Source organism: Bradyrhizobium sp. 23AC (assembly GCF_054863025.1).
Map to the genome: position 1 here is coordinate 1 of NZ_JAVAYN010000030.1, position 56915 is coordinate 56915.

The window sequence follows — 56915 nt, forward strand, 5'->3', positions numbered from 1 at the left end:
GCGCAGCCGATGCCTTGCTGGTGACGCCGGAGACCGTGTCGGTCGCGGTGAAGCTGTGCTTGCCGTCAGGCAGTGCGGCGGTGGTGTAGTGCCACGCTCCGTTCGCATCCGCCGTGACGGTGCCAAGCTGGGTCGTGCCGTCGAGCACCTTGACCGTGCTGTTGGCAACCGCAGTCCCCGCCAGGGTCACCGTCTTGTCGCTCGTGATGTGATCACCGGCAGTGCCGGTATCGTTTGAGAACGAGGCGATCTTCGGCGCCGCCGGCGCAGTGGTGCCGGTGCCCGACGTGCCCGAGCCGGTGGAGCCCGTCGTCCCAGAACCAATGACCGCATCCACGGCCGTCGACGCAGCGCTGACGTTGCCGGCAACGTCGGTCGCCTTCGCCGTCAGGGCGTGCGAACCGGTCGACAATGCCGACGTCGTGACGCTCCACGCGCCGCTCGCGTTGGTCGTCGCGGTGCCGACCTGGGTCGTTCCGTCGAACACCTTGATCGCGCTGTTCGCTTCGGCAGTCCCCGACATCACGACCTGATTGGCAGTGTTGACGGTGTCGCTCGCGATCGTCGGTGCAGTTGGCGCCTTGGTGTCGACGGTGACCGCCACCGCAGCCGATGCCACGCTGGTTTGCCCCGACGCGTTGGTCGCGGTCGCCGTCAGCGTATGCTTCGCATCGGTCAAGACCTTGGTGATGTAGTCCCAACTGCCGGTCGAAGTCGCGGTCGCCGTGCCGATCTGCGTCGAACCGTCATAGACTTTCACGGTGCTGCCAGCCGCAGCGGTACCGTGCAGGGTGATCTGGCTGGCGTCAGTGATGCCGTCGCCGGTCTTGCCCGTATCGGGTGACCAGGATGCGATGGTCGGCGCTGCCGGGACAGCGGGCGTTGAGGGGGGCGTCGTCGGAGACGACGTCTGCCATCCCGTGCCGAGTTCGTCGTTGCTCGTCAGGACGGGCGTGTTGTTCCTGAAGTAATAGTAACCCCACTTGCCCTCACCAAGTTCGTTGTTGGTGAACGAGACGCCGGAAATCTTGTCGGTGCTGCTGAAGCTGCCATCGGAGTAAAGGGTATAGCCGCCCCCTGCAAGATAGTTGCCGTCCACCTGAATGTTGGAAACCGGACCGAAGTCATTATTGATCATCACGGCCGAGACGTAGCTGTTCTCGTTGATGACGGTGTTGTGCCGAATGACGACGTCTGAAACGCCGCCGTCGATCTCGATGCCATCGTAGTGCGGACCGCCCAAGGACGTGCCGAGACGCACATCCGGCGCATTCATATCGTGGATATAATTGTCCTGGACCAGGCTCGATCCGGTGACAACAATACCGTTCTCCACGTCATGGATATCGTTACGCAGGAATGTGCCTGAACCGACGATGCCGTTCGCACCATCCGGGCTGCTTCCAACGTTTAGAATCTCGCTATCCTTGACGACAGTTCCTGTAATGCCATCCTTGATCCAGATGCCTGTCCAATCGCTGGACGTGATGCGGGTATTCTGAATCGTGACGTTATCGGCCAGGACCGAGATCGTGCCTTTGACATCGAGAGCGTCGATGACGGTACCAGCCTTGGTGACAGTCACGTCGCCCGATGGAGTCAGGATAACGCCATCAGGAAGGCCGGTGCTATTCGCGTCTGGAAATCCAGCAATTGCCATGTTTGTTCTTCCCCTGAGCAATGCACGCGCAGACTGAGTCTCAGCGCATACGGTTCGATATGTTCGCGGCTCAGTCCAACTCGACTGGTTCTTTGCCGCCCCATCAGGAGCGTGTTCGAATTCGCACGCGCCTTTTTTGAGACGATTCATTGACCCGAGGATGGAGTTTTTAAATCGCGCGGCCGCAGTTCCTGCCGCCGCCCAAATTAATATTATCGCCGGAGTGAGAATTAATGATGAGGATTAAATCTCGATCGAACGTGCTATTTAATTTGGCGACGAGCCTGTGCGGTCTTCATCAATACCAATAAGTATTGCGCCCTCACCTCGCGGGCCTTCGCTTCGCCAAATCCAACGGCGGGCCCGACGCAGCAGTCGGCGCCTCCAACGACGTCGCGGACGCTTGTCCGAACCTCGTCTCTCGAAACGAGAATGACTTCCGCGGATTTCCGATCTCTGCCGAGGGGCGTCCGGCCACACGGCCATGGCGTCCTGCGTGCAGCCTCGCGTGTACCCGCGACACACGCCTGCAGCTAGCGGGGAGGGCTACAGGGCACTGATGACCGGCAAGAGACTATGAAAGACTGGCGATCCCGGGAAGACTCGAACTTCCGACCTACGGTTTAGGAAACCGTCGCTCTATCCGGCTGAGCTACGGGACCGCGGAACCCGCAAGTCAGGCGGGTTGCCTGGAGGTGTACATATCAAAGCGGAGACGGGATCGGAAGCCCTCCGCGTCGCCCAATACGAAAGGCCTGCCGCTCGGCCTCACGCCTTGATATTGTTGTCCTTCACCACCTTGCCCCAATAGGCGACCTGCTTGTCGAAGAAGGACTTGAAGGCCGCGCCGTCCCGGAGCAGCAGCGTCATGTGCTGGGTGTCTTTGAGCTGGGCGGCGGTCGCGGGCTCGCTGAGGATTTCCTTGGACGCCGCCGCGAAGGCTGCGACGATATCGGGCGGCGTGCCTGCGGGCGCGAAGATGCCCCACCAGGCCAGCGTCTCGAAATCGGGAAAGCCCGCCTCGATCGCGGTCAGCGTATCCGGCAGGGCCGGCAGCCGCTCGCGGCCCAGCTGCAGGATCGGATGCAGCATGTTGGTGCCAAGCTGGGCGGCGACCAGCGCGGCCGATCCCGCGATGAGATCGACATGGCCGCCGAGCACATCGTTCATGGCCGGACCGCCGCCGCGATAAGGCACGTGCATGATCTCGACCCCGGCCTTGCTGCCGAGCACGGTCATGGCGAGATGGCCGAGCGTGCCGATGCCGACGGAGGCGTATTTCACCGCGCCCGGGGTCGCCTTGCAGGCCGCCACCACGTCGGCAAAACTCTTGTAGGGGCGGCCGGCGCCGGCGGCGATCACGTAGGGCGCGGTGCCGATCAGCAGGACCGGCGTCAGCTCGCGCTCGACATCCACCGGCGGCTTGTCGAGGATCGACGGAATCACCGCGTGTGAATCGAACGTCACCAGGAACGAGGTGCCGTCCGCCGGGCTCTTGGCGACTTGCGCCGCGCCGAGCGCGCCGGCCGCGCCGGACTTGTTCTCGACCACGACAATGCGACCGAGCTTGGTTTGCAGGCTGGCCTGCAACAGCCGCGCCATCGCATCGGTCGAGCCGCCCGGCGGAAACGGCACGACCAGCGTGATCTTGCCAGCCTGCGCCGCTGCCGGCGTCAATGCGAGAATGGCCGGTGCAGCCAGCAGCGTGCGTCGTGTGATCGTCATGGTCCCCTCCCTTTTGTTTTCAGCGCCTGGCTTTTTGCTCTTTGGCGCTAGAGCATGATCCGGAAAAGTGTGCAGCGGTTTTCCGATAAGATCATGCTCAAGAAAATACCCTAAGCGCGACGCGCTTAGGTCGTGCCGAAGCCCGACCCCGCTTTCTTGTATTCTGGCCGAGGCGGACTGAAGATGTCCAGCACCCTGGCGCCGTCGGGGCCGGCGCGCATGGTGTGCGGCACATTGCCTGGGGTGCGCCAGAAATCGCCCTTCGTCACGGCAATCTCCTCATCGCCCTGGACGCGGATGGCGGAGCCGTCGAGCAGCACGCCCCATTGCTCCTCGGGATGATGGTGCAGCGTGCCCTGCGCATGCGGGGCCAGCGTCACCACCGACAGCATCGCCTGCTCGCCGGAGAAGATGCGCGTAGTCACCCCTGCCGCGAGCTCGCGGAACAGCCCGTCGCTGGTGTCGTCTATGTGATGGAATTCGTCCTTCTGGCTCATGCCGCCCTCTCCTTCATTCTCGTTCGATCAAGTCTTGCCATACGAGCCCTGATAGCGGCCCTCGCGGATCGCCTTCAGGGTCTCCTCCTCGCGCGCGACCTGGGCGCGGACGGCTTCGAGCAGCGCCGCAGCGCCCGCGGCGGGAAACGACACCACGCCATCCTCGTCGCCGACCACGATGTCGCCGGGCGAGATCACGCTGCCACCGATCGTGACAGGCACGTTGATCTCGCCAGGGCCGTTCTTGTAGGGGCCGCGATGGATCACCGCGCGGGCGTAGCAGGGAAAGTCGTCGGCCGCGAAGGCCGCGACATCGCGGATCGCGCCGTCGATCACATAGCCCTCGGCTTTGCGCCACTGCGCGATGTTCTTCATGATCTCACCGACCAGCGCGCGGGTCTCGTCACCACCACCATCGACCACGATGACGTCGCCGGGGCCGACCAGCTCGAGCGCGCGGTGGATGGCGAGATTGTCGCCGGGGCGCGTGCGCACCGTGAAGGCGGTGCCCACCAGCTTAGCCCCGCGATGATAGGGTTTTAGCCCGACCGCGCCGGGCAGCCGGGCGAGATTGTCTGAGATGACCGACGTCGGCGCACCGCGAAAGCCCTCGATGATCTCGGCCGGCGGTTTCGGCACGCTGTTGGCTGCGATGGTAATGGTCATGTCCTGGATTCCTTCCGTCAATCATTCGGCGAGCGCCCGCGCCTTCGCCGGCATAATCCGGAAGGCACGCCCTTCCTTCATCCACGTTGCGCGCTCGTCGCGCAACAGCGTGCGGCGGACTTTTCCGGAATCATCGCGCGGCGGGGCGCCGACGATCTCGAAGCTTTCCGGATGCTTGTAGCGGCTGAGCCTGTCCTTCAAGAACTCCGCCATGCCGTCTGCGATCGCCTGGCCGTCGGCGTCGCCCTCCGGCTCGATGATGGCGTGCACGCGCTGGCCCAATTCCGGATCGGGCAGTCCCACCACAACGCAGGAGCGTACGCCCGGACACTCGGAGACGGCGGCCTCGACCTCGGCCGGATAGATGTTGGCGCCGCCGCGCAGCACCATGTCGGCGAGGCGGTCGCCGAGATAGAGATAGCCTTCCGCATCCAGCCTGCCGATATCGCCGAGCGATTCCCAGCCATCGCTGCGGCGCTTCGGCTCGGCGCCGAGATAGTGATAGGTGGCGTCCCTGCCGTCATTGTTGAGGAAATAAATCTCGCCGGTCTCGCCGGGCGCAACGTCCTTGCCGTCCTCGCCGACGATGCGCAGCTTCGCCATCTCGCCGATCTTGCCGACCGAGCCCTTGTGCGTCAGCCATTCCGTGCCGGAGATGATGCATGAGCCTTGCCGCTCGGTACCGCCATAGAGCTCCCAGACTCGCTCCGGCCCAAGCCAGGCGATCCAGTTCTCCTTCAGCCAGGGCGGCATCGGAGCTGCCATGTGGAACACGGTCTGCAGGCTCGACAGATCGTAGGCATTGCGCACCTGCTCCGGCAGCGCCCAGATCCGGTGCATCATGGTCGGCACGAAATTGACCCATTGCACGCGCTCGCGTTCGATCTGCCGCAGCGTCTCCTCGGCGTCGAACTTGACGAGACCGGTGAGCTGGCCGCCGGTGAACAGCGCGTAGTGCGACACGATGAACGGCGCATTGTGATAGAGCGGCCCCGGATTGAGCAGCGAGACCCCGAAGGGGATATTGAGCGGCGGCGCGGCGACCGTGTCGGTCACGGCCGGCTGATGATCGAGGATCACCTTCGGCCGGCCGGTCGAGCCGCCCGAGGTCATGGCCTTCCAGTAGCGCGCCACCGGCGGATTGAGCGGCTCATCCGAAAATCCCTCCGGTACGAAATCCGCCGGGAGGCGGTTCGGCGCGTTCCAGTCGGCCTCGCCGCCGACCACCAGCGCCGGCCTGAGAATGTCGAGCACGGCCGCGGCCTCGCCGCGCGGCAGTCGCCATGACAGCGAGGTCGGCGTCGCACCACACTTCCACACCGCAAAGGAGGTCTCGAAGAACGCGTTGCCGTTGGGCAGTCCGATTGCGACGAAATCGCCAGGCTTGACGCCTTTGGCCATAAATGCCCGCGCGCGCCGGTTGGCGCCGCGCTCGAGCTCGTCCCATGTCAGCGTGTCCTGCCCGTGACGGACGGCGATCGTGCCATGTGGTTTGCGTTCAGCGTACCAGCGCGGCACGTCAGACAGGGGCAGCAGCATCGGGCGTTTCCATTTCGTTTTCTTGGCGTCTTGCTTCGCGTGTTTCTTGGCGTCGCCTCAGGTGAGGCGCTCGCAAGGCGAAGTGTAGCAGCCCGCCCGGGCGACGCTGTGACTCACGCGCCACGTCAAGCACAAAATGTCAGCATCCCAGCCATGAAATTCCCGGGTTCCATGGGTGACAAGCCGGCGATAAAGAGGCAAAAATCTGGCTCGACTCAGTTCGGGTTGAGTTTTGCAAGGAATGCTCTCGTAGAATGTCGTCCGTGATAGCATTGCGTCGTGCGGCGCTGGTTCTTGTTGCCGCGGCAGGATTTTTCCTGCTGACGCACGCGCATGCCCACGCGCAATGGTGGAAACGCGCGCCGGTCGATTTCGAGGAATGCGCCGACGCCGCCGAGAAGGCCGCGACCAAGTCCGAGAAGACATCCGCACTGGCCGATTGCAACGCCAAGTTCGCCGGCCGCCGCAAGGCAGGCGGCGGCTACTCCTATTACGACTTCCTGCAGGATCGCACCTTCGACATCGCCGGACCCAATCCGACGCCGGAGGAGCAAAAGAAGATCGACGCAGCCTATACGGCCTATCTCGCCAAAGAGCGCCGCAGCAACGAAGCGGCCGAGGCCGCCGCCCGTCAACAGCGCGAGCAGCAGGAATTGCAGGCGCGGCAACTCCAGCAGGTCGCGCTGCGAACCGACGTCGCGCGCGTGCCCGTCCCGGTCGAGCGGCCAAAGGTGCAGCAGAGCGTCGGTCAGCGCTCGAAGGGCGCGTGCACCAAAGGGGCATTCTCCTGCGAATGGCCGCGGCTGTCGGAAAGCTTGAACGATCTGAAGAGGCTGTTCAATCCGACCCCGAGCAAGCCGGCGAAGAAGGGGTAAGCTCCTCGCACTGACTTGTAGGGTGGGCAAAGGCGCGCAAGCGCCGTGCCCACCACCCTGGCAAGACAAAGAAGTTGGTGGGCACGCTCCGCTTTGCCCACCCTACGACAGCGGGGTGTGGAACGTCAGTTCGGTTGCTTCTTCTTGCCGCGCTTCGATTTGACCGTTGGTACATCCACCGGCGCAGTCGTCGGCGAACTGCCCAACTGCGACCTGCTCTCCTGCAACCGCCTATCATAGCCGGGCGAGTTCACGACCGTCGGCGGCCTCGCAAGAGCGAGCGTCGATGCGCCGCAAAGCGCGGCAAGCGCGAGCCCGATCATCAAGCTACGTTTCATCGGTCCCTCCTTGCATTCAAACCACCGCGCGGATCTGCTGCGGCGTCAGCCGCGGCGGACCGTTGCCGGCTGCCTCGGTCTCCTTGATCAGCGCAACAATGCGGCGCATCAGCGGCACCTCAACATGGTTTTGCTCGGCAAGCGCGATGACGGCGCCCTGGAGATAGTCGATCTCGGTCTTGCGGCCCTGCTTCAAATCCTGCCACATCGAGGAGCGCGCCTCGGGATCGATCTTCATGGTCCGTCCCAGGATCGCGTTGAAGATCGTGTCGGGCAGCCGCAGCAAGGCCGGCGTCCAGTTCATCGGGATCGGCGTTGCCGAGACCGGCGCGATGCCGGCGGCCTTCAGCGCGGCGAGCCCCTCGGCCATCTGGTCGGCGAACAGCCTGCGCCAGTCGCGGTTTGCCAGTTGCGCGGCGAGCGGCAAATCGGACAATGCGCTGAGCGCATTGTTCAGATTGATGATCAGCTTGCCCCATTGCACGCCGGTGATGTCACCGCTCGCGCGCATGGTGAGGCCGGGCACCGAGAGCGACGCGGCCGTGTTTTCGGCGTCCTCTCCGATATGGATGTCGCCGGAGGTCGAGCGGTGGAAACGGCCCTCGCCCATCGCGATCACATTGAACGGCACCATGCCCGCGAGCACGCGGCGGACACCGAGGCGGTCGCGCAGCACCGCGATATTGCCGATGCCGTTCTGCAGCGAAACGATGACGGCATCCCCAGGCGCATGCTGCGCGATCTGATCCGCGACATCGGCGGTGTCGGCGCTCTTCACCGTGACCAGCACGATGCCGGCGCTGTGGAAGATCGCGGGGTCCTCCGACAGCGCCAGCTGCCCTGCGCCGAGCTTCGTCTCGGAGCCGTCGAAATCCGTCAATCGCAGGCCGAACCGCTCGATCTCGGTCTTCACCCGCGGCCGCACCAGCAGCGCAACACGGCGGCCCGAGGCCGCCAGCATGCCGCCGACGAAACAGCCGATGGCGCCCGCGCCGGCCACCACGATCGGTCGATCCGTCATCACCTCGCCTTGCTCCCTGAACGACCCGCCCTCGATAGCAGAGGCGAGGCCGGCTGCCCATCGCGGCGCATCCGCCTTGTAACCGTCATGAGAGCCCCATATGTTTTCGGCCCGGGGGCAGCCAGCGGCGAGCGCTCGCCGAACGAGACGCCAAAGGAGAGCACCATGGGTCTACTCGACGTCCTCAACGGCATGCAGAACGGCCCCCGCGGCCCCTCTACACCCAGCTCCGAGAAATCCTCCGGCGGCATGTCGCCGATGACCATGGCGCTGCTCGGCCTGCTCGCCTGGAAGGCGTTCAAGCACATGACCGCAAACCAGTCCGGTACGGCGCCGCAGCCGTCGCCGACGCCGGCCCCTCCGCCGGTGAACGCGGACAGCGGCGGTCTTGGCGGTCTCGGAGGCCTGCTCAAAGGCGGCCTCGGCGGCCTGCTTGCGGGCGGCGCGGCCGGCACCGTGCTCAGCGGCGGCCTCGGCGATCTCCTCAACCAGCTCCAGCAGGGCGGCCACGGCGACACCGCGAATTCCTGGGTCGGCAAGGGTCAGAACAAGCCGATCGCGCCGGGCGATCTCGCGAACGCACTCGGCGCCGACCAGATCGAAAGCCTGTCCGCCCAGAGCGGCCTGTCGCGCGACGAGTTGCTCAACGGCCTCAGCCAGTATCTGCCGCAGGTGATCGACCATTTGACGCCGGACGGACGGCTGCCGACCGAGAATGAGCTCTCCGGCAAACTTTAATCGGACGTTGATCGACGCGCTTTCGGGAAGGGGAGCAGACTCATGAGCATGGGCGGCCTGTTGTGGATCATCGTCGTCGGCTTCGTCGCCGGCCTTATCGCGCGCTGGCTGGCGCCGGGACCGAACAACCCGAGTGGCTTCATCCTCACCACCATCCTCGGCATCGCCGGCGCGTTTCTCGCGACCTTCATCGGCCAGGCGATAGGCCATTACAGCCCCGACCAGGGCGCCGGCTTCATCATGGCCACGCTCGGCGCGGTGGTGGTGCTGTTCATCTGGCACCGGCTGGTCGCGAGCGGCGTGATCAAGGGGTAGACCCCTGTCGCGTTGTGGCGCGACCTATCACCCAACTCGGTGTCGTCCCGGACAAGCGCGCCCTCAGCGCGCGCCGATCCGGGACCCATAACCACAGGGAGTGGTTTGGCGAAGACTCGGAGTGACCGGAGTCCCGCCAAACTTCTCCCTGTGGCTATGGATCCACGCGTTCGCGGGGATGACAGCGGAGATTGGAACGCGATCTCACGTAATCAAATGCATCCCCGCATCCATGCGCACGACCTCGCCGGTCATGTTGCTGGAGGCCGGCATCGCCAGGAAGCAGACGAGCTGCGCGATGTCCTCGGCGGTCGACGCGACCCTGAGCGGCACCTTCGCCACCACGCTGTCGCGCACCTGCTTGGCGCCGGCTTCGCCGCGGCCCTTGGTGAACCAGGGCGTGTCGATATAGCCGGGGCAGACCGTGTTGACGCGGATCAGCGGCGCCAGCGCACGCGACAGCGACAACGTCATGGTGTTGAGCGCGCCCTTGCTCGCGGCGTAGGCGATCGACGAGCCGACGCCGCTGATGCCGGCGACCGAGGATACGTTGACCACGGCGGAGGGCCGCTCCGAGGCCTTGGCGCCGGCCTCGAGCAGGCTGCGCGCGGCACGCACCATCTGGAACGGGCCGATGGTGTTGACACCATACACGCGCTGGAAATCTTCAGCCGACAATCCGTCGAGATCGGCATGGGCGACATGCTTGGTGGTGCCGGCATTGTTGACGAGGATATCGAGCCGGCCCCATCCGCTGGCTGCCGCGACGATCTTGCGGCAATCGTCGTCCTTTGAAACGTCGCCCTGCGCGATCAGGACTTCAGGAGAGCCCGCCTTGCGGCAGACGTCCGCGGTGGCCTCGGCTTCTTTCTGGCTAGAGGAATAGTTGATAACGAGCCGCGCCCCGCTGCGCGCCAGGATTTCCGCGGTTGCTGCGCCAAGTCCGGATGCGGACCCCGTCACGATTGCGCACAGACTGTCTTTGGCCATCCGGATTTCCTTCCCCTGTATCTGATGCGAGCCTTAAGTCGCTGGCCTTGTTTAGCGAGTTTGCCGCGCCCTGCAAATCGAGCAAACTCCGCTAAGCGGAATTAGCCTCCTATTGATCCTTGCCCCCATGCCCGCGCCGCAGGTTGACCTGCGATCAACGCTTGTCAGGGCCATGGCTTTTTCGGATCATCGGGCGCAAGAAGACCTGCGCGGTTCGCTCCACCAGGCGGGACGCGCCAACGGCAAAACACGGGGAACGCTGTGGCGGAGAGTGACAACATCGTCGTCGAGACCGCGGAGAAGATCTTCGCCGATCTCGCCGATCCGCAAACCATCAACAACGACAAGAAGGATTCCTGGCAGGCGCCGCTTTGGCGGGCGCTGAGCGAAGCCGGCCTGCCATTGTCCTGGGTGCCCGATGATCTCGGCGGCTCCGGCGCAAGCCTTGCCGACGGCTTTGCGCTGCTGAACGCCGCCGGCCGTTTCGCCGTCGCGGTTCCGCTGGCCGAGACCATGCTGGCCGGCTGGCTGCTGGCGCAGGCGAAGATCGCATCGCCCGAGGGCGAGATGACGGTGCTTCCGGCCTCGCCGAAGGATCGCATCACCCTCGATGCCGATGGCTCGCTTTCCGGCCGCGCCCGCGGCGTGCCCTTTGCGAAAGCGGCAAAGCAGTTTGCGGTGCTGGCGCACGGCAAGGATGGCGTCTCGATCGCGCTGGTCGATGCCGGCAAGGTCCGGATCGAGTCCGGCCTCAATGTCGGCTACGACCACAGCGACACCGTGACGCTCGACAAGGTCCAGCCCGTCACGCTCAAGGCCGCACCGAAGGGCCTTGACCGGACCACGATGATGCTGATGGGCGGCGTCGCGCGCAGCCTGCAGATCGCCGGCGCGCTGGAATCGATGCTCGACATCTCCGTGCGCTATTCCAACGAGCGCGTGGCCTTCGAGAAGAAGATCTCGAAATTCCAGGCCGTGCAGCACAATCTGGCGCGCCTCGCAGGCGAATCCGCCGCCGCCCTCGCGGCTGCGACCTCGGCCGCCGACGCCATCGCGAATGCGAAATCGTTCAACGACGAGGTCTATCTCGAAGCCGCCGCGGCAAAGATCCGCTGCGCCGAAGCCGCGGAAAAGGGCGGCGCCATCGCACATCAGGTGCACGGCGCGATCGGCTTCACCCTCGAGCACATCCTGCACCGCTATTCGCTGCGGGCGCTGGCCTGGCGCGACGATTTCGGTTCGGAGAGCCACTGGGCCGTCGAGCTCGGCAAGCTGGTCGCGGCCAGAGGCGCCGACGAATTGTGGCCGCTCGTGGCGTCGCGCTGATCAGGGAGAGAAACACATGACCGCTGCCCTCCGTTTCGATCCGATCCGCCTGCCCGAGAAGTGCGAGCAGCTGCGCAAGGAAGTGCGCGCCTTCCTCGCCGAGGAAATCGCCGCCGGCACCTTCGATCCGCACCAGCCCAATCGCGAGGACACCGACGCGCCGGAATTTTCCCGCCGGGTCGGCGCCAAGGGCTGGCTCGGGATGACCTGGCCGAAGAAATATGGCGGCCAGGAGCGCTCCTTCCTCGAACGCTACGTTGTGACCGAGGAGATGCGCGTCGCCAACGCGCCGACGCGGCGCTTCTTCGTAGCCGACCGCCAGAGCGGGCCGGTGCTACTGAAATACGCGCCCGAGCACATCAAGATGGACATCCTGCCGCGGATCTGCCGCGGCGAGATCTGCTTTGCGATCGGCATGAGCGAGCCGAATTCCGGCTCCGACCTGTTCGCGGCAAAGACGCGCGCGACCAAGACTGAAGGCGGCTACCTCATCAACGGCACCAAGATCTGGACCTCGTCGGCGCACATCGCCGACTACATGATCGCGATCTTCCGGACGTCGCAGCCGACCAAGGAAAACCGCCGTCACGGCCTGACGCAATTCCTGGTGAAGATGAAGCAGCCGGGCATCAAGGTGAACCCGATCGGCCAGATCACCGGCCAGTACGAGTTCAACGAGGTCGTCTTCACCGATTTCTTCGTGCCCGATGACCACGTGCTCGGCGAAGTCGACGGCGCCTGGAAGCAGGCGACGAGCGAGCTCGCCTATGAGCGCTCGGGCCCCGAGCGTTTCCTCGAGACCTATTACGTGCTGACCGAGCTCGTTCGCGCGGTCGGCCCGAACCCGGATACGCGCAGCGCCGAAGGCATCGGGCGTCTGGTCGCGCAGCTCCACACCATGCGGCGCATGTCGGTCTCGGTGGCCGGCATGCTCGAGGCGGGCAAGGAGCCGGTGGTCGAGGCCTCCATCGTCAAGGACATCGGCACGGTCTGGGAGCAGCAGCTTCCGCATCGGGTGCGCGACCTTGCCGCTTTCGTCGAGGAGACTGCGACCAACCGCGAGACGCTGGAGCGGCAGCTCGACTTCGCCATCAAGACCGCACCGAAGCTCACCATCCAGGGCGGCACCACCGAGGTGCTGCGCGGCATCATCGCCCGCGGACTGGGTTTGCGCTAGTTCAATCGAGGATCATCATGACCACATACAAAGACATCGGCGTCGAGAAGGTCGGGCACGTCGGCACCATCGAGATCCGCCGCCCGCCGCTGAACTTCTTCGACATCTCTCTGATCAACCAGATCGCGGATGCACTCGACGAGTTCGACCGCGACATCGAGATCCGCGCCTCGGTTCTCTCAGCCCAGGGCAAGGCGTTCTGCGCCGGCGCGAACTTTGGTGATCCGGCGCGGCAGGCGCAGGAGGCGCGCGAGGCCGAGAAGAAGGGGGACCCCGCCGACAACCTCGGGCCGATCAACCATCTCTACATCCAGGCCGTGCGCATCTTTCGCGCCAAGAAGCCGATCGTCGCGGCCGTGCAGGGCGCGGCCATCGGCGGTGGATTGGGCCTCGCCGTCTCCGCCGATTTCCGCATCACCTGCCCGGAAGCGCGTTTCTCCGCGAATTTTACGAAACTCGGCTTCCATCCCGGCTTCGGCCTGACGACGACGCTGCCTGAGCTGATCGGCAAGAACAACGCCGAGCTGATGTTCTACACCAGCCGCCGCGTCACCGGCGAGGAAGCCGTGAAGTGGGGCCTCGCCAACGAACTGGTGCCGCAGGACCAGGTTAAGGCGGCCGCGATGAAGCTCGCCGGCGAGATTGCCGAGTGCTCCCCGCTCGGCTTGCTCTCCACCCGCGCGACGATGCGCGCAGGATTGGCCGATCGCGTCATGGCCGCGACCAATCACGAGCTCGCCGAGCAGACCCGGCTGCGCGCGACGGAAGACTTCAAGGAAGGCGTGAAGGCCACGGAAGAGCGGCGCGCGGCGAATTTTAAGGGGAGGTAGCTTCTGCGTCGTAGGCCGGGCAGTTGCGACAATTTCTCCTGTCGCCCCCGCGAAGGCGGGGACCCATAACCACAGGGAGAAGTTGTCGCGCGAGCTGAAAACTCCGAGTCTTCGCCAAACCACTTCCTGTGGTTATGGGTCCCGGGTTCGCTTCGCGCCCCGGGACGACAGTGGGGGTGTGGCTAATCCCTTCGCCCCACCACCAGCGCATCCACAATCGTCACGCCCTGCCCCTCGGTGTGCACCAGCACCGGGTTGAGCTCGATCTCCGCGATCTCCTTTGCATGCCGCGCAGCAAGCGCGGAGATATCGGCGATCAACTGCGACAAAGCCGCAACGTCCGCCTTCGCCGCTCCACGAAATCCGTTCAGCAAGGGTGCAGCCTTCAAGCTAGCCAGCACCGCGCCCGCCTCCTCCGCGCTCACCGGCGCGGGGCGGTAGACGACGTCGCGGAACAGCTCCGTGGTGATGCCGCCGAGACCCACCATCACCATGGGACCGAACGTCTCGTCGGTCATCGTGCCGACGATGATCTCGACACCGCGCTTCGCCATCGGGCCGACCAGCACGCCTTGAATGGTCGCCCCAGGCCGGTGCTTGCACGCATTGTCCAGCAGCGCCTCGAATGCCAGAAACACCTCGCCCTTGGTGGTGATGTTGACGCGCACGCCGCCAACTTCGCTCTTATGGGCGATATCAGGCGACTGGATCTTCATCACCAGGGGAAAGCCGACGCGGGCGACCGCCTCGTCGAGCTCGCTCTTGTCTCTCACCAGCACCTCATCCGGCAGTGCAATGCCGGCGGCGCGGAGCAACGACTTGCTGTCGGCCTCGGACAGGACCGCCGATTTCAGATGCGCAGAAAGGTCGCGTGCCGGCAGCCGCGTCGCGTCCGCAGGTGGCGGCAGCTTGAAACTGGCGTAGTCGACGAGCCGACGCATCGCGACGCCGACATGGGTGAGGCCCGAGAGCACCACGACGCCGGATTTGGCGAGCTCACGGCGGGCGAAGTCGGACGGCACCGTATAGGAATAGAACACCACCGGCTTGTGCTGTGCCGATAGCACCGGGGTCAGTTCCTCTTCCTTGAAGGGCTTGCGCACCTCGCTCGACAGCGACAGCACGACCAGGATCGCATCGACCTCGTCCGAGGCGGTGAGGACGTCCACGCTCTTCTGCAAGCCGCCAGAGGTGACGCCTTGCGCCGTGACGTCGATCGGGTTGCGCGCGGTGCCATAGGACGGCATCAACTGCTTGATCCCAACCTGGACCTCTTCGGACAGCTCCGGCACCTGCAAGCCTTGCAGCGCCACCGCATCGGCGCCCCAGATGCCGGCACCGCCCGAAACGGTGACGACGGCAACGCGATCGTCCTTCGGCAGCGGATTGCTCGCAAAAACCGCCGCGATCGTCAGCGCTTCGTCCAGATCGTTGGAGACGATGAAGCCGTATTTCGCGAACACCGCGTCATAGGCCGCCGACCAGCCGGCCATGCTCGCAGTATGCGAGGCCGCCGCGCGCTGGCCTGCGCCGGAACGTCCGACCTTTGTCACGATCACCGGCTTCTTCATCTCCGCAGCGCGAAGGGCGCCGACCAGGAATTTGTCGACGTCGCGGATGCCTTCGATGAACAGCAGGATCACCTCGGTCGAGGAATCCTGCACCATGTAATCCAGGAACTCGCCGGCGCCGAGATCGGATTCATTGCCGGTGCTGACGACGTAACTGACGGCGATTCCGAGGGCTCGGGCGCGATGATAATAGGCAAAGCCGATGCCGCCGCTTTGCGCGACGATGCCGATCCGTTTGGTCGTCGCGACGAGCGGCACCACACCTGGCTTGACGTCGACGGCGGGACTGAACGTCGCCGCCACGCGCTGCACCTGGCTGAAGAAGCCCTCGGCGTTCGGCCCGGATATCCGCATGCCGGTGCGCTTCGCCAGCGCCGCGATCGCGTCCTGCATCGCCGCGCTGTCGCCGCCCTCCTCGGCAAAGCCGGAGGAGATGATCACGGCATTCTTGACGCCGGCGGCGGCGCATTGCTCGAGCGCGGACAGGACGGCACGGGCCGGGATGATGATGACGGCGAGGTCGATGGGCGCGCCGATGTCGCCGATCGATTTGTAGCAGGCCAGCCCGTCGATATCCGCGTAGTTCGGGTTCACCGGATAGATCGTCCCGGGATATTCGTTCTTGCGCAGCATGGACAAGAGCCGCCCCGGGATCTTCTCGTGATCGCGCGAGGCGCCGATCAGCGCGATGCTGGCGGGCGCGAAGAAGCTGTCGAGCGGATGCGGCATGGGTGGGTTTCCATATTGCGCTTCATGAACCCGCCGCAAGCTCTCGCCCCGTCATCCTGAGGTGCGAGCCGCGCGGTGCGCAGCACCGTGCGGAGAGCCTCGAAGGATGAACGGCCCCGCCTGCGGCCGTCGCCTTTCGCGGCTCGCCGAAGAGGCGAGCACCTCAGGGTGACGGATAACGGTCGAGGGATCAACTGACGCGGAACGTCACCCCGCCCAGCAGGAACTCATTGTCCGCCACTGCAACCCCCCGCGCCTTCGCGGCATGCAGCACGCTCGCCCGATCCGCGACCCGAAACTCGAGCGCGCTCATGATCTCGCTGGCGCCTTTTGCGAAACGGAAGGCCGCATTGGGCAGTTTCAGCTCGGCACCTTCAGGCGCAATGCCGATGATCTTGCCCCAGTGCCCCGCGAGACCTTGCGGATCAGGGCTCTGCATCTCCACGCCGGTCAGCGCCAGCGTCACATCCTTGCGGATGAATTTCTGCCAGTCCGGCCCCGCCGGCGGATATGGCCCCAAAATATCGTCACTGCCTTCGGTGTGGTTGAACTCGATGAAGGCGGCGCGGCAATCGCGGGGGTGGAGCTGGACGCCGTGATAGGGCGCGTGGTCGATCACGTTGGCGGTGCGCACACCAAGCGCGTTGGCGTTGCGGCCACGCTCGTCGGGATCATTGCAGCAGAAGATCGCCATGTAGCCGCCGCGGCCGCCGGTCTTCTCGATGAAGCGGCCGGCCGTGGTACCGCCCTTGAAGGGTGCCACCACCTCCAGCATGATCGTGTCGACCGGGAGCAGCGCATTCTCCAGGCCATATTTCGCGACATTGCCGTCGCGGTAGCACACGGCGAGGCCCATGATCTCCGCGATGTCGGAGATGACGGGCGCGAGCTGCGGCGCGACCAGGCAGATCTGCCGCAACCGCATATAGGGCGCCATGGTCATGCGCCCCTGAAGGTCGGCTTGCGCTTCTCGACGAAGGCCTTTGCGGCCTCCTTGTGATCCTCGGTGTCGCCGCAGCGGGTGTGGTGGATCGCCTCGCCATCGAAGCAATCCTCCAGCGCCAGATGCTCGGCATTGTTGATGTTGCGCTTGATGAAGCCGAGCGCGATCGACGGCCCTTGCGCCAGCGACAGTGCCAGCTCATGGGCCGCGGCGTCGATCTCGGCATCGGGCACGACCTTGGTCACCATGCCGATCGCATGCGCTTCCCTCGCCGTGAGCACCGGCGACATCAGATAGAGCTCGCGCGCCCGCGCGCTGCCGAGCAGCTGGGTGAGAAAATAGGTGCCGCCGTAATCGCCGGAGAAGCCGACCTTGGCAAAGGCCGTGGTGATCTTGCAGGATTCCGAGGCGACGCGGAGATCGCAGGACAGCGCCATCGACAGGCCCGCGCCGGCCGCGGCGCCGTCGAGCTGGGCCACCACGGGTTTCGGCATCTGGTGCAGGATGCGCGAGACCTCCATGCCGCGGCGCAGATTCGCAAGCTTCTGCTCGAACGGCAGCGGCGCGCGGCCCGCGGCCATCGACTTGACGTCGCCGCCGACGCAGAACGAGCCGCCGGCCCCCTTGAACAGCACCGCGCGCACCTCGGGATCATCAGCCGCACGGCGTGCCGCTTCGACCAGCCCGGCCACCATCTCGGGGTTGAGCGCGTTCTTCCGCTCGGGCCGGTTCATGGTGATGGTGAGCAGCCCGCCTTCGAGCTTTTGCAGGACCATGTCGTTCATGGGACGTCTCCCTTGTTGTTTTGCTCCGTCGTTCCGGGTCTCGCGAAGCGAGAATTCTGGTGCGCGATTGCGCACCGTAGGTCGCTTCGCGCCCCGGGATGACGTCGTGACTTACGTCACGCCATCACTTCTTCACCAGCGGGCAGCGCGACTGCTCCAGCGACTGGAACGCCTCGCTGCCGGGTACGGTGGCGAGCAGCTTGTAGTCGTCCCAGCGGACCTTCGATTCTGACGGCTTCTTCACCTCGAACAGGTACATGTCGTGGATCATGCGGCCGTCCTCGCGGATCTTGCCACCCTTGGCGAAGAAGTCGTTGATCGGCGTCTCCTTCATCACCTTCATGACAGTCGCTGCATCGGTCGTGCCGGCCGCCTTCACCGCCTTCAGATAATGCGTGACGGAGGAGTAGACGCCGGCCTGTGCCGAGGTCGGCGGCCGCTTCACGCGCTCCTGAAAGCGCTTCGAGAATGCGCGCGTGTCGTCGTTGAGGTCCCAGTAGAAGGCTTCCGCCAGCAGCAGGCCCTGCGCGGTCTCCAGACCGATCGAGTCGATGTCGGTGACGAAGGCGAGCAGCGGCGAGACCTTCTGGCCGCCCTTGGTGATGCCGAACTCGGCCGCCTGCTTGATCGCGTTGACGGTGTCGCCGCCAGCATTCGCGAGCCCGATCACCTTGGCCTTGGAGGCCTGGGCCTGGAGCAGGAACGACGAGAAATCCGACGTGTTGAGCGGATGGCGCACGCTGCCGAGCACCTTGCCGCCGGTCTTGGTGACGACGGCGCTGGTGTCCTTCTCCAGGTCCTGGCCGAAGGCGTAATCGGCGGTGAGGAAGTACCAGCTGTCGAGGCCAGACTTCACGGCCGCAAGGCCGGTCACATTGGCCTGGCCGTAGGTGTCGAACACGTAGTGGATGGTATAGGGACCGCAGGCCTCGTTGGTGAGACGGATCGAGCCCGGACCGTTGAAGATGATGATCTTGTTGCGCGCTTTCGCGATCTCGCCGGCCGCAAGCGCGGTGGCGGACGCCGCGACGTCGTAGATCATCTCGACGCCCTGATTGTCGAGCATGTCGCGCGCGATGTTGGCGGAGAGATCCGCCTTGTTCTGATGGTCGGCCGCCAGCACCTGGATCTTGCGTCCCAGCACCTCGCCGCCGAAATCCTCAACGGCCATCTTGGCCGCGGTCTCGCTGCCGGGTCCGGTGATGTCGGCATAGAGGCTCGACATGTCGAGGATGCCGCCGATCTTGAGAGGTGGCTTGTCCTGGGCCTGCGCGGCGGCGCTCGCACTGAGGGCAAACGCGGCGGCAAAAATGCCCGACAAAATTGTCTTCATGGAAAACGATCTCCCTTATCGCGCCGTACTCTGATGGCGGCTTGGTTATTGCTCTTGGCCAAAGCTGTTGCCGCAATCATGCCGCATGCGCAAGAGCGCAGCAAGCGCAGGTGCGAAGAGGCCGCATGTCGCGGCGCGCGATTTCCGCAAAGCGGAATGGTTAGAAGGCGCAAGATGTTCCCACGCGACGGCGGAAACATAACAATGGCGACGTGAGGCAATAGCGACGCATCAAGCGAACTGCCGTAGGGTGGGCAAAGGCGCGCTCTTCGCGCCGTGCCCACGAGTCGGCGCGATGAGCCAAAGACGTGGGCACGCTTCGCTTTGCCCACCCTACGAGAGCCTTCGCGGTTCGCCACGTTTGCGTTACAACTCGAACACAACGCAACCTCTCCGGGTCACGTGGCGCAACGGCTTCACCTCATCGTCGCATTCCTTCTCCTCGCGAGTCACACCGCCCTCGCGACGCCGTGCCAATTCGAAGCACAGGGCGAAGGCCGTGTCGCTGCGGTCGTCGATGCGCGCAGCGTTCGTCTCGACGATGGCCGCGAGATCCGCCTCGCAGGCATTGAGACGACGGCGACGACGAAGCAGGCACTGACATCACTGCTCGCCGGCCGCGACGTCACACTCCGCGGTAGCGACGACACGCCCGACCGCTACGGCCGCCAGGGTGCGCTGGTCTTCGTCGGCGAGAGCGACATTTCGGTGCAGGCCATGCTGCTCGCCCAGGGCGACGCCATGGTCTCCGCCGAAATCACGGACAAGGACTGCGCGGCGGCCCTGATGACGTCGGAGGCCGAGGCGCGGCGCCAAAAAAAGGGCAGCTGGGCTGACCCGTCGGCCATAAAAAACGCGGAAAGTCCGGACGATATTTTGGCGGGGATCGGGCGCTTTGTGGTGGTCGAGGGTAAAGTCCTGTCGGTCCGGCAAGCTGGGGCAATGACCTACCTCAACTTCGGACGGAACTGGACACGTGGCTTTGCCGTGACTATTTCAAAGCGCACGCTGCCGGCGTTCGAAGGTGCCGGAATTACCCTTAAGTCCTTGGAAAGTAAACGTATTCGAGTCCGGGGCTGGGTCGAGGGAAGTACGGGGCCGCGTATCGATGTGCGTCTCTTGGGACAGGTTGAATTGCTGAGCGCAAACGAGCCTACTGGGGTAAGGCCATAACGGCCGGGCACGGGTTAGACGACGTGAATGGGGTGCTAGAACGGCACGGACTGGGCGATTGCCGCCGCCTGCGGGCTGCGCCGGCTGTGCTTTGCCTTGCGCTGGGCGGGCTTCTCGCCGGCTGTGGCGACATGGGCCGGTTCCAGGCTGCCGCGACCCCGCCGACCGTTGCTATGCCGAAGCCGAAGCCGGCCGTCGCGCAGACCCCCGCCACCGAAAAGGAGCACGAGCGCATCCTGGCGAGCTATGGCGGCACCTATGACGATCCCAGGCTCGAATCGCTCGTCACCAAGACCGTCGACCGGCTGGTCGCGGCGTCCGACCGCCCCGACCAGGGCTACAAGGTCACCATCCTCAATTCCGGCGCGGTGAACGCCTTCGCGCTGCCGAACGGCCAGCTCTATGTCACCCGCGGACTTCTCGCGCTCGCCAGCGACACCTCGGAATTGTCCTCCGTGCTCAGCCACGAGATGGCGCATGTGTTGTCCAAGCACGCCGCGATGCGCGAGGACCAGGCGCGCCAGGCCGCGATCGTCACCCGCGTCGTCACCGACATGAGCAACGACCCCGATCTCACCGCGCTCGCGCTGGCCAAGACCAAGCTCACCATGGCGAGCTTTTCGCGCAAGCAGGAGTTCGAGGCCGACGGCATCGGCGTCGGCATTTCCGCCAAGGCGCATTTCGATCCCTACGGCGCGGCGCGCTTCCTCTCGGCGATGGAGCGCAATGCCGAGCTGAAGGCCGGCAAGTCTTCGCTCGATCCGCGCGCGCAGGATTTCACCTCCTCGCATCCGGCGACCCCGGAGCGCGTGCAGAACGCGCAGACCATTGCGCGGCAATATACTGCGCCTGAAGGCGCCGAGCGCGACCGCGAGACCTATCTCGCGGCAATCGACAATCTCGTCTACGGCGAAGACCCCAGCGAAGGTTTCGTCCGCGGCCGCCGCTTCCTGCATCCCAAGCTTGGCTTCACCTTCCAGGCGCCGGACAATTTCACGCTCGACAACACCGCCCAGGCCGTGATCGGCGTGCGCGAGGGCGGCGCACAGGCGATGCGTTTCGACGTGGTGCGGGTGCCGGCCGAGCAGTCGCTCGGCGACTACCTCAATTCCGGCTGGATGGAGGGCGTCGAGAAGGCGTCCACCGAAGACATCACCATCAACGGCTTCCCGGCCGCGTCCGCCGCCGCCAAGGGCGACCAGTGGCAGTTCAAGGTCTATGCGCTGCGCTTCGGCAGCGACGTCTATCGCTTCATCTTCGCGACCCGGCAGAAGTCGACCGAGAGCGAGCGCAACGCGCGGGAGACCGTCAATTCGTTCCGCCGCCTGACGCTGGACGAGATCCAGGCCGCGCGACCGCTGCGCATCAAGGTCATCACCGTGCAGCCCGGCGACACCGTGGAATCGCTCTCCCACCGCATGGCCGGCGTCGATCATCCCGCCGAGCGTTTCCGGGTGCTGAACGGGCTCGATCGCACCGCGCAGGTGAAGGTGCGCGATCGCGTGAAGATCGTAGCGGATTGACGTGCGCTAAGCGCACGTCATCCCGGGGCGCGCTTGAGCAGCGAACCCGGGATCTGGAGCGACAAGCAACGCTGCCGCAGGATGGGCAAAGCGGAGCGTGCCCACGCATCTTTTGCGATCGAGAGAGATGGTGGGCACGGCGCGATGCGCCTTTGCCCACCCTACGACACCTGTTGGGTGGCGACCGCTTGAGCCTAGCGCCCCGCGTCCATGTCGCCCGCCTCGCGCTGGCCGCTGAGCCAGAGCGCCAGCAGCGTCCAGAACGCACCTGACAACAGATACGCACCCGAGGCGATGACGCCGAGATTGGTGGCGAGCAGCAATGCGACCAGCGGAGCGAAGCCGGCGCCGAACAGCCAGGCCATGTCCGAGGTCAGCGCGGAAGCCGTGTAGCGATACGCCTGCTTGAAGTTCGAGGCGATCGCGCCAGAGGACTGGCCGAACGACAGGCCGAGCAGGATGAAGCCGATCACCATGTAGATGGTCTCGCCGAACGCGCCGGCATCGAGCACCTGCGGGGCAAAGCCGCTATAGATCGCGATCGCGATCGCCGATCCCATCAGCAGCGATTTGCGGCCGACGCGGTCGGCGATGATGCCGGACATCACGATCGCGCCAACGCCGAACACGGCGGCGACGATCTCGATGATCAGGAAGCGTACCGGGCTTTCGCGGGTGAACAGGAACACCCAGGACAGCGGAAACACCGTAACCATGTGGAACAGCGCGAAGCTCGCCAGCGGCGCGAACGCTCCCAACATGATGTTCTGGCCTTCGCTCGCGACAGTGTCGGAGATGCGCGCGGGCTGCAATTCACGGGTCTCGAACAGCGAGGAATATTCCTCCGTCGTCACCATGCGCAAACGGGCGAACAGCGCCACGACGTTGATGGCAAAGGCGACGAAGAACGGATAGCGCCAGCCCCAGTCGAAGAAATCGTCGGCCGAGAGGTTGCCGGCGAAATAGGCGAACAGCGCGCTCGCGACGATCAGCCCGAGCGGGGCCCCGAGCTGCGGCACCATCGCGTACCAGCCGCGCTTGGAGGGCGGCGCGTTCAGCGCCAGCAGCGAAGCCATGCCGTCCCAGGCGCCGCCCCAGGCCAGACCCTGCGCGATGCGCGCCAGAGCCAGCAGCCAGATCGCGGCAACGCCGATGTCGTGATAGCCGGGCAGGAACGCCAGCGCGACCGTGGCGGTGCCGAGCAGGAACAGCGCCGAGATCAGCTTGGCGGTCTTGCCGTAGGCACGGTCCACCGTCATGAAAATGACGGTGCCGATCGGCCGGGCCATGAAAGCCAGCGCGAAGATCATGAAGGAATAGAGCGTGCCGGTCAGCTCGCTCGCGAACGGGAACACCAGGCGCGGGAACACGATCACCGAGGCGATCGCGAAGACGAAGAAGTCGAAGAATTCCGAGGTGCGGCCGATGATGACGCCGATGGCGATCTCGCCGGGACTGGCCTGGTCGTGGCCGTGCTCGCCCGTGTGGAGGTCTGCCATTGCGGGGGTCTGTGCCGTCGCCATTCGTGCGCCCTTAACGTCCTGAAAACCAAAGCCGACCGCCCGGCGGGCGCCGGGCAATCTGGCCCTCTCTGGCCCAACATTCCGCACTGCAACATTGGACAAATTGTCCAATGTCCGGATTGTTGCGCCGCAGCTACCCGTTGGCCCCGCAAAAGAAACTCATTCTCAAAGGCTCGGCCCGTGTCTCGTCTCAAGATCCTGGCGCTACTACCTCTGGCTGCTGCGCTAAGCGGCTGCGACTACTTCGTGCTGGCGCCAGCCGGCGATATCGCTGCCCAGCAGCGCGACCTCGTTATCATCTCCACCGTCCTGATGCTCCTGATCGTCGTCCCCGTGATGGCGCTGACGGTGCTGTTCGCCTGGCGCTATCGCCAGTCCAACACGGCCGCTCGCTACGAGCCGGAATGGGACCACTCGACCAAGCTCGAGCTGGTGATCTGGTCGGCGCCGCTGCTGATCATCGTCTGCCTGGGCGCGCTGACCTGGATGGGCACGCATCTGCTCGACCCCTATCGCACGCTCGGCCGCATCCATGCCGACCGCGCCGTGGACCAGTCCAAGGCCCCGCTCGAGGTCGACGTCGTCGCGCTCGACTGGAAGTGGCTCTTTATCTATCCGGATTACGGCATCGCCACCGTCAATGAGCTCGCAGCACCGGTCGACCGTCCGATCAAATTCCGCATCACCGCATCCTCGGTGATGAACTCGTTCTACATCCCCGCGCTCGCCGGCCAGATCTACGCGATGCCGGGCATGGAGACGAAGCTCCACGCCGTCGTCAACCACGCCGGCACGTACAAGGGCTTCTCGGCGAACTACAGCGGTGCCGGCTTCTCCGGCATGCACTTCAACTTTAGGGGACTCGACGACAAGGGCTTTGACGCCTGGATCGCCAGCGCCAAATCCGCCGGCGGCTCGCTCGGCCGCGCCGAATATCTCCAGCTCGAAAAGCCCAGCCAGAACGAGCCGGTGCGCCGCTACGGCACGATCGACTCCGATCTCTACCGCCTGATCCTCAACATGTGCGTCGAGACCGGCAAGATGTGCCAGAGCGAGATGATGGCGATCGACGCCAAGGGCGGCAACGGTCATGAGGGCCTGAACAACACCCTGCCGCTCACTTACGACAAGTACGCCCGCCGCGGCACCCCGCTCGGGCCGGAGCCGACTTTCGTCGCCGGCACCTGCACGCCCGATGCGCCGCAGGGCAAGACCACGGCGTCGATCACGGCTCCCGTCGACACGGCGCCGCTGCTCGGCGCCGGCCTGAAGCGGCCGAGCTTCGCGCCGCTCAAGTCCTCGTCCTTCTTCCTCGGACTGCGTCCGAAGTCAGACTCTTAAAGAGATCCCCGCATGTCTCCTGATCTTCTCAAGCTCATCTTCGGCCGGCTCGGCTTCGAATCGCTGCCGCTGCACGAGCCGATCGTCGTCGGCACCTTCGCGGTAGTCGCGCTCGGCGGCGCCGCGCTGCTCGGCGGCCTCACCTATTTCCGCCTCTGGGGTTATCTCTGGCGCGAATGGTTCACCACGGTGGACCACAAGCGCATCGGCATCATGTACATGATCCTCGGCATCGTGATGCTGCTGCGCGGCTTTGCCGACGCGCTGATGATGCGCGGCCAGCAGATGCTCGCGTTTGGCGGCTCCGAAGGCTATCTCAACGCCCATCACTACGACCAGGTCTTCACCGCCCACGGCGTGATCATGATCTTCTTCGTGGCGATGCCGCTGGTCACCGGCCTGATGAACTACGTCGTGCCGCTCCAGATCGGCGCGCGCGACGTGTCGTTCCCGTTCCTGAACAATTTCAGCTTCTGGATGACGGTCGGCGGCGCAGTGCTGGTGATGGCCTCGCTGTTCATCGGCGAATTCGCCCGCACCGGCTGGCTGGCTTATCCGCCGCTGTCGAACATCGGCTACAGTCCCGACGTCGGCGTCGACTATTACATCTGGGCGCTGCAGGTCGCCGGCGTCGGTACGACCTTGTCAGGCATCAACCTGATCTGCACCATCGTCAAGCTGCGGTGTCCCGGCATGACCATGATGAAGATGCCGGTCTTCACCTGGACCTCGCTCTGCACCAACGTCCTGATCGTGGCCTCTTTCCCGGTTCTGACCGTCGTGCTCGCGCTGCTCTCGCTCGACCGCTACGTCGGCACCAACTTCTTCACGAACGATTTCGGCGGCAGCCCGATGATGTACGTGAACCTGATCTGGATCTGGGGCCATCCCGAAGTCTACATCCTGGTTCTCCCGGCGTTCGGCATCTTCTCGGAAGTGACCTCGACCTTCTCCGGCAAGCGGCTGTTCGGCTACACCTCGATGGTCTACGCCACGGTCGTCATCACCATCCTGTCGTACCTGGTGTGGCTGCACCACTTCTTCACGATGGGCTCGGGCGCCAGCGTCAACTCGTTCTTCGGCATCACCACGATGATCATCTCGATCCCGACGGGTGCGAAGATGTTCAACTGGCTGTTCACGATGTATCGCGGCCGCATCCGCTACGAGCTGCCGATGATGTGGACGATCGCCTTCATGCTGACCTTCGTGGTCGGCGGCATGACGGGCGTGCTGCTGGCGGTGCCGCCGGCCGACTTCGTCCTGCACAACAGCCTGTTCCTGATCGCGCACTTCCACAACGTGATCATCGGCGGCGTGGTGTTCGGTGCCTTCGCCGGCATCTCCTACTGGTTCCCGAAAGCGTTCGGCTTCAAGCTCGATCCGTTCTGGGGCAAGATGTCGTTCTGGTTCTGGGTCACCGGGTTCTACCTCGCCTTCATGCCGCTCTATGTGCTCGGCCTGATGGGCGTGACCCGCCGCCTGCGCGTGTTCGACGATCCGTCCTTGCAGATCTGGTTCGTCATCGCCGCGATCGGGGCCTTCCTCGTCCTCCTCGGCATCCTCTCGATGCTGGTTCAGTTCGCCGTCAGCTTCCTCAGGCGCGAGCAGCTCAAGGACGTCACCGGCGATCCCTGGGACGCGCGCACGCTGGAATGGGCGACCTCCTCGCCGCCGCCGGACTACAACTTCGCCTTCACCCCCGTCGTTCACGATAATTATGCGTGGTGGGACATGAAGAAGCGCGGCTACCAGCGTCCGCTCACCGGGTTCAGGGCGATCCACATGCCCAGCAGCACCGGCACCGGCATCATCCTCGCCGGCCTCGCCACCGCAATGGGTTTTGGTTTGATCTGGTACATCTGGTGGCTGGCCGCCGCGAGCTTCGCCGCGATGCTGGTCGTCGGCATCGGTCACACCTTCAACTATCACCGCGACTTCGACATTCCGGCGGAAGACGTCATCCGGACCGAGGACGCGCGCACCAAACTGCTCGCCGGAGCCAAGTAAATGACTGTCGCTGTCCATCCCTCGCAGACCGGCGAGCCGGTCTTCTACCTCGCCGACGAGCATCCGCATCCGGAAGGCTGGAGCACTTCGCTCGGCTTCTGGATCTATCTGATGAGCGACTGTCTCATCTTTGCGATCCTGTTCGCCACCTTCGGCGTGCTCGGCGGAAATTACGCCGCAGGCCCTGCGCCGAAGGACCTGTTCGACCTGAACCTGGTCGCGGTGAACACCTCGATGTTGCTGCTGTCGTCGATCACGTATGGTTTTGCCATGCTGACGATGCAGCAGAACAAGATCGCACAGACGCAAGTCTGGCTGGCGATCACCGGCCTGTTCGGCCTCGCCTTCATCGGCATCGAGCTCACCGAGTTCGCTCACATGATCCATGAAGGCGCCACGCCCCAGCGCAGCGCCTTCCTGTCGGCGTTCTTCACCCTGGTCGGCACCCACGGCCTCCACGTTTCCTGCGGCCTGATCTGGCTGGTGACGCTGATGGTGCAGGTCCAGAAGTTCGGCCTGATCGAAGCCAACCGCCGCCGCCTGATGTGCCTGTCGATGTTCTGGCACTTCCTCGACGTGGTCTGGATCGGCGTCTTCACCTTCGTCTATCTCCTGGGAGTTCTGCGATGAACACCGATACCCATGCCGCGCACGCGGATGATCATCACCACGAAGGCGGCCACGCCCACGGCTCGTTCTCGACCTATATGCTCGGTTTCGTGCTCTCGGTCGTGCTGACCGCGATCCCGTTCTGGCTGGTGATGAGCGGCGCACTGCCGAGCAAGCAGATCACCGCGCTGGTCATCATGGCCTTCGCGGTCGTGCAGATCGTGGTGCACATGATCTACTTCCTGCACATGAACACGACGTCCGAGAACGGCTGGAGCATGATGGCGCTGATCTTCACCATCGTGATGGTGGTGATCGCGCTGTCGGGTTCGCTGTGGGTGATGAGCCACCTCAACAGCAACATGATGCCGATGCACCAGATGAGCGGAATGAAGTGAGCGAGGTCAGGACCGTGACAAGCAGGGCGAACGGGGCGCACGGCGAGGCTGCGCGGTCCCCGTCCCTGTGGCTCACGGTCCTCTCACTGACGGCCTTTGTTCTTCTGATCGCACTCGGCGTCTGGCAGATCGAGCGCCGCGCCTGGAAGCTGGCGCTGATCGACCGCGTCGAGCAGCGCGTCCATGCCCCGGCCCAGCCGATCCCCTCGCCCGATTCATGGCCCGCCGTCTCCGCGGCAAACGACGAATACAGGCATATCAGCCTCACCGGCCGCTTCCTGCATGACCGCGAGACGCTGGTCCAGGCGGTCACTGAGGAAGGCCCGGGCTATTGGGTGCTGACACCGCTCCAGCGCAATGACGGCACACAGGTCCTGGTCAACCGCGGCTTCGTGCCGTCCGAGCGGCGCGACGCATCGACGCGCCGGGACGGCAATCCGGACGGCCAGGTCGAGATCACCGGCTTGCTCCGCATCACAGAGCCGAAAGGCGGATTTCTCCGGAACAACGTGCCCCAGCACAACCGCTGGTACTCGCGCGATGTCGCCGCGATTGCGACGGCCCGCGGTCTGCACGATGTCGCGCCTTTCTTCGTCGATGCCGATGCCGGATCACAATCCGGCAGCGGGCCGATCGGCGGATTGACCGTGATCAGCTTTCCCAATAACCACCTGATCTACGCGCTGACGTGGTTCGCCCTGGCTTTCATGCTGGCGGGTAAACTCTTCGTCACATTCGGCGGCGGGCTGTTCCGCCGCAAACGCTTCGTCCACGAACCGGCCGGCGGCTCCGATGCCGTCGCCCGCAGGACGGGATCAGATGCTGGAACGATCGTCGAGCCGACCTGACGACGGGAAGACGCTTTCCCACACACTTGCGCATGGCGGGCTGGCCGTCACGCTGCAATCGCAGGCCGACGCGCGCAGCGAGCTGATCGGCACGACACCGACCGACGACGAGACCAACCGCAAGAACATGGCGCTGCTGATCCAGCTGCGCTGGACCGCGGTGGTCGGCCAGATCGTCACGATCGGCGGCGTGCATTTTGGGCTCGGCATTCCCTTGCCGCTGGAGCGCATGGGCGCGGTGATCGGCGCCCTGGTGCTGCTCAACGTCTCCAGCCTGGTCTGGGTGCGCCATCGCGCCGCGATCACCAACAACGAGCTGCTGGTCGCCTTGATGCTGGACGTCGCCGCGCTGACCGCGCAGCTCTACCTCTCTGGCGGCGCCACCAATCCCTTCACCTCGCTGTTCCTGCTCCAGGTGACGCTCGGCGCCGTGCTGCTCGATGCCCGCTCGACCTGGTCGCTGGTCGCGCTGACCTGCGCGAGTTTTGTCTGGCTGACGCTGGCATACCGCCCGCTGGATCTGCCGCCCAACCCGCTGAGCGAGACTTACACGCTCACGGTCGCCGGCATGCTGCTGGGCTTCGTTCTCAACGCCGTGCTGCTGGTCGTGTTCGTCACCCGCATCAACAGGAATTTGCGCGAGCGCGACGCGAATCTGGCCGCGCTGCGTCAGCATGCCGCCGAGCAGGATCACATCGTCCGCATGGGCCTGCTCGCCTCCGGCGCGGCTCATGAGCTCGGCACGCCGCTCGCCTCGCTCTCAGTGATCCTCAGCGATTGGCGCCGCATGCCCGATCTTGCCGCCGATCAGGAGCTCGCTGAGGACCTCGCCGAGATGGAGACCTCGCTGCAACGCTGCAAGTCGATCGTGACGGGCATCCTGGTCTCGGCAGGCGAAGCACGCGGCGAAGGCTCATCGCCGACGACGGTGACGGCCTTCGTGACCGCCCTGGTCGACGAGTGGCGCGATGCGCGCTCGGCGCGGACGCTCTACTTCGTCAATACGTTCGGCGCGGACGTCGCCATCGTCTCCGACATCGCGCTGAAGCAGGTCATCTTCAACGTGCTCGACAACGCCTACGAGGTCTCGCGGGAATGGATCGAGCTCGTCGCCGAGCGCGAGGGCGACAATCTCGTGCTGTCGATCAGCGATCGCGGCCCGGGCTTTGCGCCGGAGATGCTGGCGCAACTCGGAAAGCCCTATCACTCGAGCAAGGGCCGCGCTGGTGGCGGGCTCGGGCTGTTCCTGGTGGTGAACGTCGTGCGCAAGCTCGGAGGCAGCGTGACCGCCGAGAACCACAGGAAGCGCGGCGCCACTGTCCGCCTCACGCTGCCGCTCGCAACGCTGGCGATCGGAGGGAATTTTGACGCCTGACCGTTCGCTCATCGTCGTCGAGGACGATGCCGGCTTTGCGCGCACGCTGAAGCGCTCGTTCGAGCGCCGCGGCTATGATGTCGTGCTCGCCGCCTCGATCGAGGACGTGCGGAATGTGCTGGAGGAGCGCTCCTTCGGCCACGCCGTCGTCGACCTCAAGCTTGGCGGCGCCTCGGGCCTCGCCTGCGTCGAGCTGCTGCACACGCATGATCCTGATATGCTGATTGTGGTGCTCACAGGCTTTGCCAGCATCTCGACCGCCGTGGAGGCGATCAAGCTGGGCGCCTGCCACTATCTCGCAAAGCCCTCGAACACCGACGACATCGAAGCCGCCTTCAACAAGGCCGAAGGCAACGCCGAGGTCGCGCTCGACGCGCGGCCGACCTCGATCAAGACGCTGGAATGGGAGCGCATCCACCAGACCCTGATCGAGACGGATTTCAACATCTCGGAAGCGGCGCGAAGGCTCGGCATGCACCGGCGCACGCTGGCGCGGAAGCTCGAGAAGCGGCCGGTGAAGTAGCGTCCGTCGTCCCGGCGAACGCCGGGACCCATACCGCGGAATCTGTCGATTGCGATCGGTTGAAGTACCGACCGACGTGTCTTCGCCATTCCGCTCCCTGGGGTTATGGATCCCGGCGCCCGTGCGCAATTGCGCACTAGGCCGGGACGACATCGATTTTGTTGAAACGACCTTGGCACAAAGCTCCAGTCGTCGTTTCGAACAACGATCCCCAAAAAGCAAAAAGCCCGGCGCGAGGCCGGGCTTTTGATTGCTTGCGCAGAACGAAGCTGCTTACGCGGCTTCGTCGGCGACGGTGGTGTCGTCGCCATCGGTGTCGTCGGCATCGCCCTCGGCATCCGTATCGCCCTCGCCGTCGGCGGCTTCCGCCTTGGCGTTGGTGCGGCGCGGGCTCTTGGCGAGCTGGGCCTCGATCTCCTTGACCGCTTCGGTCTCGGTCGAGTGCTGCACCACCGCGATCTCGCGGGAGAGGCGATCGAGCGCCGCTTCATAGAGCTGGCGTTCGCTGTAGGACTGCTCCGGCTGCGACTCCGAGCGATAGAGGTCGCGCACGACTTCCGCGATCGCGACGATGTCGCCCGAATTGATCTTCGCTTCGTATTCCTGGGCGCGGCGCGACCACATGGTGCGCTTGACGCGGGCGCGGCCCTTGAGCGTCTCCAGCGCCTTCTTCACCAGCGCCGGCTCGGACAGCTTGCGCATACCGACATTGGCGACCTTGGCGGTCGGCACGCGCAGCGTCATCTTGTCCTTGATGAAGTTGATGACGAACAGCTCGAGCTTCGCGCCGGCGATCTCCTGCTCCTCGATGGCCAGGATCTGGCCGACGCCGTGAGCGGGATAGACGACGAATTCATTGGCCTTGAAGCCCTGACGCTGGGTCACGACCTTCTTTTCCTCGACCTTCGGCGCAGCGGCCGCCGGCTTCACAGCGGGCTTGGCGGCAGCGACGGGAGCCTTGGCAGGAGCAGCAACGGGAGCCTTCGACGCGGCGGGCTTGGCAGCGGGAGCCTTGGCGGCAACGGGCTTGACAGCAGGCTTGGCAACGGTCGCTTTCGCGGCCGGTTTGGCAGTCTTGTTAGGCATTGCGCTTCTTTTGTTCTTCGAGGACTTTGCAGCCGGCGCCTTCGTCGCGGTCCGACCTTTGGATGCGCTACGGCTGGCCGCGGCGACTTTTTTGGCCTCCTTATGGGAAGCCCTCGCTGAAGTACTCTTTTTACGCGTTTTCTGTGACACAGCCTGCGCGCGGAAACTGCCACGCCCCTGTTCGACATTTGGTTTCACGGGAACCCAGCGGGGCCAACGGGGCTGACAGGGTTCGGCTTAATGTGCCCAATATAGCACATTTCCCGCAAAAATCAATGATTTAGGGGTCTTGAGGGCTGGTTTTCGGCGAAAGCGCCGCTATTAGGGTTAAGTTTGAGCCCGATTCAGTCGCCGGAGCCGGGGTTCGGAGAAAAATATTTCTCGAACTTGCCTTCCATGCCGTCGAATTCCTTGGCGTCGGCAGGTGATTCTTTCTTCTGGGTGATGTTCGGCCAGCTCTTGGCGTAGTCGGCGTTGACCGAAAGCCACTTTTCCAGGCCCGGTTCCGTATCCGGCTTGATGGCGTCGGCGGGGCATTCCGGCTCGCACACGCCGCAATCGATGCACTCGTCCGGGTGGATGACGAGCATGTTGTCACCCTCGTAGAAGCAGTCGACCGGGCAGACCTCGACGCAGTCGGTGTACTTGCACTTGATGCAGTTTTCAGTGACGACGTAAGTCATCCAACGCTCCGAAAAGCTCTTTTAAAAGTCGCGGCTTGCGTAGCGCGGATGGCCGGGCGCCGCAAGGTCGGGAAGGGCCGATCATGACGGCTTTGTGTGTTTGATCGACCAAGAACTGAATTCGAAACGCAATTAATTGCGTTTCGCTTCGCTTAGCTCCTCAAAGAGCACCCGCGCCGCGGCAGCATCGCCACGGCGCTCGCTGAAGCCGGTGACCTTCAACACCCGCACGGTGCGATCGAGCGCGACGGTGATGACGTCGCCGATCTTGATCGCATGCCCAGGCGACTTTTCGCGCTCACCATTGACGCGAACGTGGCCCGACCCGACGAGCTCGGCCGCGGAGGTGCGCGCCTTCACCACCCGCGCATGCCACAGCCATTTGTCGAGGCGCTGCCGCTCGGTCGTCGTGGGATTACTCCTTACGGCCGGACAGCTGCTCTTTCAGCGCCGCGAGCTTGGCGAAGGGCGAGTTCGGATCGGCCGGGCGATCGCGCTCGCGCGGGTTTGCGCTCGAGGCGTAGGGACGCAGCGACGGTCCGCCCTGGCGGTCGCGGCCCTTGTCGCGGTCGCGGCCGCGGTTGTCACGGCCCTTGTCGCGATCTCCGCCGAACTTGCCCTTGTCGCGATCGCGTCCCTTGTTGTCGCGATCCTTGCCCTCGAAGCGGCGGTTCCTGTCGTCGCGCCCCTCGGGACGCGGCGCGCCTTCGCCACCTTCCCGCGGCTTGCGGAAGTCTCTGCCGCCGTCTCTGCCAGAATCTCTGCGATGACCACCGCCGTGACGCTGGCCCGGCTTCGCGCCGTCGGCTGCTTCGCCAGGCGCGGCGCTCGCTGCACCAGCTTCAGCGCCGGCCTGCGGACGCTGATGGTGGTGACGCTGGTGGCGATGGCGCTCGTGGCGCGGCTTGCGGTCCTCGTGACGGCCGCCGGGACGCCAGACCTCGATCAGCTCGGGCTCGGCGGGCGTCGCCGCAGCTTCAGGCGCGGCGGCGTCGGGTGACGCGGCGGCTTCGGTTGCGGCCGTCTCGGCCGCAGCGGCTTCGAGGCCGGCAACCTCGGTGGGCGCAGCGGGCTCTTCCGCCGGCGGCGCAATGCCGGGGGCGTCTTCGGGCGTAACGGGGGCCTCGGGAGAGGCTTCCAGCGCAGGCTCGGCCTCCTGAGCCGGCTCGTCCTGCAGCTCCATGCCGGGCGCATCTTCGACGGTGACCGGCTCGGCGACCGCTTCGGTGGAAGCCACCGCCGGCAGGCCGGCAACAGCCTCCGCCGCAGTCTCGGTCGAGATCTCTGTCGCGGACTCGGCGCTGCCTTCAGCCGGCGGCGTCTCGGCCGCGACCGTTTCCACCACGACGGGCTTTGCCGGCAGCGGCGGGCGCTTCTCCATGCGATAGCCGAGCGCGCGCAGCACCGAGGCAAAATCCTCGCCGGCAGATCCCGTGAGCGAGGTCATCGCCTGCGTCACCACAAAGCCGCGGCCGTCGAAGGCGCCGGCCGGCTTTTCGCCGGACGCGTTCTCGCGCCAGGCCAGCGCCGGGCGGATCAGATCGGCAAGGCGCTCCAGGATGTCGACGCGCACGGCGCGCTCGCCGGCCTGCTTGTAGCCGAGCACGCGATAGGCATCGCGCGGCAGAGCCTTGTCGACCGGGAACGAGGTGCGGCCGGAAGATGCCAGATGCTGCGCGCCCGAGAGCGAGGACAGATCGACATTGTCCTGCTTCAGCGCCCACAACAGCGCGGCCAGCGCACGCGCGGCGGGCTTCAAAAGGCCGGGGAAATAGATGTGATAGGCGCCGAAACGGACGCCGTATTTGCGCAGCACCGCGCGCGAGGGCTGGTCGAGATCCTTCAGCTCGTTGGCGATCTTGGGACGCTCCAGCACGCCGAGGGCCTCGACGAGCTGATAGGCGATGCCGCGGGCGATGCCGGTGACGTCCTCGGCCTTGGACAGCTCGAACATCGGCCCAAGCAGCTTCTCGACATGGGTCTTGAGCCAGAGCTCGAGCCGGGCCTGCACCTTCTCGCGGGGGCCGCCGGTCAGGCGCTCGTCGGAGATGATGCGGATGCGCGGATGCAGCGCGTCCTCTGCGGCAGACAGCCGCGCCACGGCATCGCCGGTCCAGCGGATGATGCCTTCGGAGGTCAGCACGAACTGATCGTCCGGCGCGTTGCCGAGCTTTTCGGCGCGCGTGTTGATCTCGCCGGCGAGCACTGCTTGCGCTGCAGCCTGCAAGGCTTTCGCATCCGAGCCAGCTTCCGCCGCATCCGGTGCAAAGGTGAAGCCGTCGAGGCGGCCGATGACATGGCCTTCGACGATGACTTCGCCGGTCTTGCCGATTTCAGTATTCAAGCTCGTGTTCTCCCGCAGGCGGCGCATCAATACACTGGTCCGGCGATCAACGAAACGCTCAGTCAAGCGTTCATGGAGCGCATCCGATAATTTATTTTCGACCTCCCGCGCGATCCCCTGCCAGCGTTCGGGGTCTTTCAGCCAGTCCGGGCGGTTGGCGACGAAGGTCCAGGTGCGAATCTGCGCGATCCGGGCCGAGAGCGTGTCGATGTCGCCGTCGACGCGGTCGGCCTGGGTGATCTGGGCCTCGAACCAGGCATCGGGGATGCATCCCTTCCGCATCAGGAAGCCGTAGAGCGTCGTCACCAGCTCGGCATGGGCCGCCGGCGACAATTTCCGGTAATCCGGGACCTGGCAGGCCTCCCACAGCCGCTCCACCGCCGCCTTGCCATGCGCGATATCGCGCACCTCGACGTCGCGGGCGGCATGGTCGAGCACGCGCATGTCCTCGGCGACGGGGGCGCGCGTCAGCGCCTCGTGGCCGGGGGCGAGGTTCAGGGACACCTGCAGCGCGCCGAGCGAGGAGAAATCAAGCCTGGTGTTGCGCCATTGCAGCATCTTCACGGGATCGAAGGTGTGGTTCTGCAGCGCGTTGACGAGCTCGGGCTCGAACGGCGCGCAGCGGCCCGTGGTGCCGAAGGTGCCGTTGCGCGTGGCGCGGCCTGCACGGCCGGCGATCTGCGCGAATTCGGCCGGCGTCAGCCGGCGGAACTGGTAGCCGTCGAACTTGCGGTCGGAGGCAAACGCAACGTGGTCGACGTCGAGATTGAGGCCCATGCCGACCGCGTCGGTGGCGACGAGATAATCGACATCGCCGTTCTGGAACATCGCCACCTGCGCATTGCGCGTGCGGGGCGACAGCGAGCCCAGCACCACGGCGGCGCCGCCATGCTGGCGGCGGATCAGCTCGGCGATGGCGTAGACTTCATCGGCCGAGAACGCGACGATGGCGGTACGGCGCGGCTGGCGCGTGATCTTACGATCTCCGGCGAATTCCAGCTGCGACAGGCGCGGCCGCGTGATCATGGACACGCCCGGCAACAGCCGCTCGATGATCGGGCGCATCGTGGCAGCGCCGAGCAGCAGCGTCTCGTCGCGGCCGCGGCGGTTGAGCAGCCGATCGGTGAAGACGTGGCCGCGTTCGAGATCGCTGGCGATCTGGACCTCGTCGACGGCGAGGAAGGAGACATCCAAATCGCGCGGCATCGCCTCGACGGTCGACACCCAATAGCGCGGACTCTTCGGCTTGATCTTCTCCTCGCCGGTGACGAGCGCGACCGCCTCGGCTCCGACCCTGCCAGCGATCTTGTTGTAGACCTCGCGCGCGAGCAGGCGCAGCGGCAGCCCGATCATCCCCGACGGATGCGCCAGCATCCGCTCGATAGCGAGATGGGTCTTGCCGGTGTTGGTCGGCCCGAGCACCGCAGTGACGCCGGCGCCAGGCACGCGATCGGACGGCGCGCGCTCGGAAGCAAAGGGGGAGGAGGAAAAGGGCATCTGGGGGATTAGGTAGTGGCGATTTGGGCGAATGTCAGTGCTGTCTGGGGCGGTGCGGCGGCTCGGAGGTGTCGGCTATGTCTCCGAACGCGGCCCTCGCTCCGCTGTCATGCCCCGGCTTGACCGGGGCATCCAGTACGCCGCGGCCTGTCCGCTCAACCACAACCGCCTCGGCGTACTGGATCGCCCGGTCAAGCCGGGCGATGACACCGAGGACGTGGCGGCGCCTCCCCAAACCTCGCGCAACTGTCTCACTTTGCGACGCTTTTCCCGTTGGTCTTAAGCTTCGGAACGACTCTAGAACGAATCGCGGCCGAATCGCTGACTCCCTCTGGAGTCATGTTCCGTTCACGCAACATGTCGCGGGAGTCTTATTGGCTGCAACTAGATGGAGTTTTGGGCTGCCGTACAAGTGACGTTTCGATGGCGCAAAGCCTTAAGTTGGGGACGGCGCGGAGTCGAATCAGAATCGGGGAGGAGTCAAATGGATTCCCGGAGCGAGGCCCCCGAACGCATTTTCGCGAAAACAACCCCATGCACAGTAGGTAAGTCGTTGAAATAACGAGACTTCACAGCCGCCTTGGAGAGGAGATCGTAGCCCGTATGGAGCGAAGCGGAATACGGGGAGCCGCGGGCGAGAATCCCGGATTACGCTTGCGCTCCATCCGGGCTACGGCCGTCACCGCAGCCGCTTACTGCGTCTTCGCCACCCTTGGCGGCTGGGCCGTGGTGATGAAGCTGGTGGCTTCCAGCATGGCCGGGCCCAGGGGCGTCGGCACTTTCAGCCAGAACGGGACCAGGACGCGCGTGCCGGCGACGGGGGCGAAGGCGATCTCGATGTTGCGCTGGGCGGCGAGGTATTTGATCACGGGGCGGTCGGGGATGTAGCCGGCGACGGGCACGAAATAGAGCGAACAGACCACCACCGGGCCGTGATAGCCCTTCTCCGCCTTCACATTCTCCATGCGCTTGAAATCGAGCTTCAGATCGTAGCGCATGCGGCCATCGAACACCGGCGCCGAGTTGTGGCAGGCGTCCGGCGTAACAGGATCGCCATTGCCGGGCACGCGCAACAGCGAGGCCGTCATGGGGTCCCAGACGCCGCGGCGGTGCGCGTCGGTGACGACGATACGATCAGGGTCGACCGGCGGCTCCGGCAGAATGGCAAAATCCTTCACATTGCCCTTGTCGAGCGTGATGCGGATCTCTTCGGTCTTCTTCGAGGTGGTGGTGGAGGCCTGGTAGCCGGTCGCCACCAGCGCGCCGTTGACGATGCGTCCCTGCGAGGCGCCGGTGCCGGACCCGCCGGTGAACGATTTCAGCAGCCCCGAGGTGCCGCCCGCGGCCGCCGCCGAAAACACATCGTCCTGGATGTCGATGTTCCATGCGCCCTTGCCGACGGGAATGCCGGCCAGCGAGGCCTCATACTGCGCCTCGAGCTTGCCCTGCGCCGCCGCCGGCACCGCACCCCAGGCCACGGCTAGGCCGCAAAGCGCCGCCAGCCAGCCGGCGAAGCGCGGACGGACTGAGCGCTCTTCTGGCGCAAGAGGTGGCATTGCGGGCACGAAACAATCCAATCGGGGCGCGACGGTTGTTACTTAAGCCAAAAACCGCGGCAAACAATGTGTCCGGGCGTATCGAGCCGGGAACTCCACCGGAGTCTTCGGTCGCGAATACGCCCTTTATGTGATGGTAAGGCCCGACAAACATTGCCGTTTTGGTGATCGGGCGGCGCCGGGAGCGCTCACCTACCTCCATCCCCTCCGCCGTCATGCCCCGCCTAGTGCGCAATTGCGCACGGGGGCGGGGCATCCAGTACGCCGCAGCCCCTCGGCTCCAGCCGCACCGCCGCGGCGTACTGGATCGCCCGGTCCCAGCGCGCAATTGCGCGCAAGGCCGGGCGATGACACCTGTTGTGGAGCACGAATCCCCGCCCAAAACCTTGACTACCCGCCCCTTCCCCCCTATACGTCCGCCCGCTCCCTGCAAGGACAAAAGAATTAGCCCCCGTGGCGCCCAGAATGGCGGCCGCAATCGTTGGGGGATCGAACTCAAGGATTATGCCATGTCTCGCCGCTGCGAACTGACGGCCAAGGGCCCCCTCGTCGGCCACAAGGTCAGCCACTCCAACATCAAGACCAAGCGCCGCTTCCTGCCGAACCTGGTCAACGTGACCTTCATCAGCGAAGCCCTGGAGCGCAACGTGCGCCTGCGCGTCTCCACCAACGCGGTCAAGAGCGTCGACCACAATGGCGGCCTCGATGCCTTCCTGCTCAAGGCCAAGGCCGACGTGCTGTCGCCGCGCGCCCTCGAGCTGAAGCGCGCCATCCAGAAGAAGGTCGGCCCGACCACTGCGCCGGCCAAGAAGGCCAGCTAAGTTTTTTAGGTTTGGGCGGGGGCTAAGTTGCGTCGCGTGTCGTAGGCTTAGCCAGTAGAGTTTGCGTTGCGGCCGGATCGAAAGATCCGGCCGTTTTTGTTATGCAAAGGAAGACGGCACGACCTAAAGCCTGATCTAGCGATATCTGACACAGCACATTGCTCAACCGCAGTTTCCTACAACGCAAACTCACTCGACTCGCCATCTCTTTTGATTGTAACTTTCATACGGCGCTACCATTTCGACTTTTGCAAAGTTTCTCTCGCACCGCCGTGGCTGCAGTTCATACTATTTTATACTCGATCTAGCTCGAGCTTCGTGATGAGTTTCTTCGGCGCTCCGTTCTTTGGATTTTTCAAATGCTAAAAAGTTGGACCGTCGGCAATTTTAAATCGATAGGAGAAGAGCTAGTTCTCCCCCTATCGCCAATTACTGCGCTCGTCGGCGCGAATAGCTCCGGAAAGAGTTCGATTATCCAAAGCATACTGCTCATCAAGCAAACGTTGCAGTATGCGACTGCGGATCGACCAATAGCGCTCAACGGCCCACTACTAAAGCTCGGCACATTCGACGATGTCCGAAACGTCCGCTCTGAAGGGGGAGGTGTTCGGATAGGCTGGGAATACGAAGAGACCACGGTCTTCCCGAACTCGGAAACCTACTACAAGCCTCGTCCTAACGTTACACCTTGGCGTGAAGTCATTCCTCACATCCAATGCTTAACCGAGTTTGGAATCGCGCCTGAAGCGCGCACCGAACTTTCTCGTCTGCAGCCCTTTTTGGTTAGCACGAGTCTTACAGCTCTTTCCGGAACGATGTCGGGCTCGGAGCAAATCGGAGCACAGTTAGAGATCAGCCGAATGCCTGGCGCCCCCGAGCCTACGGCGCTTCCCACGACAACTCCGCTGCCTATATCCACGAGACCTCAGCCAGCACAGCGTTACAGGGTCAGCGACATCGACATCGAGACGCGCGCGTCGCTCCTGGAAGAACATCCAAACGGAGAAATAGAAGCCGCCGTAGTCCGCCATTTCCTGCCACTCACGATCGGAATCCGCTTCGACAGTTCTCTGCGACAAGCAATGCAGATAGCGGACGCCATTTGCAGCCTTCGGAAATCGATACGATTCCAGCGAGAATTTGCAGGTTTATCGGCTCCTCCCGAGCTTCTGGGAATTTTACAGAAATGGGTAAGTGCGAACCAAGAATTCTTGCGTCAGTCTCAATTCTTTCAGGAAGCAGAACTCTTCGCTCGCCCGTCGACAATCGGCCAAGTTCTAGATGCGCTGCTCGACCTCCAGCGACGGTCTCGTTCCCGCCCTGCAAGCTTTCCCTCTCTTCAAGAGCTTCAGCCACTAATAGCCGAAGCGCTACTCACGAATGAACTGCCGCGAATGGAGGTAGAGTACGAGCGTCCCCGTTTGATATATAACGCGGCCATTCAGATTCGCGAATATTTCGAAGAATACGTACTGTATTTAGGACCACTGCGCGACGAACCCAAGCCTTTGTACCCTCTTGAAGCGTTGGGCAACCCGACCGACGTCGGCTACAGGGGCGAACATACAGCCGCGGTCTTACATCTTAATCAGTATCGACCAATTACCTATCTAAGCTCAAAGAGATTCTCCGACAATGCCATCGATTTCGCCACGGGCGCTTCAGTCGAGTCGTTAAGAGACGCACTCGTCGACTGGCTGTCGTACATGGGCGTGATAGACGCCATTCTTACGGACGATAGGGGCAAGATCGGACACGAGCTCCAAGTTCGAACGCCCGGCATCGGCAAGTATCACGATCTCACAAACGTAGGCGTTGGTGTTAGCCAAGTACTACCAATCGTACTGATGGCACTACTTGCTCCAGTCGGTAGCCTTCTGATCTTTGAGCAGCCTGAGCTACATCTCCATCCGCGGGTTCAAACACGCCTAGCAGATTTCTTTATTTCGATGGCAATGTCAGGCAAGCAATGTCTTCTAGAAACGCATAGTGAATACTTAATTCATAGGCTCCGTCGCCGAATTGCGGAAGCGCCAGGGGAACAGCTTACATCCATGACTAAGCTTTATTTCGTTGAGCGATGTGGCGACACTACCAATTGCAGGTCTGTCGACATTACTCGTTATGGCGCGGTGCTAGATTGGCCAGCCGATTTCTTCGACCAATCTCAGGTCGAAGCCGAAAGCATTTTGATGGCTGCTTCCGCCAAGCGCGCGGAAGAAAGACGGCAGAAGAAGGGGGATCGATGAGGGCCTCTCTTGTTCTGGAACCTGCTGTGTTAGCTATGCCGGCCCTATCCAATGATGAGCAATCAATTACAAGATCAATTGAGCGGTTAGTCGAGATCTCGACATTCATCAGGAATTCAGAGTTTCAAGCTTGCCTGATAAGCGAAGCGGAGCTTTACCTCGCAGAGGCAAATCTCTATCCCGTATCCGATTCTATAAGCACGACTTTGATGAATGCCGGACTGGAGCACGTATATTCAACAGAAGACATTCGCCGATCTGTGCAAAATATACTCCAGCAATCTCAGCGACTAGAGAATATCTCTGGCGTCGAATTTCTCATTCCGTCCTCGACGACGACTACCCCGGACATCACCTCCTCAAGAGAGCGCCCCCCAATCAAGGAAGCACTGGAGGTCACGTTGGCCCACCTCTGCCTTCTTACTGAAGTATCGAGCAGATCAGTTGCCCGAATGATATCTGCAGATCGAAATGCAGATGAGGAGATCGAAGTCAGCGTCGACGCCACAGACATCACTCCTCCCTGGAGAGGGAAAACCGAAAGGAGCGTTTCCTGTCTTGTCGGACTTTCCTCCTCTGTACGTTCTTTCGTCACTCAACTCGACGGAGACGCATTGTGGCAAATCTCTCAGAACGAACAAGAATTGGCGGCCGCCATAGCGATAAAGGCTCGATCGCTTCGAAGACTGTCCGGATGCGAAGCACCCGACGCCAACTGCGAAGCCTTCACGATTGGTGCCTCGCTTCTAAGAATGATGGCGGTGTCTCAGTGCACGCCAGACGGAAGATATGGGCATGCTACATTTGATTGCTGTGCTCGATTGGTCGCCAAGACGCCGCTGGAAGCCCCGAGTAAGCTGTACAAGCTCTCTGATTCTGGCCGCCGTACAGATGTCGTCCGGGGTGACGGCGCGATCGGTTGGCGGGTTCATGTAACAAAATCTGGCGAGGCCATTCGCCTGATGTTTTGGAGAAAGGAAGACTCCTCCATTGAATTCTCTACCGTCGGTCCGAAGGCGGATGTGCAGATTCACTAGAGATGCATACCCTGCTTCCGCTATTCTCCCCCCGGTAGCATCACCCCGAGGCGCATCCCATGGACCACGCGCGCGACCCCACCCCCTCCCCCAAAAACCTCGTCATCTGCTGCGACGGCACCGGTAACTAGATTTCGGAGAACATCTCCAACGTCCTGAAGCCCTCTCGCTGCCTGCGCAAGACGGACAAGACGCAGTCGCGGCAGATGGCGCTCTGCGATCCCGGCGCTCGGCCCGCTGCCGCCACTCGTAAACACCCCCCCGCCCGTTAACCGTCCATTAACCAACGCACCCTAGCCTGCTGTAATCGTCCAGCCATCATTAGCTCGAAATGCCTTCCCGGTTCGCTCCAGGAGAAGCGCCGATGTGCGTTGCGTTGTTGACGTATGCCGATCTCAGTACCCGCCTCAATATCTCGCGCGAGGCCGCGCGGTCGCTGGCGCGACGACGCCTTCTGCCGCGCTCGCGTTCGGATGACGGCAAGGCCCTGGTGAGCGTTGATCTCGACGAGCTCCGCTACACGCCCCGCCCGCGACGTGCCCGCCGGGCAGACCCCATCGATGCCTCCATCGCAAGGATCGAGGCAATCAAGGTCGATTCCTTCAAGGCGGAAATCGCGCGGCTCGAAGACGTCGCAACCGCCTACAGGGCCGTGTTCGAGCGCGAGCGGGAGCGCGCCGATCGCCTCGCCGTCGAGCTGCAGCAGGCGACCGCCGAGACCATGGCAGCCAACGCGTGGGCGGCACGACTGGAAGACGAAGTGACGGCGCTGCGGAGCGATCGCCGGGACGGCTCGATCGCGGGACACGCCGCGCGTCGATTGGGACATCTGGCCGCCGCCATCGTCAAAGCAGATCGCGCGGCTAGCAGGTAGCACTCGAAGACTTCTCCATCCCCGGCTTGCCGGACCAATCGCGAGGGAAAAATGGCTGGCAATATCGATATTCATGAAATGAAGGCCCGCATCGTCGTGTTCGGTGTCGGCGGCGCAGGCGGCAATGCCGTCAACAACATGATCACGGCCGGGCTGCAAGGGGTCGAGTTCGTGGTCGCCAACACCGACGCGCAGGCGCTGGCCATGTCGAAGGCGAAGCACCTCATCCAGCTCGGCACACATGTCACCGCAGGCCTCGGCGCCGGCTCGCAGCCGGAACTGGGCCGCGCCGCAGCCGAGGAGGCCATCGATGCGATCCGCAATCAGTTGACCGGCGCGCACATGGTGTTCGTGACTTCAGGCATGGGCGGCGGCACCGGCACCGGGGCTGCACCCGTCGTCGCCAGGACCGCGCGCGAGCTCGGCATTCTCACGATCGGCGTGGTCACCAAGCCGTTCTACTTCGAGGGCCAGCGCCGCATGCGCTTTGCCGAGGCCGGCATCGAGGAGCTGCTGAAGACGGTCGACACCCTCTTGATCATCCCGAACCAGAACCTGTTCCGGGTGGCCAGCGAGAAGACCACGTTCGCCGATGCCTTCGCCCTTGCCGACCAAGTGCTTTATTCGGGCGTGGCCTGCATCAGCGACCTCATCGTCAAGGAAGGCCTGATCAATCTCGATTTCGCCGACGTCCTCTCCGTCATGAAGGAGAAGGGCAAGGCCATGATGGGACGGGGCGAGGCCTCCGGCGAGAAGCGCGTGCTCGCCGCCGCCGTCGCCGCGATCTCCAATCCGTTGATCGAGAACCCCTCGATCAAGCGCGCCAGTGGCCTCATCATCTCCATCACCGGCGGCAAGGATCTCATGCTGTACGAGGTCGACGAAGCGGCCAGCCGCATTCGCGACGAGGCCGACCCGGACGCCAACATCATCGTCGGCGCCTCCTTTGACGAAAGCTTAGAGGGCATCGTCCGCGTCTCGGTGGTGGCGACCGGTATCGACAATCTCGACCCGGCGCAGGCGCTGCCGGTGGAAACCGCCCTCACGCAGCTCGCCGGCAGGCTGCGCAACGACAGCCGCCGCATCGCCGATCGCATCGAGCGCAGCGCACCCGTTCCGCAAGCGGGCAGCCCGCCGCTCCGCCCGCAGCCGCACCACCCCGTGGGGCCACCGGCACGGCCGGGCCTGGACCATGCGCGCCAGGCGGCCGACCGGCCGCTCGATCCTTACGGCCGCACCGCTGCGCGCAATGCGCCCGACGAGGCCGTTCTCGATATCCCGGCCTTCCTGCGTCGCGCGGCCAACTGAGTGGTGGCGAGAGCCGCGGTTGCCAATGCCGGAACTCAATCGCTGCTACGCGACAACGCGCTGAGAGTGGCCTTGTTCTAGCCACGCCTCTCCCGCTTGCGGGAGAGGCCGACGCGCCCCGGGCGATGCGAAGCATCGTCCCGAGCGCGGCGGATGAGGGTTCTCACCACTCGGGGACATTCGCCGCAATTCTCAACAATCCCAATGCGGAGACAGCCCCCACCCCAGCCCTCCCCCGCAAGCGGGAGAGGGAGCCGACTGCCAATGCCGCCGCATCATGCACGCCATATGCGATAGCCCCCCGAAAGCGGGAGAGGTTGAGCGAGCCCGCGGCCCGCTCGATCCAACCAAAAGCCATTCTGCTTCAGAGCCCGCACGCTTAGAGCGCGCCGATGCTTCACGCTGCCGTGCTGCGCGGGCTCTCCGCGGTTTCCTTCTTGTCCGGTTCCTTGTCGCGCGACAGCCAGGCCGGAAAGCGAAGCAGGCGTTCGTTGGTGTCTTTCGGCAGCTCGACGGGCGGCGCTTCAACGGCCGAACTCGGCAAGTCCAGCGCGGCCTGTCCGGATCGCACCGCATCCGCACGCTGATCCAGTTCGCGCAAGAGGGGATCGAGCACGCTGTCGATCTCGGTCGCCACCGACACGAGGAAACTATTGAGCTCGCGCGCCTCGGGCACGACGGCCGCAGCCGATTCGATCGCGCTGGAGAGACCGTCGACGACGGGCGCAAACGCGCCGGCGGCTTGCTTGATTCGCGTCTTGATCATTTCGATCTCGCTCAGGACGCGCTCACGCTCCCGCCTTTTCTTCTCTTCCGAAAGGCGGGCTTCGATTTCGGCGATCTGGGCCGTCAGGGTCGTGGCTTCGGATGCGAGCGCATCGCGTCGTCCGCGCGCGCGATCGAGATCGCGGCTGAGATTGTCCACTAAGTCGTCCTTTCCGAACATGGCTTTGCTCCGTAGGACAGGCGCTTTGCCCTGTAGGACGGCCATGGCGCGAACCGCCAGCCTCGCCACCGACCGGATGGCCGGATCGGCCGAAACTGGCATCAACCTCGGTCGCGTCACATGGGCCGACATGGTGATCCCCCCATCGTCACATTAGGCAACCGCATGGTTAACAAGTGGTTAATATCAACAGATGATGGGGCAAGGGGGGCTCGGTGCCGGAAAACATCTCCAGCGTCCTGAAGCTCTATCGCTGCCTGCGCAAGACCGAAGACACAGCCGCGCCGTTCGCCCTTCCCTACCCCCGAAAATCAATGCTCCGCAGCACGATCCCCGGCGGTGTGCCCTCGAACTCGGTTGCCTGATACTTCCGTCCCACGCACGCCTCGATGCGCTCGCGCAGGCGCATGAACTGGGCTTCGCGCTCGGCGGGCCGGGCGCGCGGGCCGCGCTCGAGGTCGTCCATCGCGGAGGTCGAGATCGCGCAGGCGATCTCGGTGGCGCCGTCCTGCATCGAGAACTGGACGATGCCGCGGTCCTGTTCGTGGCCGATGAAGCGGCCGCTGGTGAGCGTCATGGGGTTACTCCTGTACTGCGCGCCCCGGCCTGGTGCGTCATTGCGCACGGGGAGCCGGGACCTATGACCCGGTCGGCTTGATTCAAGCACGCTGTGGCACGAGCATCTGCAACAACTCAATTCCGTGGCCATGGATCCCGGACCTGCGCTTCGCTTGTCCGGGACGACATTTGTGCCGCGGCCGGCCTCAGCCCTCGCCGCTGAGCCGGACGAAATCGTCGAACAGCGCGGCCACCAGCGCGCGGTGGCGGGTGTCTTCCACGGGCAGGCTCGCGGCATAGAGGTTGAGCAGATGGCGCGCCTTCACCGCGGCCTCTGGCCACGACACAGCCGGCACCGTCAGCATGCGGTTTTCCAGTTCGGCCTCGCGCTCGCGCAGATCCCTGACCTGGGATTCGACCTCGGCCAGCGCGCGGCGCAGATCTGTCGCCTTCTGCGCGGCCATGCCGCGGTGCTTGTCGAGGTCGACCGGGATGTCAGTCATGAATGGCGCTTGCCTCGATGCGTTGGGGCGTCGGCGGGATCGACCGGGCCGACGCGGAACGGATGCCTTGATGTCATGATGTCGGGCCGCGAGCGGATGGTCATGCACGCCTGCTTTTCGCGAAGTGTGCCCCAAGCCGACACCGCAGTGCGAAGCATGCGCCGGTTGCAGGCCGATAGCCAGCACATTCGTCGTCACGCCGCCGGCGCCAACGCCGCAGGCCGGCACCGGTGCGTTAGTCCTCGCAATCGCCCTGCCGCAGGCGTAGGGTTGCTGCATTATCGCGCATCGACCGATGATTGACGGTGACGTTGCGCGGCTCGGCCGAACCGGATGAAGTCAACCCATCACAGGAGACGGAAATCATGGCCAAGGGACAGCAACGCAGCAATCGCGAAATCAAGAAGCCGAAGAAGGACAAAGCCAAGGCCATCGCCGCGGCACCGAGCCGCAAGGACGCGGCGTGGCAGCCGGAGATCGGCCAGGGGAAGAAGAAGTAGGGCGGCAGCGCTGCCTTCCCTTCTCCCCTTGTAAGGGGAGAGGGGACGCCCCTTGCGTCTCTTCTCCGTCGCGCTTTTCCGCTATACTCGCCCCGGTAGCATCACCCGGAGGCGCACCCCGTGGAGCACGACCACACCACCGTTCCCAAACCCGACTCCAAAAACCTCGTCATCTGCTGTGACGGCACCGGCAACGAGATTTCGGAGAACATCTCCAACGTCCTGAAGCTCTATCGCTGCCTGCGCAAGACCGACAGGACACAGCCGCGGCAGATGGTGTTTTACGATCCCGGCGTCGGCACGGTGACGGAGCCGACGACGTGGCACCGGCTCAAGGCCAATATCAATCTGGTGCTGGGGCTCGCCACCGGCTACGGGCTCGATGACAATGTGCTGTCGGCCTATTGCTTCCTGGTCGAGCATTACGCGCCGGGCGACAAGATCTATCTGTTCGGCTTTTCGCGCGGGGCCTACACGGTTCGCGTGCTTGCGGGGCTGATCCACAAGGTCGGGCTGATCAGGCCGGAGCAGGCGAACCTCGCCGGCTCGGGCCTCGTCGCCTACAAGCAATATTCCGGCACCGGGCGCGGCAACGACGTCGAGGATCTCTCGGACGTCGCCTTCGACGACCAGGGGCCGCTGCCGAAGGACCAATTCGACCTCGCCGCCCAGTTCGCGCGCATCACCTCGACGCGCTGGCCGACCATCCACTTCATCGGCGTGTGGGACACCGTGGCGAGCGTGATCGTGCCGCGGCGCGACAATCTCTTCTTCCTGTTCAGCCTGGAGGAGCTCGCCTTCACGCTGCGCAACCCCAGCGTCAGGATTTTCCGGCAGGCGATCGCGATCGACGAGCGGCGCTGCATGTTCCGCCTCAAGAAGTACTGCGAGCCGCAGGAGTTCTGGAGCAATCGCTACGTGCCCGACGAGAAGAAGGTGCCGCAGGATATCTTGCAGGTGTGGTTCGCCGGCGTGCATAGCGACGTCGGCGGCGGCTATCCGGAGGCGGAAAGCGGGGACTCGAAATATCCGCTGATCTGGATGATCGCGGAGGCGGAGAAGGCGGGGCTGAACTTCAACCCGGCGACCATCAAGCAGCTCGCCTGGGGCATCCAGCGCAAGAACTCACCGTTCCAATACGTCGAGCCGGCCTACACGGGGAAGACGGGCGTGCTGCACGATTCGATGACGGCGGGCTGGCGGATTCTGGAATATCTGCCGAAGAGCGCAAAGTACAAGGAGTGGCCGGAGCGGAAAGTGTTTCTCGGCTTCTACATCCCCGATTGCGAGCCGCGCCCCATCCCCGAAGGCGCGCATGTGCATGAAAGCGTGCTGAAGCGGATGGCCGTGGAGCCGGACTACCGGCCGGTGAATTTGCCGAAGGACTACGTGACGGTGCCGATGCCGGTGGGGCCGGGCGAGCAAGGGGATCCGGGCACGCTGCCACCCTCCCCTGGAGGGGGAGGGTCGGCTCACATGGAGCGCAGCGAAATGTGAGACGGGGTGGGGTGACAGTCTCTCCGCGGCCGCACTGCCCGTGCGGAGAGATCACCCCACCCCGCTCGCGCTGCGCGCGATCGACCCTCCCCCTCCAGGGAAGGGTAAGGCACCCCGCTACCGCCGCTTTCTTCCTTCGCCGCTACTTTTCATTAAAATTCTTCCGCCCGCCTTAGCCGGATCGCATCAACTCATCCGCATCATCCTGCACGATATCCGCCGCTAGACCTGCGGAATTGGAGGAGAGTGCCAATGTATCCGCGTAAATATGCCCGCGTGAAGCCTGCAGGGCTGGTGTCGCGCCAGGCCAAGATCATCACCGACCCGCGCGCGCCTGTGATCAACTGCACGCTGATCGACTATTCGCCCGGCGGCGCCTGCGTCGATCTCGGCGGCCAGGTGAACATCCCCGACAGGTTCGAGCTGTTGCACGTCAACACCAAGAAGCGCTGCCGCATCGCCTGGAAGCGCGGCACGCGGGTGGGCGTGGTGTTTTAAGTCTTTCTTACCCTCCCCTGGAGGGGAAGAGGAAGCTACTTGCGCATCCTCGCTTTGGCGCCGCCGACGATCTGCATGGCGACGCCGGCGATCCAGCCGAGCAGAGCGAGCCAGGTCCAGGCCAAATGCGGATCGAGGCGGAGCACGATGACGGCGACGGAGGCGAGCGCGGTGAGCGTGGCGCAGAGCGTGCCGGCGGCGCTGAGGAATTCGGCGGCGTCGATCGCGCTATGCGCCTCGTCGAACGGCAATTGCGGCGTATCGATGCCGAGATAGAAGCCGACGAAGCCCAGCACCATCATCACCATCAGAAAGCCCTGCGTGGTGAGCGCTGATATCGCCGATCCCACATAGGCGCCGACAAACAGCCCGCACGCCGCGCCGGCCATCGCAAGCCCGACACGCTCGAACACATGAGCCGTTTTGCGAACACGAAACCGCATGGCAGGCCTCCGCGAGGAGTTGGGTCGCGCAAGGTTAGGCCAGATTTGCGGGGGGTGGAAGCTGGGGGGATTTACGGATGCGGGGGGCAGTGAGGGCGAAAGCGCGCGCCACAAATTCCGCTGTCGTCCCGGACAAGCGCAGCGCAGATCCGGGACCCATAACCACAGGGAGCAGTTTGGCGAAGACTCTTAGTTAAGTTGTCAACGCGCAGCGCGGATCATCGTGAGAACTCGCGGTATGGGTCCCTGCGTGCGCAGGGACGACAGTGGTGGTCGTCGCGCCACACCAGCAGCGCGCCTTCACCGCGCCCCAAACGTGGTCCTGCCGAACAGCGCCTTCTGCGTCGAGGGCTGCGAGCGCCAGTATTGTGGCGGGGCTTCGACCTCGCCGCCGACATCGGCAGCGGCGTGCCAGGCCCAGCGCGGGTCGTAGAGCATGCCGCGGGCGAGCGCGATCATGTCGGCCTTGCCGGATGCGACGATCTCCTCGGCCTGCTTGCCGTCGGTGATCAGGCCGACGGCGATCGTCGGCAATCCGGTCTCGCGCTTGATCGCCTCCGCGAACTGCACCTGGTAGCCGGGGCCGAGCGGGATCTTCTGCAGCGGCGAGACGCCGCCGGAGGAGGCATCGATCCAGTCGACGCCGCGCGCCTTCAGCGCGTTGGCAAACTCGATCGTCTGCGCCAGATCCCAGCCGCCCTCGACCCAGTCGGTCGACGACACCCGCATGCCCACGGGCTTGTCGTGCGGGAAGGCCGCGCGCACCGCATCGTAGATCTCGAGCGGAAAGCGCATGCGGTTCTGCAAAGACCCGCCATATTCGTCGGTGCGCTTGTTGGAGATCGGCGACAGGAACTGATGCAAGAGATAGCCGTGCGCGCCGTGCAACTCGATGGCGTCGATGCCGATGCGCTCCGCGCGCTTCGCGCTGTCGACGAAGGCCTCGCGGATGCGCTTGAGGCCCGCCGCATCCAGCGCCAGCGGCGCGGCCTCGCCCTCCTTGTGCGGCAGCGCTGATGGCGCCACCGTCTGCCAGCCGCCCTGTTCCACCGGGATCAGCTGGCCGCCGTCCCATGGCCGCGCGCTGGAGGCCTTGCGGCCGGCATGGGCGAGCTGCATCGCGATCGCGGTCGAGGAATGCTTGCGCACCGAGGTCAGCACCTGCTTCAGCGCGGCCTCGGCGGCATCGCTGTAGAGCCCGAGACAGCCCGGCGTGATGCGGCCGATCGCCTCGACATGGGTCGCCTCGATGCAGAACATCGCCGCGCCCGACAGGCTGAGATTGTTGATGTGGGTGAAGTGCCAGTCGGTGGCGACGCCGTCCTCGGCCGAATATTGGCACATCGGCGACACCACGATGCGGTTCCTCAACGTCAGGCCGCGCAGCTTGATCGGGGAAAACAGGACGCTCATGCGGGGGAGTTCCGGGGGGATGAGAGGGGCAGTTGAGAGAGTGTAGTATGCGGACAGGCGATTGCTAGGCGCGCTGGGGAATGGCGGCTCGCCTCGGCGTGCATTCCCGCAATGATCCAGCGGAAGACGCCACAGCCCCTACTCCGTCTCCTCGAACTTCCCGGGCACCGGCTGGCCCATGCGGATGCGGCCGTCGGGGAGCAGTTCGCCGTCGGCCTCGGCCGAGAACTGGATCGTATTGCCGCCGCCGTCGCGCTTGCTCGCCTTGCCGAGCAGGCCGAGCTTGTCCGCGAGCGCGGTGTCGTCCGTGACGAACACGCGGTAGTCGGTGAGATGAAAGCGGCGCGGCCCCTGCCAGGTCAGCGCCGGCACGGAGGTGCGCATGTCGCCGTCGGTCTTGATGTCGATGCCGCGGCCGGTCACGTCGCGGAACAGGTCGGGGGTGTCGATCCGCCGCGCGCGGCCGCCGTCGATGGCGTACAGGTTCAGCGTCACGATGTGGCGCTCGCTGCGGAAGCTGACGGCGACGGTGCGCGAATCCTGCGACCAGGCGGCGTGGAAGGCATCCGGCGCGGTGTCCAGGATGTTGTCGTCGTTGACATTGTCGAGCGTCATCAGCCGGCGATGGCCCGGCTCCGCCATCAGATAGATGCGAAAACCCTCGCCGCCCGTTTCGCCGTCGCCATGGGCCGCGACCGACAGCTTGCCGTTCGGCGCCCGCCCGCCCTGAATGACGGCGTATTCGGTCTTGCCATAGCGGTGCTCGGCCGTGGCGAAAGCCAGCGAGGACGCGGCCAGCGTGAGGATGAGGGCGAGGACGGCGCGGCAGGGCATGAAGATATGTAGCGGCGACATGCGCGCGAGTTCAATCTCCGCCATCGTCCCCTACTCCGCCAGCGTGAATTGCAGCAGCAAGGTCCGCTGCAGCATCGAGAAATTGTCGTCGGAGATCAGCGTCAGCACGGTCTCGCCTTCGGGCGTGACGTGGGCGTCGATGCCTTCCATGTTGTCGATCTCGTGGCCGAGATCGGCGGCGAACAGCGCGGGGCCGTCGACCAGCGCGCCCGGAGCGATCGACTTCAGGGGGATCGAGCGGATGCGGATGTTGACGCCGGTGAACCAGGAGAATTTGCGTTCGAGGATCAGAAGCTCGCCGGAGGGCAGCAGCACGGCATCGCTGATGTCGTATTTCTCGGTGCGCCGCACGCTGAACTGGCCGGGCGAGGGGCCGCCGATCAGGAAGGCGACGAGGTTGCCGTCATGGTCCAGCCCGCGCTCGGAGAAGGCGATCAGGGTGCCCGCCAGCGGCATGGTCTGGTCTTTGCCCTTGTCCTTTTCTTTGGGCACGACGACCAGCGCCTCCAGCCCCTTGTTGGAGGGCAGCTTGCGGATCCCCGCCGGCACCGGCACCACCTCGCCGCGCGCGCGCGTGCCGCCCTTGGAAAAATCGTAGCGCAGGATCTGGTTGACGCGCTCAAGCCCGACATAGACGAAATTGCCGTCGCGCGCGATCGATTCCGAATCCCACCACAGCCGTTTTTCCGTGATCGGCCGCCCCTCGGCGCCGAGCAGCGGCGCGGCCTCGACGTCATCGAGGCCGGTCATCTTGCCACTGGCGTAGCGGATGCGACCGGTGAACCAGCCGCCCTGGTCGGAAACCGCGAGGAAGCCCTCGCCCTTGGCATCGAGCCGGATGCCGGACAATCCGCCGAAGCCGCGATAGCGCGAGGTCAGCACCAGGCCGCTGCGATAGTCCAGCGAGCCGAAGCGCGTGCGCGTGCGGTCGCGCGGCTCGAAATTGGGAATGGCGCGCGCGTTAACCTCGACGCTGACAGGCTCGACGACGGCGTTCTCGACCTGAAGCGCGCGCGGTGGCGGCTCGGCCGCGGCTTGCGCCAGCGCCAGGCGGGAGGCTGCAAGAGTGGAAAATCCCGCCGCTGCGTGCCTAAGGAAGCTGCGGCGGGATCGATGCGTGCTCACGAATGCAATTTGCGTCGCGGGCGACCGGCCGGCTGGGTTGGTGCGGTGTTGGTCTCACTGAAGAGTTCGGCGAGCTTCTCGGTGATGGCGCCGCCGAGCTCCTCGGCATCCACGATCGTCACCGCGCGGCGGTAATAGCGCGTCACGTCGTGGCCGATACCGATCGCGATCAGCTCGACCGGCGAGCGGGTCTCGATCTCCTCGATGATGTGGCGCAGATGCCGCTCGAGATAATTGCCGGGATTGACCGACAGCGTGGAATCGTCGACCGGCGCGCCGTCCGAGATCATCATCAGGATCTTGCGCTGCTCGGGCCGGCCGAGCAGGCGCTTGTGCGCCCAGTCGAGCGCCTCGCCGTCGATGTTCTCCTTCAGCAGCCCCTCGCGCATCATCAGGCCGAGATTCTTTCGCGCACGCCGCCACGGCGCATCCGCCGACTTGTAGATGATGTGGCGGAGATCGTTGAGGCGGCCGGGATCGGCCGGCTTGCCGGCGGCCAGCCACGCCTCGCGGGACTGGCCACCCTTCCAGGCGCGCGTGGTAAATCCCAAAATCTCGACCTTGACGCCGCAACGCTCCAGCGTGCGCGCCAGAATGTCGGCGCAGGTCGCCGCGACCGTAATGGGTCGTCCGCGCATCGAGCCGGAATTGTCGAGCAGCAGCGTCACCACGGTGTCGCGGAACGTCGCCTCCTTCTCGTGCATGAAGGACAGCGGATGATAGGGATCGGTGACGACGCGCGACAGGCGCGCGGGGTCCAGAATGCCCTCTTCGAGATCGAACTCCCAGGCGCGGTTCTGCTGCGCCATCAGGCGGCGCTGCAGGCGGTTGGCGAGGCGGGCGACGATGCCCTGCAGATGCGCGAGCTGCTTGTCGAGATAGGCGCGCAGGCGCTCCAGCTCGTCATGGTCGCAGAGGTCCTCGGCGGCGATGATCTCGTCGAATTTCGGCGCGAAGGCATGGTATTCCGGCCCGCGCGGCTCGTTCTTGCCGTGCGAATTCGGACGCGTCGCCTCGCCCGGCGTCTCGTCGTCGCCGAGCTCGCCGTCGTCGAACGTGTCGGAGGTCGAGGCCTGCGCGCTTTCCATCGCGCTCTCGCTCATCTCCTCGCTCGACGCCTGCGCCTGGTCGGCGCTCATCTCCTGCGCGGCGTCGGAATCGGGCGAGCCCTCGGCGCCGGACTGGTCGTTGTCGCCGTCCTGGTTCTCGTCGTTCTCGTCATTGTCTTCGCTGTCGGCGTTGCGCTCGTCGCCGATATCGAGCGCGGTCAGGAGATCGTGCACGGCGTCGCCGAACCGGGTCTGGTCCTCGACCAGGGTGTCGAGCCGGTCGAGCCGCTTGCCGATCTTGTCTTCGAGAATGGGACGCCAGAGATCGACCATCTTCTTCGCGGCGGTCGGCGGCGCCATGCCGGTCAGGCGCTCGCGCACCAGCATCGCCAGCGCGTCCGCCAGCGGCGCGTCGGCACGGTCGGTGATCTCGTCGAACTTGCCGCGGTGGAAATGGTCGTCGAGCATCGCGGTGAGGTTTTTCGCAACGCCCGCCATGCGGCGCGCGCCGATCGCCTCCACCCGCGCCTGCTCCACCGCCTCGAACACGCCGCGCGCCTGCGGATTGCCGGGCATCAGCTTGCGATGCAGTTTTGCATCGTGACAGGCGATCTTGAGCGCGATGGAATCGGCGTGGCCGCGCACGATCGCCGCATCGCGCTTGGTCATTTTTCGTGCGGGCTCTGGCAGCCGCGCCTTGCCCGGCGCCAGCCCCGGCCGCTCGGCCGCGAAGGAGACGTCGAGCTCCGGCGTCTTGGCGATCGCCTTGAGGCAGGACGCGACCGAGCGCTTGAACGGCTCGGTCGGCGCTTCCTTGGTGTTACGGAATTTGGAGTTGGAGGTGGTGCTCATCTCGATCTCACCGTCGTCCCCGCGAAAGCGGGACCCATAGCCACCGGCGGTAGTCAGTCAGGGAAACTATCAGCGCGCTTCAATCGAGACATCACGCGGCATGGGTCCCGGCGTTCGCCGGGACGACACACCGAGAGAGATCAGGACAGTGCCACGTTGACCGCCGATTCCGGCAGCTCCGCGTTGAAGCAGCGCTGGTAGAACTCGGCGACCAGCGGGCGCTCGAGCTCATCGCATTTGTTGAGGAAGGTGACGCGGAAGGCAAAGCCGATATCGCCGAAGATGTCGGCGTTCTCAGCCCAGGTGATCACCGTGCGCGGGCTCATCACCGTCGACAGATCGCCATTGGCGAAGGCGTTACGGGTGAGATCGGCAAGGCGCACCATCTTGTTGACGATGTCGCGGCCTTCCTGGGTGCGATAGTGCTTGGCCTTGGCCAGCACGATCTCCACTTCCTCGTCATGGCTGAGATAGTTCAGCGTGGTGACGATCGACCAGCGGTCCATCTGGCCCTGGTTGATCTGCTGGGTGCCGTGATAGAGGCCCGAGGTGTCGCCGAGGCCAACCGTATTCGCCGTGGCGAACAGCCGGAACGCCGGATGCGGCTTGATCACCTTGTTCTGGTCGAGCAGCGTCAGGCGTCCCGAGACTTCGAGCACGCGCTGGATCACGAACATCACGTCCGGGCGGCCGGCGTCGTATTCGTCGAACACCAGCGCGACGTTGTTCTGCAGTGCCCAGGGCAAAATGCCGTCACGGAATTCGGTGACCTGCTTGCCGTCGCGGACCACGATCGAGTCCTTGCCGACGAGGTCGATACGGCTGATGTGGCTGTCGAGGTTGACGCGGACGCAGGGCCAGTTCAGGCGGGCGGCGACCTGCTCGATATGGGTGGATTTGCCGGTGCCGTGATAGCCGGTCACCATCACGCGGCGGTTGCGGGCGAAGCCGGCGAGAATGGCGAGCGTGGTGGCGCGGTCGAAGCGATAGTCGGAATCGACTTCGGGCACGTGAGGATCGACTTCGGAATAGGCGGGGACTTCGAGATCGCTGTCGATCCCGAACACCTGCCGCACCGACACCTTCATGTCGGGCTGACCGGAAACTTCCTCAACTTTGGACAGAGCGGCGGTCGTCATCAATCCTCCGAGGTCCCGGGCGGTCCCGAAACCGGTTATTCGCACGTTGGCTGCGGCTGGGTGCTGAAAATCAACCTATCAGAGACAACGTGCCGGCAGAAGCCCGCCCGCCAATCAAAGTTCCATTGTCTTTTCATTTAGATAGGCAAGGAACGCAGTTTTTGGAGGGCTGCCTTGCGAATCACGCCCAAATTCGGGCGCGTCACGCCCGTTCCGTGCGAGTGGCACTTTGGCCGTATGCCGTTACTTATGTAGGGTCCAAAGCTCCGAGCTCCAGCCCCTCAAGAGACAACGTGACGTCCTTCCTCGATCCCCTCATCTCGTTCGTCTCGGCCCATCCGTGGCTGGCCTATCTGACCCTGTTCCTGGCAGCCTTGCTCGAAGCGGTCCCGGTGGTGGGGTCGGTGATCCCCGGCTCGACCATCATCCTGGCGCTGAGCGCCCTGGTTCCGGGCGGTGAGCTGAAACTGCAATGGGTGCTGCTCGCGGCGGCGGTCGGCGCTGTGCTCGGTGACGGCTCGGCCTATTGGATCGGACACCGACAGCAGCGCGAGATCCTCAACACCTGGCCGCTGACCAATTATCCGCGCGTGGTCGCCGAGAGCGAGAGCTTCTTCCACCGCTTCGGCACCTGGGCGGTGTTCTTCGCCCGCTTCGTGCCGCCAATCCGCGCCTTCGTGCCGGTCACGGCGGGCGCGCTCGGCATGGCGCCGGCAAAATTCTACGCCGTGAACATCCCGGCGATCCTGGTCTGGGCGCCCGCCCATGTGCTGCCGGGCGTGCTGGCGGTATCGGCCCTGCACGAATATGCCGGGCTGCATCACCACGGGCATGTCGGCAAGCATATCTGGGTGTTGACGGTGGTTGGGGTTGCGATCGTTGGCGGCGTTGGCGTGTGGTACTATCGCCGCCGACAGAACGGCGTCGCGACGGCCAAGCCGCGGGCGTAGGCCGCACCACACCACAGGTGTCGTCCCTGCGAACGCAGGGACCCATACCGCGTGATCTATCGATTGGGACCGGCGAGAGTACCGAATGAACAGTCGTCGCCAAACTGCTCCCTGGGGTTATGGGTCCCTGCGTTCGCAGGGACGACATGGGAGAACGAGGCTCAGGCAGCGGTTCTAACCAGCAACCCCCACCCTTCTCCCCGGCGCAGGTCCCACATACCGCGCCCTCGGCCTGATCAACTTGCCGAACTGCAATTGCTCGCTGGCGTGCGCGATCCAGCCGACGCTGCGGGCCATGGCGAACAAAGCGAGCTCGCTGCCGGCGGGCAGGCGCAGCGCGTGCACCAGCACCGCGAGGGCATAGTCGATATTGACGAATTCGCCGGTCGCCTCCGCGATCCGCTCCGGCACCTCGCGCGTGAACTTTCGCGGCGCGCCCGAGCGGGAGAGCGCATTCAGCAACGATTGCGCGCGGGGATCGCCGCGCTTGTAGACGCCATGGCCAAAGCCGGCAAAACGTTCGCCGAGCGCGACGCGCTCGCGCACCATCGGGGCGACGTCGCGATCGATCAGGGTCTTGACGAGCTGCGAAGCCAGCACGCTCGCGCCGCCATGTTTGGGCCCCTTCAATGAGGCGAGACCGGCGATGACGGCATCGTAGAGATTGAGGCCGGTCGAGGCCGCACAGCGCGCTGTGAAGGTCGAGGCGTTCAGCTCGTGATCGGCGAGCAGAACGAGGGCGCGGCGGATC

The 56915-nt window shown here is 64.5% G+C and carries 51 protein-coding genes, 1 tRNA gene and 2 pseudogenes (1 of these 54 running past the window's edge); 25 read left to right on the forward strand and 29 right to left on the reverse strand.

Annotated elements, in window-relative coordinates:
- From RAD10_RS38290 to RAD10_RS38315, 6 genes are all read right to left on the reverse strand, one after another.
- The coding region (locus RAD10_RS38290) for an Ig-like domain-containing protein (protein WP_461621514.1) at nucleotides 1–1681 on the reverse strand (1681 nt) is incomplete at its 3' end.
- 564 nt (nucleotides 1682–2245) lie between these two features.
- A tRNA-Arg gene (locus RAD10_RS38295) sits at nucleotides 2246–2322 on the reverse strand.
- A gap of 106 nt (nucleotides 2323–2428) precedes the next feature.
- Entirely contained in the window at nucleotides 2429–3385 is a 957-nt protein-coding gene (locus RAD10_RS38300) for a tripartite tricarboxylate transporter substrate-binding protein (RefSeq protein ID WP_461621515.1), read from the reverse strand.
- A gap of 125 nt (nucleotides 3386–3510) precedes the next feature.
- Nucleotides 3511–3882 carry a dimethylsulfonioproprionate lyase family protein gene (locus RAD10_RS38305; RefSeq protein ID WP_461621516.1) on the reverse strand — a complete coding sequence of 124 codons (372 nt, stop codon included), beginning with the start codon at nucleotides 3880–3882 and terminating at the stop codon, nucleotides 3511–3513.
- Nucleotides 3883–3909: 27 nt separating this feature from the next.
- A complete protein-coding gene (locus tag RAD10_RS38310) occupies nucleotides 3910–4548 on the reverse strand; it encodes an RraA family protein (RefSeq protein ID WP_461621517.1) in 639 nt (212 codons plus the stop codon).
- Between the two features lie 21 nt (nucleotides 4549–4569).
- Nucleotides 4570–6087, reverse strand: a complete 1518-nt coding sequence (locus tag RAD10_RS38315; RefSeq protein WP_461621518.1) for an AMP-binding protein — start codon at nucleotides 6085–6087, stop codon at nucleotides 4570–4572.
- A gap of 254 nt (nucleotides 6088–6341) precedes the next feature.
- Here RAD10_RS38315 and RAD10_RS38320 point away from each other — a divergent pair, with 254 nt between their 5' ends.
- Nucleotides 6342–6962, forward strand: a complete 621-nt coding sequence (locus RAD10_RS38320) for a hypothetical protein (protein ID WP_461621519.1) — start codon at nucleotides 6342–6344, stop codon at nucleotides 6960–6962.
- A gap of 125 nt (nucleotides 6963–7087) precedes the next feature.
- On the opposite strand, the gene RAD10_RS38325 is transcribed toward RAD10_RS38320, so the two are convergent.
- Together RAD10_RS38325 and RAD10_RS38330 are read right to left on the reverse strand one after the other, a co-directional pair.
- Nucleotides 7088–7300, reverse strand: coding sequence for a hypothetical protein (locus RAD10_RS38325; RefSeq protein ID WP_038947385.1), 213 nt, complete (start codon nucleotides 7298–7300; stop codon nucleotides 7088–7090).
- A 16-nt stretch (nucleotides 7301–7316) separates the two neighbouring features.
- Nucleotides 7317–8324 (reverse strand): 2-dehydropantoate 2-reductase, encoded by a 1008-nt coding sequence (locus RAD10_RS38330; RefSeq protein WP_461621520.1) that lies wholly within the window; start codon nucleotides 8322–8324, stop codon nucleotides 7317–7319.
- 162 nt (nucleotides 8325–8486) lie between these two features.
- On the opposite strand from RAD10_RS38330, the gene RAD10_RS38335 reads away from it, so the two are divergent.
- Both RAD10_RS38335 and RAD10_RS38340 read left to right on the forward strand, forming a co-directional pair.
- Nucleotides 8487–9059, forward strand: coding sequence for a YidB family protein (locus tag RAD10_RS38335; RefSeq protein ID WP_461621521.1), 573 nt, complete (start codon nucleotides 8487–8489; stop codon nucleotides 9057–9059).
- A 42-nt stretch (nucleotides 9060–9101) separates the two neighbouring features.
- The gene (locus tag RAD10_RS38340) at nucleotides 9102–9374 is read left to right on the forward strand and encodes a GlsB/YeaQ/YmgE family stress response membrane protein (RefSeq protein ID WP_018316463.1); all 273 of its coding nucleotides are present in this window, start codon (nucleotides 9102–9104) and stop codon (nucleotides 9372–9374) included.
- A gap of 204 nt (nucleotides 9375–9578) precedes the next feature.
- On the opposite strand, the gene RAD10_RS38345 is transcribed toward RAD10_RS38340, so the two are convergent.
- On the reverse strand, nucleotides 9579–10364 hold the full coding sequence (locus tag RAD10_RS38345) for an SDR family NAD(P)-dependent oxidoreductase (protein ID WP_461621522.1): 786 nt from the start codon (nucleotides 10362–10364) through the stop codon (nucleotides 9579–9581).
- A 261-nt stretch (nucleotides 10365–10625) separates the two neighbouring features.
- Between RAD10_RS38345 and RAD10_RS38350 the strand changes: the two genes are divergently transcribed.
- From RAD10_RS38350 to RAD10_RS38360, 3 genes are read left to right on the forward strand one after another with little or no spacing between them, the layout of a single operon-like run.
- On the forward strand, nucleotides 10626–11690 hold the full coding sequence (locus tag RAD10_RS38350; RefSeq protein WP_461621523.1) for an acyl-CoA dehydrogenase family protein: 1065 nt from the start codon (nucleotides 10626–10628) through the stop codon (nucleotides 11688–11690).
- 16 nt (nucleotides 11691–11706) lie between these two features.
- Nucleotides 11707–12867, forward strand: coding sequence for an acyl-CoA dehydrogenase family protein (locus RAD10_RS38355; RefSeq protein WP_461621524.1), 1161 nt, complete (start codon nucleotides 11707–11709; stop codon nucleotides 12865–12867).
- Nucleotides 12868–12884: 17 nt separating this feature from the next.
- Nucleotides 12885–13697: an enoyl-CoA hydratase/isomerase family protein gene (locus tag RAD10_RS38360; protein WP_461621525.1), complete on the forward strand. Its 813-nt coding sequence runs from the start codon at nucleotides 12885–12887 to the stop codon at nucleotides 13695–13697.
- A gap of 182 nt (nucleotides 13698–13879) precedes the next feature.
- On the opposite strand, the gene RAD10_RS38365 is transcribed toward RAD10_RS38360, so the two are convergent.
- The 4 genes from RAD10_RS38365 to RAD10_RS38380 form a co-directional block, all read right to left on the reverse strand.
- Nucleotides 13880–15997 (reverse strand): acetate--CoA ligase family protein, encoded by a 2118-nt coding sequence (locus RAD10_RS38365; protein WP_461621526.1) that lies wholly within the window; start codon nucleotides 15995–15997, stop codon nucleotides 13880–13882.
- A 190-nt stretch (nucleotides 15998–16187) separates the two neighbouring features.
- Nucleotides 16188–16934 carry a VOC family protein gene (locus tag RAD10_RS38370; RefSeq protein ID WP_461621527.1) on the reverse strand — a complete coding sequence of 249 codons (747 nt, stop codon included), beginning with the start codon at nucleotides 16932–16934 and terminating at the stop codon, nucleotides 16188–16190.
- A 2-nt stretch (nucleotides 16935–16936) separates the two neighbouring features.
- Nucleotides 16937–17725, reverse strand: a complete 789-nt coding sequence (locus RAD10_RS38375; RefSeq protein WP_461621528.1) for an enoyl-CoA hydratase — start codon at nucleotides 17723–17725, stop codon at nucleotides 16937–16939.
- 124 nt (nucleotides 17726–17849) lie between these two features.
- The gene (locus RAD10_RS38380) at nucleotides 17850–19058 is read right to left on the reverse strand and encodes an ABC transporter substrate-binding protein (protein WP_461621529.1); all 1209 of its coding nucleotides are present in this window, start codon (nucleotides 19056–19058) and stop codon (nucleotides 17850–17852) included.
- 324 nt (nucleotides 19059–19382) lie between these two features.
- Here RAD10_RS38380 and RAD10_RS38385 point away from each other — a divergent pair, with 324 nt between their 5' ends.
- Complete coding sequence (locus RAD10_RS38385; RefSeq protein ID WP_461621530.1) at nucleotides 19383–20231, forward strand: thermonuclease family protein; 849 nt, start codon at nucleotides 19383–19385, stop codon at nucleotides 20229–20231.
- A gap of 32 nt (nucleotides 20232–20263) precedes the next feature.
- A complete protein-coding gene (locus RAD10_RS38390) occupies nucleotides 20264–21754 on the forward strand; it encodes a M48 family metalloprotease (RefSeq protein WP_461621560.1) in 1491 nt (496 codons plus the stop codon).
- A 194-nt stretch (nucleotides 21755–21948) separates the two neighbouring features.
- On the opposite strand, the gene RAD10_RS38395 is transcribed toward RAD10_RS38390, so the two are convergent.
- A complete protein-coding gene (locus RAD10_RS38395) occupies nucleotides 21949–23277 on the reverse strand; it encodes an MFS transporter (protein ID WP_461621531.1) in 1329 nt (442 codons plus the stop codon).
- 180 nt (nucleotides 23278–23457) lie between these two features.
- Between RAD10_RS38395 and cyoA the strand changes: the two genes are divergently transcribed.
- From cyoA to RAD10_RS38430, 7 genes are read left to right on the forward strand one after another with little or no spacing between them, the layout of a single operon-like run.
- Nucleotides 23458–24618 (forward strand): ubiquinol oxidase subunit II, encoded by a 1161-nt coding sequence (gene cyoA / locus RAD10_RS38400; RefSeq protein ID WP_461621532.1) that lies wholly within the window; start codon nucleotides 23458–23460, stop codon nucleotides 24616–24618.
- Nucleotides 24619–24630: 12 nt separating this feature from the next.
- Nucleotides 24631–26628 carry a cytochrome o ubiquinol oxidase subunit I gene (gene cyoB, locus RAD10_RS38405; protein WP_461621533.1) on the forward strand — a complete coding sequence of 666 codons (1998 nt, stop codon included), beginning with the start codon at nucleotides 24631–24633 and terminating at the stop codon, nucleotides 26626–26628.
- Nucleotides 26629–27258, forward strand: a complete 630-nt coding sequence (cyoC, locus tag RAD10_RS38410) for a cytochrome o ubiquinol oxidase subunit III (RefSeq protein WP_461621534.1) — start codon at nucleotides 26629–26631, stop codon at nucleotides 27256–27258. It begins immediately after the preceding gene.
- Nucleotides 27255–27635, forward strand: coding sequence for a cytochrome o ubiquinol oxidase subunit IV (gene cyoD / locus RAD10_RS38415; RefSeq protein WP_104465081.1), 381 nt, complete (start codon nucleotides 27255–27257; stop codon nucleotides 27633–27635). The genes cyoC and cyoD overlap by 4 nt, the downstream gene beginning before the upstream one ends.
- A complete protein-coding gene (locus RAD10_RS38420) occupies nucleotides 27632–28483 on the forward strand; it encodes an SURF1 family protein (protein ID WP_461621535.1) in 852 nt (283 codons plus the stop codon). Before cyoD ends, RAD10_RS38420 begins: the two co-directional genes overlap by 4 nt.
- Nucleotides 28455–29858 (forward strand): ATP-binding protein, encoded by a 1404-nt coding sequence (locus tag RAD10_RS38425; protein ID WP_461621536.1) that lies wholly within the window; start codon nucleotides 28455–28457, stop codon nucleotides 29856–29858. The genes RAD10_RS38420 and RAD10_RS38425 overlap by 29 nt, the downstream gene beginning before the upstream one ends.
- Nucleotides 29848–30381, forward strand: a complete 534-nt coding sequence (locus RAD10_RS38430) for a response regulator transcription factor (RefSeq protein WP_018316482.1) — start codon at nucleotides 29848–29850, stop codon at nucleotides 30379–30381. Before RAD10_RS38425 ends, RAD10_RS38430 begins: the two co-directional genes overlap by 11 nt.
- Nucleotides 30382–30654: 273 nt before the next feature.
- On the opposite strand, the gene RAD10_RS38435 is transcribed toward RAD10_RS38430, so the two are convergent.
- The 5 genes and pseudogenes from RAD10_RS38435 to RAD10_RS38455 form a co-directional block, all read right to left on the reverse strand.
- Entirely contained in the window at nucleotides 30655–31467 is an 813-nt protein-coding gene (locus RAD10_RS38435) for a CarD family transcriptional regulator (RefSeq protein ID WP_461621537.1), read from the reverse strand.
- Between the two features lie 344 nt (nucleotides 31468–31811).
- Nucleotides 31812–32150 carry a ferredoxin FdxA gene (fdxA, locus tag RAD10_RS38440; protein WP_011082989.1) on the reverse strand — a complete coding sequence of 113 codons (339 nt, stop codon included), beginning with the start codon at nucleotides 32148–32150 and terminating at the stop codon, nucleotides 31812–31814.
- Between the two features lie 132 nt (nucleotides 32151–32282).
- Nucleotides 32283–32552: pseudogene (locus RAD10_RS38445) on the reverse strand (RNA-binding S4 domain-containing protein); the annotation flags it as partial.
- Nucleotides 32553–32565: 13 nt separating this feature from the next.
- Nucleotides 32566–35991: a helicase-related protein gene (locus tag RAD10_RS38450; protein ID WP_461621538.1), complete on the reverse strand. Its 3426-nt coding sequence runs from the start codon at nucleotides 35989–35991 to the stop codon at nucleotides 32566–32568.
- A gap of 692 nt (nucleotides 35992–36683) precedes the next feature.
- Entirely contained in the window at nucleotides 36684–37547 is an 864-nt protein-coding gene (locus tag RAD10_RS38455; protein ID WP_461621561.1) for a DUF3108 domain-containing protein, read from the reverse strand.
- A 509-nt stretch (nucleotides 37548–38056) separates the two neighbouring features.
- Here RAD10_RS38455 and rpmB point away from each other — a divergent pair.
- The 6 genes and pseudogenes from rpmB to ftsZ all read left to right on the forward strand — a co-directional run bounded on the left by rpmB (nucleotide 38057) and on the right by ftsZ (nucleotide 43836).
- On the forward strand, nucleotides 38057–38368 hold the full coding sequence (gene rpmB / locus RAD10_RS38460) for a 50S ribosomal protein L28 (protein ID WP_194405642.1): 312 nt from the start codon (nucleotides 38057–38059) through the stop codon (nucleotides 38366–38368).
- Between the two features lie 359 nt (nucleotides 38369–38727).
- Nucleotides 38728–40617 (forward strand): AAA family ATPase, encoded by a 1890-nt coding sequence (locus tag RAD10_RS38465; protein WP_461621539.1) that lies wholly within the window; start codon nucleotides 38728–38730, stop codon nucleotides 40615–40617.
- Nucleotides 40614–41654: a hypothetical protein gene (locus tag RAD10_RS38470; RefSeq protein WP_461621540.1), complete on the forward strand. Its 1041-nt coding sequence runs from the start codon at nucleotides 40614–40616 to the stop codon at nucleotides 41652–41654. The genes RAD10_RS38465 and RAD10_RS38470 overlap by 4 nt, the downstream gene beginning before the upstream one ends.
- Before the next feature lie 59 nt (nucleotides 41655–41713).
- Nucleotides 41714–41881: pseudogene (locus RAD10_RS38475) on the forward strand (phospholipase effector Tle1 domain-containing protein); the annotation flags it as partial.
- 137 nt (nucleotides 41882–42018) lie between these two features.
- Nucleotides 42019–42528: a hypothetical protein gene (locus RAD10_RS38480; protein ID WP_461621541.1), complete on the forward strand. Its 510-nt coding sequence runs from the start codon at nucleotides 42019–42021 to the stop codon at nucleotides 42526–42528.
- A gap of 51 nt (nucleotides 42529–42579) precedes the next feature.
- Nucleotides 42580–43836 carry a cell division protein FtsZ gene (gene ftsZ, locus RAD10_RS38485; RefSeq protein ID WP_461621542.1) on the forward strand — a complete coding sequence of 419 codons (1257 nt, stop codon included), beginning with the start codon at nucleotides 42580–42582 and terminating at the stop codon, nucleotides 43834–43836.
- Between the two features lie 397 nt (nucleotides 43837–44233).
- On the opposite strand, the gene RAD10_RS38490 is transcribed toward ftsZ, so the two are convergent.
- The 3 genes from RAD10_RS38490 to RAD10_RS38500 all read right to left on the reverse strand — a co-directional run bounded on the left by RAD10_RS38490 (nucleotide 44234) and on the right by RAD10_RS38500 (nucleotide 45843).
- Nucleotides 44234–44782, reverse strand: a complete 549-nt coding sequence (locus RAD10_RS38490) for a hypothetical protein (RefSeq protein WP_461621543.1) — start codon at nucleotides 44780–44782, stop codon at nucleotides 44234–44236.
- Between the two features lie 298 nt (nucleotides 44783–45080).
- Nucleotides 45081–45359, reverse strand: a complete 279-nt coding sequence (locus RAD10_RS38495) for a DUF1488 family protein (protein ID WP_091959630.1) — start codon at nucleotides 45357–45359, stop codon at nucleotides 45081–45083.
- A 187-nt stretch (nucleotides 45360–45546) separates the two neighbouring features.
- Nucleotides 45547–45843 (reverse strand): hypothetical protein, encoded by a 297-nt coding sequence (locus tag RAD10_RS38500; protein WP_461621544.1) that lies wholly within the window; start codon nucleotides 45841–45843, stop codon nucleotides 45547–45549.
- Nucleotides 45844–46142: 299 nt separating this feature from the next.
- Between RAD10_RS38500 and RAD10_RS38505 the strand changes: the two genes are divergently transcribed.
- The 3 genes from RAD10_RS38505 (at nucleotide 46143) to RAD10_RS38515 (ending at nucleotide 48338) form a co-directional block, all read left to right on the forward strand.
- Nucleotides 46143–46343 (forward strand): hypothetical protein, encoded by a 201-nt coding sequence (locus RAD10_RS38505; protein WP_461621545.1) that lies wholly within the window; start codon nucleotides 46143–46145, stop codon nucleotides 46341–46343.
- 120 nt (nucleotides 46344–46463) lie between these two features.
- Nucleotides 46464–47840: a DUF2235 domain-containing protein gene (locus RAD10_RS38510; RefSeq protein WP_461621546.1), complete on the forward strand. Its 1377-nt coding sequence runs from the start codon at nucleotides 46464–46466 to the stop codon at nucleotides 47838–47840.
- Between the two features lie 252 nt (nucleotides 47841–48092).
- Entirely contained in the window at nucleotides 48093–48338 is a 246-nt protein-coding gene (locus RAD10_RS38515) for a PilZ domain-containing protein (protein WP_026201681.1), read from the forward strand.
- A 35-nt stretch (nucleotides 48339–48373) separates the two neighbouring features.
- Here the strand turns inward: RAD10_RS38515 and RAD10_RS38520 are convergent, their stop codons facing one another.
- The 6 genes from RAD10_RS38520 to cobS all read right to left on the reverse strand — a co-directional run bounded on the left by RAD10_RS38520 (nucleotide 48374) and on the right by cobS (nucleotide 55214).
- A complete protein-coding gene (locus RAD10_RS38520; RefSeq protein WP_091959618.1) occupies nucleotides 48374–48781 on the reverse strand; it encodes a hypothetical protein in 408 nt (135 codons plus the stop codon).
- A 300-nt stretch (nucleotides 48782–49081) separates the two neighbouring features.
- Entirely contained in the window at nucleotides 49082–50194 is a 1113-nt protein-coding gene (locus tag RAD10_RS38525; RefSeq protein ID WP_461621547.1) for an NADH:flavin oxidoreductase/NADH oxidase, read from the reverse strand.
- A 138-nt stretch (nucleotides 50195–50332) separates the two neighbouring features.
- Nucleotides 50333–51073 carry a hypothetical protein gene (locus RAD10_RS38530; protein WP_461621548.1) on the reverse strand — a complete coding sequence of 247 codons (741 nt, stop codon included), beginning with the start codon at nucleotides 51071–51073 and terminating at the stop codon, nucleotides 50333–50335.
- 6 nt (nucleotides 51074–51079) lie between these two features.
- Complete coding sequence (locus RAD10_RS38535) at nucleotides 51080–52174, reverse strand: esterase-like activity of phytase family protein (RefSeq protein ID WP_461621549.1); 1095 nt, start codon at nucleotides 52172–52174, stop codon at nucleotides 51080–51082.
- On the reverse strand, nucleotides 52171–54075 hold the full coding sequence (gene cobT, locus RAD10_RS38540; protein WP_461621550.1) for a cobaltochelatase subunit CobT: 1905 nt from the start codon (nucleotides 54073–54075) through the stop codon (nucleotides 52171–52173). The genes RAD10_RS38535 and cobT overlap by 4 nt, the downstream gene beginning before the upstream one ends.
- Before the next feature lie 140 nt (nucleotides 54076–54215).
- Nucleotides 54216–55214, reverse strand: coding sequence for a cobaltochelatase subunit CobS (gene cobS / locus RAD10_RS38545; protein ID WP_092261308.1), 999 nt, complete (start codon nucleotides 55212–55214; stop codon nucleotides 54216–54218).
- 293 nt (nucleotides 55215–55507) lie between these two features.
- On the opposite strand from cobS, the gene RAD10_RS38550 reads away from it, so the two are divergent.
- Nucleotides 55508–56164: a DedA family protein gene (locus RAD10_RS38550; protein ID WP_461621551.1), complete on the forward strand. Its 657-nt coding sequence runs from the start codon at nucleotides 55508–55510 to the stop codon at nucleotides 56162–56164.
- Between the two features lie 174 nt (nucleotides 56165–56338).
- Here the strand turns inward: RAD10_RS38550 and RAD10_RS38555 are convergent, their stop codons facing one another.
- Nucleotides 56339–56915, reverse strand: partial view of a citrate synthase family protein gene (locus RAD10_RS38555; protein ID WP_461621552.1) — the 3' end only. Its footprint extends 644 nt past the window's final position; only the last 577 of its 1221 coding nucleotides appear in the window; its start codon lies off the right edge, out of view — the gene reads right to left on this strand; the stop codon is at nucleotides 56339–56341.

What these genes read in the sequence shown, in the direction of transcription:
- RAD10_RS38300 (WP_461621515.1), bottom strand. Translation starts at nt 3,385, where the DNA reads ATGACGATCACACGACGCACGCTGCTGGCTGCACCGGCCATTCTCGCA.
- RAD10_RS38305 (WP_461621516.1), bottom strand. Translation starts at nt 3,882, where the DNA reads ATGAGCCAGAAGGACGAATTCCATCACATAGACGACACCAGCGACGGG.
- RAD10_RS38310 (WP_461621517.1), bottom strand. Translation starts at nt 4,548, where the DNA reads ATGACCATTACCATCGCAGCCAACAGCGTGCCGAAACCGCCGGCCGAG.
- RAD10_RS38315 (WP_461621518.1), bottom strand. Translation starts at nt 6,087, where the DNA reads ATGCTGCTGCCCCTGTCTGACGTGCCGCGCTGGTACGCTGAACGCAAA.
- RAD10_RS38320 (WP_461621519.1), top strand. Translation starts at nt 6,342, where the DNA reads ATGTCGTCCGTGATAGCATTGCGTCGTGCGGCGCTGGTTCTTGTTGCC.
- RAD10_RS38325 (WP_038947385.1), bottom strand. Translation starts at nt 7,300, where the DNA reads ATGAAACGTAGCTTGATGATCGGGCTCGCGCTTGCCGCGCTTTGCGGC.
- RAD10_RS38335 (WP_461621521.1), top strand. Translation starts at nt 8,487, where the DNA reads ATGGGTCTACTCGACGTCCTCAACGGCATGCAGAACGGCCCCCGCGGC.
- RAD10_RS38340 (WP_018316463.1), top strand. Translation starts at nt 9,102, where the DNA reads ATGAGCATGGGCGGCCTGTTGTGGATCATCGTCGTCGGCTTCGTCGCC.
- RAD10_RS38345 (WP_461621522.1), bottom strand. Translation starts at nt 10,364, where the DNA reads ATGGCCAAAGACAGTCTGTGCGCAATCGTGACGGGGTCCGCATCCGGA.
- RAD10_RS38355 (WP_461621524.1), top strand. Translation starts at nt 11,707, where the DNA reads ATGACCGCTGCCCTCCGTTTCGATCCGATCCGCCTGCCCGAGAAGTGC.
- RAD10_RS38360 (WP_461621525.1), top strand. Translation starts at nt 12,885, where the DNA reads ATGACCACATACAAAGACATCGGCGTCGAGAAGGTCGGGCACGTCGGC.
- RAD10_RS38365 (WP_461621526.1), bottom strand. Translation starts at nt 15,997, where the DNA reads ATGCCGCATCCGCTCGACAGCTTCTTCGCGCCCGCCAGCATCGCGCTG.
- RAD10_RS38370 (WP_461621527.1), bottom strand. Translation starts at nt 16,934, where the DNA reads ATGGCGCCCTATATGCGGTTGCGGCAGATCTGCCTGGTCGCGCCGCAG.
- RAD10_RS38375 (WP_461621528.1), bottom strand. Translation starts at nt 17,725, where the DNA reads ATGAACGACATGGTCCTGCAAAAGCTCGAAGGCGGGCTGCTCACCATC.
- RAD10_RS38380 (WP_461621529.1), bottom strand. Translation starts at nt 19,058, where the DNA reads ATGAAGACAATTTTGTCGGGCATTTTTGCCGCCGCGTTTGCCCTCAGT.
- RAD10_RS38395 (WP_461621531.1), bottom strand. Translation starts at nt 23,277, where the DNA reads ATGGCGACGGCACAGACCCCCGCAATGGCAGACCTCCACACGGGCGAG.
- cyoB (WP_461621533.1), top strand. Translation starts at nt 24,631, where the DNA reads ATGTCTCCTGATCTTCTCAAGCTCATCTTCGGCCGGCTCGGCTTCGAA.
- cyoC (WP_461621534.1), top strand. Translation starts at nt 26,629, where the DNA reads ATGACTGTCGCTGTCCATCCCTCGCAGACCGGCGAGCCGGTCTTCTAC.
- cyoD (WP_104465081.1), top strand. Translation starts at nt 27,255, where the DNA reads ATGAACACCGATACCCATGCCGCGCACGCGGATGATCATCACCACGAA.
- RAD10_RS38425 (WP_461621536.1), top strand. Translation starts at nt 28,455, where the DNA reads ATGCTGGAACGATCGTCGAGCCGACCTGACGACGGGAAGACGCTTTCC.
- RAD10_RS38435 (WP_461621537.1), bottom strand. Translation starts at nt 31,467, where the DNA reads ATGCCTAACAAGACTGCCAAACCGGCCGCGAAAGCGACCGTTGCCAAG.
- fdxA (WP_011082989.1), bottom strand. Translation starts at nt 32,150, where the DNA reads ATGACTTACGTCGTCACTGAAAACTGCATCAAGTGCAAGTACACCGAC.
- RAD10_RS38450 (WP_461621538.1), bottom strand. Translation starts at nt 35,991, where the DNA reads ATGCCCTTTTCCTCCTCCCCCTTTGCTTCCGAGCGCGCGCCGTCCGAT.
- RAD10_RS38455 (WP_461621561.1), bottom strand. Translation starts at nt 37,547, where the DNA reads ATGCCACCTCTTGCGCCAGAAGAGCGCTCAGTCCGTCCGCGCTTCGCC.
- rpmB (WP_194405642.1), top strand. Translation starts at nt 38,057, where the DNA reads ATGTCTCGCCGCTGCGAACTGACGGCCAAGGGCCCCCTCGTCGGCCAC.
- RAD10_RS38465 (WP_461621539.1), top strand. Translation starts at nt 38,728, where the DNA reads ATGCTAAAAAGTTGGACCGTCGGCAATTTTAAATCGATAGGAGAAGAG.
- RAD10_RS38470 (WP_461621540.1), top strand. Translation starts at nt 40,614, where the DNA reads ATGAGGGCCTCTCTTGTTCTGGAACCTGCTGTGTTAGCTATGCCGGCC.
- RAD10_RS38480 (WP_461621541.1), top strand. Translation starts at nt 42,019, where the DNA reads ATGTGCGTTGCGTTGTTGACGTATGCCGATCTCAGTACCCGCCTCAAT.
- ftsZ (WP_461621542.1), top strand. Translation starts at nt 42,580, where the DNA reads ATGGCTGGCAATATCGATATTCATGAAATGAAGGCCCGCATCGTCGTG.
- RAD10_RS38490 (WP_461621543.1), bottom strand. Translation starts at nt 44,782, where the DNA reads ATGTTCGGAAAGGACGACTTAGTGGACAATCTCAGCCGCGATCTCGAT.
- RAD10_RS38495 (WP_091959630.1), bottom strand. Translation starts at nt 45,359, where the DNA reads ATGACGCTCACCAGCGGCCGCTTCATCGGCCACGAACAGGACCGCGGC.
- RAD10_RS38500 (WP_461621544.1), bottom strand. Translation starts at nt 45,843, where the DNA reads ATGACTGACATCCCGGTCGACCTCGACAAGCACCGCGGCATGGCCGCG.
- RAD10_RS38515 (WP_026201681.1), top strand. Translation starts at nt 48,093, where the DNA reads ATGTATCCGCGTAAATATGCCCGCGTGAAGCCTGCAGGGCTGGTGTCG.
- RAD10_RS38520 (WP_091959618.1), bottom strand. Translation starts at nt 48,781, where the DNA reads ATGCGGTTTCGTGTTCGCAAAACGGCTCATGTGTTCGAGCGTGTCGGG.
- RAD10_RS38525 (WP_461621547.1), bottom strand. Translation starts at nt 50,194, where the DNA reads ATGAGCGTCCTGTTTTCCCCGATCAAGCTGCGCGGCCTGACGTTGAGG.
- RAD10_RS38530 (WP_461621548.1), bottom strand. Translation starts at nt 51,073, where the DNA reads ATGGCGGAGATTGAACTCGCGCGCATGTCGCCGCTACATATCTTCATG.
- cobT (WP_461621550.1), bottom strand. Translation starts at nt 54,075, where the DNA reads ATGAGCACCACCTCCAACTCCAAATTCCGTAACACCAAGGAAGCGCCG.
- cobS (WP_092261308.1), bottom strand. Translation starts at nt 55,214, where the DNA reads ATGACGACCGCCGCTCTGTCCAAAGTTGAGGAAGTTTCCGGTCAGCCC.